General features: G+C 62.0%; 50 protein-coding genes (2 of these 50 cut by a window edge). 37 read left to right on the top strand and 13 right to left on the bottom strand.

Annotation, left to right across the window (positions count from 1 at the left end; all coding sequences use genetic code 11):
• From IEY43_RS06720 to mutM, 12 genes are all read left to right on the top strand, one after another.
• On the top strand, positions 1-55 hold the final stretch of the coding sequence (locus IEY43_RS06720) for a glycosyltransferase (protein WP_188947842.1). It extends 983 nt beyond the left edge of the window; the window shows 55 of its 1,038 coding nt (coding positions 984-1,038); the start codon falls outside the window, past its left edge; its stop codon occupies positions 53-55.
• Positions 56-117: 62 nt separating this feature from the next.
• Entirely contained in the window at positions 118-873 is a 756-nt protein-coding gene (locus IEY43_RS06715) for a CDP-alcohol phosphatidyltransferase family protein (protein ID WP_308425046.1), read from the top strand.
• 2 nt (positions 874-875) lie between these two features.
• Positions 876-1,805: a glycosyltransferase family 2 protein gene (locus tag IEY43_RS06710; protein WP_188947840.1), complete on the top strand. Its 930-nt coding sequence runs from the start codon at positions 876-878 to the stop codon at positions 1,803-1,805.
• Positions 1,806-1,868: 63 nt separating this feature from the next.
• Positions 1,869-2,330: an FAD synthase family protein gene (locus IEY43_RS06705; RefSeq protein WP_188947839.1), complete on the top strand. Its 462-nt coding sequence runs from the start codon at positions 1,869-1,871 to the stop codon at positions 2,328-2,330.
• A 136-nt stretch (positions 2,331-2,466) separates the two neighbouring features.
• Positions 2,467-3,879 carry a stealth family protein gene (locus tag IEY43_RS06700; protein WP_188947838.1) on the top strand — a complete coding sequence of 471 codons (1,413 nt, stop codon included), beginning with the start codon at positions 2,467-2,469 and terminating at the stop codon, positions 3,877-3,879.
• Positions 3,880-4,509: 630 nt separating this feature from the next.
• On the top strand, positions 4,510-5,124 hold the full coding sequence (locus IEY43_RS06695; RefSeq protein WP_188947837.1) for a hypothetical protein: 615 nt from the start codon (positions 4,510-4,512) through the stop codon (positions 5,122-5,124).
• A gap of 2 nt (positions 5,125-5,126) precedes the next feature.
• Entirely contained in the window at positions 5,127-7,850 is a 2,724-nt protein-coding gene (locus IEY43_RS06690; RefSeq protein WP_188947836.1) for a stealth family protein, read from the top strand.
• A 43-nt stretch (positions 7,851-7,893) separates the two neighbouring features.
• Positions 7,894-9,531 (top strand): stealth family protein, encoded by a 1,638-nt coding sequence (locus tag IEY43_RS06685; protein ID WP_188947835.1) that lies wholly within the window; start codon positions 7,894-7,896, stop codon positions 9,529-9,531.
• Positions 9,532-9,729: 198 nt separating this feature from the next.
• The gene (locus tag IEY43_RS06680) at positions 9,730-10,251 is read left to right on the top strand and encodes a YceD family protein (protein WP_188947834.1); all 522 of its coding nucleotides are present in this window, start codon (positions 9,730-9,732) and stop codon (positions 10,249-10,251) included.
• Positions 10,252-10,253: 2 nt separating this feature from the next.
• Entirely contained in the window at positions 10,254-10,457 is a 204-nt protein-coding gene (rpmF, locus tag IEY43_RS06675) for a 50S ribosomal protein L32 (RefSeq protein ID WP_013348816.1), read from the top strand.
• 3 nt (positions 10,458-10,460) lie between these two features.
• Positions 10,461-11,159: a ribonuclease III gene (gene rnc / locus IEY43_RS06670; protein ID WP_188947833.1), complete on the top strand. Its 699-nt coding sequence runs from the start codon at positions 10,461-10,463 to the stop codon at positions 11,157-11,159.
• 12 nt (positions 11,160-11,171) lie between these two features.
• Positions 11,172-12,101 (top strand): bifunctional DNA-formamidopyrimidine glycosylase/DNA-(apurinic or apyrimidinic site) lyase, encoded by a 930-nt coding sequence (gene mutM, locus IEY43_RS06665; RefSeq protein ID WP_188947832.1) that lies wholly within the window; start codon positions 11,172-11,174, stop codon positions 12,099-12,101.
• 3 nt (positions 12,102-12,104) lie between these two features.
• Here mutM and IEY43_RS06660 read toward each other — a convergent pair whose 3' ends face one another.
• The gene (locus IEY43_RS06660) at positions 12,105-12,920 is read right to left on the bottom strand and encodes a serine hydrolase domain-containing protein (protein ID WP_188947831.1); all 816 of its coding nucleotides are present in this window, start codon (positions 12,918-12,920) and stop codon (positions 12,105-12,107) included.
• Positions 12,921-13,070: 150 nt separating this feature from the next.
• On the opposite strand from IEY43_RS06660, the gene smc reads away from it, so the two are divergent.
• Positions 13,071-16,646 (top strand): chromosome segregation protein SMC, encoded by a 3,576-nt coding sequence (gene smc / locus IEY43_RS06655; RefSeq protein ID WP_188947830.1) that lies wholly within the window; start codon positions 13,071-13,073, stop codon positions 16,644-16,646.
• Between the two features lie 94 nt (positions 16,647-16,740).
• Here the strand turns inward: smc and IEY43_RS06650 are convergent, their stop codons facing one another.
• On the bottom strand, positions 16,741-18,111 hold the full coding sequence (locus IEY43_RS06650; protein ID WP_308425044.1) for an MFS transporter: 1,371 nt from the start codon (positions 18,109-18,111) through the stop codon (positions 16,741-16,743).
• Positions 18,112-18,152: 41 nt separating this feature from the next.
• Between IEY43_RS06650 and ftsY the strand changes: the two genes are divergently transcribed.
• Entirely contained in the window at positions 18,153-19,343 is a 1,191-nt protein-coding gene (gene ftsY, locus IEY43_RS06645) for a signal recognition particle-docking protein FtsY (protein WP_188947829.1), read from the top strand.
• A gap of 87 nt (positions 19,344-19,430) precedes the next feature.
• On the opposite strand, the gene IEY43_RS06640 is transcribed toward ftsY, so the two are convergent.
• Positions 19,431-20,081 (bottom strand): DNA-3-methyladenine glycosylase, encoded by a 651-nt coding sequence (locus IEY43_RS06640; protein ID WP_188947828.1) that lies wholly within the window; start codon positions 20,079-20,081, stop codon positions 19,431-19,433.
• A 112-nt stretch (positions 20,082-20,193) separates the two neighbouring features.
• On the opposite strand from IEY43_RS06640, the gene IEY43_RS06635 reads away from it, so the two are divergent.
• The 6 genes from IEY43_RS06635 to IEY43_RS06610 all read left to right on the top strand — a co-directional run bounded on the left by IEY43_RS06635 (position 20,194) and on the right by IEY43_RS06610 (position 28,366).
• Positions 20,194-20,853 (top strand): hypothetical protein, encoded by a 660-nt coding sequence (locus IEY43_RS06635; RefSeq protein WP_188947827.1) that lies wholly within the window; start codon positions 20,194-20,196, stop codon positions 20,851-20,853.
• 268 nt (positions 20,854-21,121) lie between these two features.
• Positions 21,122-22,342 (top strand): ammonium transporter, encoded by a 1,221-nt coding sequence (locus tag IEY43_RS06630; RefSeq protein ID WP_188947826.1) that lies wholly within the window; start codon positions 21,122-21,124, stop codon positions 22,340-22,342.
• Positions 22,343-22,585: 243 nt separating this feature from the next.
• Positions 22,586-24,136, top strand: coding sequence for a M23 family metallopeptidase (locus IEY43_RS06625; RefSeq protein WP_188947825.1), 1,551 nt, complete (start codon positions 22,586-22,588; stop codon positions 24,134-24,136).
• Between the two features lie 166 nt (positions 24,137-24,302).
• Positions 24,303-25,865: a signal recognition particle protein gene (ffh, locus tag IEY43_RS06620; protein WP_188947824.1), complete on the top strand. Its 1,563-nt coding sequence runs from the start codon at positions 24,303-24,305 to the stop codon at positions 25,863-25,865.
• The gene (locus tag IEY43_RS06615) at positions 25,852-27,078 is read left to right on the top strand and encodes a hypothetical protein (RefSeq protein WP_188947823.1); all 1,227 of its coding nucleotides are present in this window, start codon (positions 25,852-25,854) and stop codon (positions 27,076-27,078) included. Before ffh ends, IEY43_RS06615 begins: the two co-directional genes overlap by 14 nt.
• Positions 27,079-27,175: 97 nt before the next feature.
• Positions 27,176-28,366: a hypothetical protein gene (locus IEY43_RS06610; RefSeq protein ID WP_188947822.1), complete on the top strand. Its 1,191-nt coding sequence runs from the start codon at positions 27,176-27,178 to the stop codon at positions 28,364-28,366.
• A gap of 79 nt (positions 28,367-28,445) precedes the next feature.
• Here IEY43_RS06610 and IEY43_RS06605 read toward each other — a convergent pair whose 3' ends face one another.
• Complete coding sequence (locus IEY43_RS06605; RefSeq protein WP_188947821.1) at positions 28,446-30,158, bottom strand: AMP-binding protein; 1,713 nt, start codon at positions 30,156-30,158, stop codon at positions 28,446-28,448.
• A 180-nt stretch (positions 30,159-30,338) separates the two neighbouring features.
• A complete protein-coding gene (locus IEY43_RS06600; RefSeq protein WP_188947820.1) occupies positions 30,339-32,048 on the bottom strand; it encodes an AMP-binding protein in 1,710 nt (569 codons plus the stop codon).
• Positions 32,049-32,277: 229 nt separating this feature from the next.
• Here IEY43_RS06600 and IEY43_RS06595 point away from each other — a divergent pair, with 229 nt between their 5' ends.
• A complete protein-coding gene (locus IEY43_RS06595) occupies positions 32,278-33,147 on the top strand; it encodes a VOC family protein (RefSeq protein ID WP_188947819.1) in 870 nt (289 codons plus the stop codon).
• Between the two features lie 104 nt (positions 33,148-33,251).
• Here IEY43_RS06595 and IEY43_RS06590 read toward each other — a convergent pair whose 3' ends face one another.
• Together IEY43_RS06590 and IEY43_RS06585 are read right to left on the bottom strand one after the other, a co-directional pair.
• On the bottom strand, positions 33,252-35,048 hold the full coding sequence (locus IEY43_RS06590; RefSeq protein ID WP_188947818.1) for a glycosyltransferase: 1,797 nt from the start codon (positions 35,046-35,048) through the stop codon (positions 33,252-33,254).
• A 169-nt stretch (positions 35,049-35,217) separates the two neighbouring features.
• Positions 35,218-36,003 (bottom strand): hypothetical protein, encoded by a 786-nt coding sequence (locus tag IEY43_RS06585; protein ID WP_188947817.1) that lies wholly within the window; start codon positions 36,001-36,003, stop codon positions 35,218-35,220.
• Between IEY43_RS06585 and IEY43_RS06580 the strand changes: the two genes are divergently transcribed.
• Complete coding sequence (locus tag IEY43_RS06580; protein ID WP_188947816.1) at positions 35,984-36,229, top strand: hypothetical protein; 246 nt, start codon at positions 35,984-35,986, stop codon at positions 36,227-36,229. The genes IEY43_RS06585 and IEY43_RS06580 overlap by 20 nt on opposite strands.
• Before the next feature lie 234 nt (positions 36,230-36,463).
• Here the strand turns inward: IEY43_RS06580 and IEY43_RS06575 are convergent, their stop codons facing one another.
• A complete protein-coding gene (locus IEY43_RS06575) occupies positions 36,464-37,534 on the bottom strand; it encodes a thermonuclease family protein (RefSeq protein ID WP_188947815.1) in 1,071 nt (356 codons plus the stop codon).
• Between the two features lie 278 nt (positions 37,535-37,812).
• Here IEY43_RS06575 and cls point away from each other — a divergent pair, with 278 nt between their 5' ends.
• Positions 37,813-39,276 (top strand): cardiolipin synthase, encoded by a 1,464-nt coding sequence (gene cls, locus IEY43_RS06570; protein WP_188947951.1) that lies wholly within the window; start codon positions 37,813-37,815, stop codon positions 39,274-39,276.
• 3 nt (positions 39,277-39,279) lie between these two features.
• Here cls and IEY43_RS06565 read toward each other — a convergent pair whose 3' ends face one another.
• The 4 genes from IEY43_RS06565 to efeU all read right to left on the bottom strand — a co-directional run bounded on the left by IEY43_RS06565 (position 39,280) and on the right by efeU (position 43,878).
• Positions 39,280-40,464 carry a thiolase family protein gene (locus IEY43_RS06565; protein WP_188947814.1) on the bottom strand — a complete coding sequence of 395 codons (1,185 nt, stop codon included), beginning with the start codon at positions 40,462-40,464 and terminating at the stop codon, positions 39,280-39,282.
• Positions 40,465-40,547: 83 nt separating this feature from the next.
• Entirely contained in the window at positions 40,548-41,804 is a 1,257-nt protein-coding gene (gene efeB, locus IEY43_RS06560) for an iron uptake transporter deferrochelatase/peroxidase subunit (protein WP_188947813.1), read from the bottom strand.
• Between the two features lie 9 nt (positions 41,805-41,813).
• Entirely contained in the window at positions 41,814-42,965 is a 1,152-nt protein-coding gene (gene efeO / locus IEY43_RS06555) for an iron uptake system protein EfeO (protein WP_188947812.1), read from the bottom strand.
• 46 nt (positions 42,966-43,011) lie between these two features.
• Positions 43,012-43,878 carry an iron uptake transporter permease EfeU gene (efeU, locus tag IEY43_RS06550; RefSeq protein WP_188947811.1) on the bottom strand — a complete coding sequence of 289 codons (867 nt, stop codon included), beginning with the start codon at positions 43,876-43,878 and terminating at the stop codon, positions 43,012-43,014.
• 314 nt (positions 43,879-44,192) lie between these two features.
• On the opposite strand from efeU, the gene IEY43_RS06545 reads away from it, so the two are divergent.
• A complete protein-coding gene (locus tag IEY43_RS06545) occupies positions 44,193-46,010 on the top strand; it encodes a DUF222 domain-containing protein (protein ID WP_188947810.1) in 1,818 nt (605 codons plus the stop codon).
• 107 nt (positions 46,011-46,117) lie between these two features.
• Here IEY43_RS06545 and IEY43_RS06540 read toward each other — a convergent pair whose 3' ends face one another.
• Positions 46,118-46,747 (bottom strand): LysE family translocator, encoded by a 630-nt coding sequence (locus IEY43_RS06540; RefSeq protein ID WP_188947809.1) that lies wholly within the window; start codon positions 46,745-46,747, stop codon positions 46,118-46,120.
• A 260-nt stretch (positions 46,748-47,007) separates the two neighbouring features.
• On the opposite strand from IEY43_RS06540, the gene rpsP reads away from it, so the two are divergent.
• The 13 genes from rpsP to IEY43_RS06475 all read left to right on the top strand — a co-directional run.
• Positions 47,008-47,418: a 30S ribosomal protein S16 gene (gene rpsP / locus IEY43_RS06535; RefSeq protein ID WP_188947808.1), complete on the top strand. Its 411-nt coding sequence runs from the start codon at positions 47,008-47,010 to the stop codon at positions 47,416-47,418.
• Between the two features lie 2 nt (positions 47,419-47,420).
• Positions 47,421-47,663 (top strand): RNA-binding protein, encoded by a 243-nt coding sequence (locus IEY43_RS06530; protein WP_188947807.1) that lies wholly within the window; start codon positions 47,421-47,423, stop codon positions 47,661-47,663.
• Positions 47,664-47,805: 142 nt separating this feature from the next.
• Entirely contained in the window at positions 47,806-48,348 is a 543-nt protein-coding gene (gene rimM / locus IEY43_RS06525; RefSeq protein WP_188947806.1) for a ribosome maturation factor RimM, read from the top strand.
• A complete protein-coding gene (trmD, locus tag IEY43_RS06520) occupies positions 48,348-49,172 on the top strand; it encodes a tRNA (guanosine(37)-N1)-methyltransferase TrmD (protein WP_188947805.1) in 825 nt (274 codons plus the stop codon). Before rimM ends, trmD begins: the two co-directional genes overlap by 1 nt.
• Positions 49,173-49,431: 259 nt before the next feature.
• Positions 49,432-49,791: a 50S ribosomal protein L19 gene (rplS, locus tag IEY43_RS06515; RefSeq protein WP_188947804.1), complete on the top strand. Its 360-nt coding sequence runs from the start codon at positions 49,432-49,434 to the stop codon at positions 49,789-49,791.
• A gap of 13 nt (positions 49,792-49,804) precedes the next feature.
• Positions 49,805-50,452: a signal peptidase I gene (gene lepB / locus IEY43_RS06510; protein ID WP_188947803.1), complete on the top strand. Its 648-nt coding sequence runs from the start codon at positions 49,805-49,807 to the stop codon at positions 50,450-50,452.
• 620 nt (positions 50,453-51,072) lie between these two features.
• Positions 51,073-53,046, top strand: coding sequence for a S1 family peptidase (locus IEY43_RS06505; RefSeq protein WP_188947802.1), 1,974 nt, complete (start codon positions 51,073-51,075; stop codon positions 53,044-53,046).
• 183 nt (positions 53,047-53,229) lie between these two features.
• Positions 53,230-53,811, top strand: a complete 582-nt coding sequence (locus IEY43_RS06500; protein ID WP_188947801.1) for a hypothetical protein — start codon at positions 53,230-53,232, stop codon at positions 53,809-53,811.
• Between the two features lie 141 nt (positions 53,812-53,952).
• A complete protein-coding gene (lepB, locus tag IEY43_RS06495) occupies positions 53,953-54,654 on the top strand; it encodes a signal peptidase I (RefSeq protein ID WP_188947800.1) in 702 nt (233 codons plus the stop codon).
• Between the two features lies 1 nt (position 54,655).
• A complete protein-coding gene (gene rnhB, locus IEY43_RS06490; protein ID WP_188947799.1) occupies positions 54,656-55,375 on the top strand; it encodes a ribonuclease HII in 720 nt (239 codons plus the stop codon).
• Positions 55,375-55,695, top strand: a complete 321-nt coding sequence (locus tag IEY43_RS06485; protein WP_188947798.1) for a DUF2469 domain-containing protein — start codon at positions 55,375-55,377, stop codon at positions 55,693-55,695. Before rnhB ends, IEY43_RS06485 begins: the two co-directional genes overlap by 1 nt.
• A gap of 95 nt (positions 55,696-55,790) precedes the next feature.
• Positions 55,791-56,156: a YraN family protein gene (locus tag IEY43_RS06480; RefSeq protein WP_188947797.1), complete on the top strand. Its 366-nt coding sequence runs from the start codon at positions 55,791-55,793 to the stop codon at positions 56,154-56,156.
• Positions 56,153-57,671, top strand: partial view of a YifB family Mg chelatase-like AAA ATPase gene (locus tag IEY43_RS06475; RefSeq protein WP_188947796.1) — the 5' portion only. 23 nt of this gene lie beyond the right edge of the window; the window shows 1,519 of its 1,542 coding nt (coding positions 1-1,519); its start codon is at positions 56,153-56,155; its stop codon lies off the right edge, out of view. The genes IEY43_RS06480 and IEY43_RS06475 overlap by 4 nt, the downstream gene beginning before the upstream one ends.

The following is a 57,671-nucleotide window of genomic DNA, read 5'->3' as shown; positions in this document are numbered from 1 at the left end:
GAAGGGCCGAGTCGTGGGCGCGGCCGGAACATTGGATCGGGGGCGAGTCAAATGACCGTCGAACGTCCAAAGAATCCCACCTTGGAACAGTTACGGGCAGTCTGCCAGCCTCCTGAAGTGCGTGCTCGAAAGAATGCGGAGCATTGGACTGCAGAACTGTACCTTCGGCATATCTCGATCTACCTGACAGCTGTCTTGGTCCGAACACGGATTACCGCTAATGGGGTGACCGGGCTAATGATCCTTTCTGGGTGGTGCATGTCGCTGGCATTGTTGATCCCTGGTATCTGGGGTCCGTTGCTGGCTGTCGTGTTCTCACAGGTGCAGCTGTACTTCGACTGCTCGGACGGTGAAGTTGCACGCTGGCGTGCTTCACAATCGCCGCGCGGGATCTTTATCGACATGGTCGGACATCACACGACCGAAGCACTGATTCCAATCGCCTTGGGCTACCGCGTGTTTACCGAGCTATCAGGTGATCCTGTTAGCGCTGGCCAAGCATGGCCAACGTTGTTCATGGCCGCGTGTCTGTCAGTTCTTTTGGTACTAAACCGTTCCCAGTCCTTGATGGTCCACGCAGCACGTGGGATGGCTGGTCTGGGCAAGCTGCCAGATACCGCCGCTGCTCGTGCCGTACCGACAACCACGCTGATCGGCCGGCTACGCTCCCTGGCACGATTCTTGCCGTTCCATAAACTTTTGCACGCTGTTGAGCTCAGCCTAATTATTCTGTTTTGTTCTATCATTTCGGTAGCGTTGGGTGTACCTGGCGTTGCTGAAAAGTGGATAATCTGGATCTTGCTGCCGGCCTGCGTACTGGTCAATGCAGGCCATTTTCTTTCCAATATGGCTTCATCGAGGCTTAGGGCATAGATATGGAATTATCAAACACGTCACATGGACAGGAATCCGCGTTGCAGCCCACCGGCCAGCCATCGATTGGTGTTGTTGTTCTCACCATGGGCAATCGTCCTGCTGAACTGCGACGCGCACTGGATTCTCTCCTTGCCCAAGAACGAGTTTCAATTGACGCCGTCGTGGTAGGAAATGGTTGGGATCCCTCAGGAATTCCAGAATCGATCAAAACTCTCCATTTGCCGGAAAACCAAGGTATCCCCGCTGGACGAAACGCCGGTGTCAATCATGTCTCTGGAGAGTACCTGTGTTTCCTAGACGACGATTCATGGTTCTTGGACAATGACTTTCTGATTACCGCAGTTAACAGGTTCGAAAAACACCCAAAGATGGGACTGCTGCAGCCTCGAATCACAGACCCGGAACATGAGGATCAGAACCCGACAAGATGGATTCCTCGTCTCAACAAGAGAACGGCCATTGACCCGAGTAAGGTCTTTCACGTTGGCGAAACCTGTTTAGTGACTAAACGAAAATTATTCGACGAGACTGGTGGCTGGGCCGGCGGATTTTGGTACGCGCACGAAGGGATCGAACTTGCCTGGCGTGTTTGGGACACTGGTACTTACGTGTGGTATGCGGGCGATATGAGGATCGGGCATCCGGTAATCGACCCGCGTCGGCATGACGAATTTTACCGGCTTAACGCACGTAACCGAGTTTGGCTGGCACGGAGAAACCTTCCCGTCCCGTTTGCATGGATTTATCCTATTTCATGGATGCTCGTCGAATGTCTGAGGTTACGCAAAAACAAAAGCGGCGTGAAACAATACCTCTCAGGGTGGAAAGCAGGCTGGAAGGGTAGCCCGTGGTACTTGGAACCACGGCCGAAACTTTCCTGGCGAACCATCATTCGAATGACTTTGGCCGGGCGCCCGCCTGTTCTTTAACCAGAAGCGGTCCTAACCGCTTAAATGATCACTATGCACGTTAAACGTGACTTGGAGGTAAACATGACGAAAACTGTTTTGACGTACGGAACTTTCGACCTTTTCCACATCGGGCACCTCAATATCCTCAAGCGCCTTAGCGAAAAGGGCGACCGCCTTATCGTTGGTGTGTCGACAGATGAATTCAACGCTATTAAGGGCAAGAAGCCGGTTGTTCCGTTCGAACAGCGACGAGAAATCGTTGAGTCTATCAAATATGTCGACCTCGCCATCCCGGAGGAAAACTGGGAACAGAAACGACTTGATATCAAGAAGTACGATGTGAAAGTCTTCGGAATCGGTGAAGACTGGAAGGGCAAGTTCGACGATCTTGGCGACGAAGTCGAAGTCGTATACCTACCGCGCACTGCCGGAATCTCGACTACCGAGATGAAGCGAGTTCTTAGCGAATTCGATGAACGGCATGTTGAATCATTGAAGAACACCCTTGATACTTTGAGTCAGATTGTCAAAGAATTAAGTTAATCCCTGAAGTCCGTAGAACTAATCATATTAGATCCGAGAGTCTTTCAATTTCTGGCAGTTGCCTTGGAATATTCTTCTACACGGTGAGTCACCACTTTGGGGTGATGAAACAGATATAGCATCAATAGTTGATGCAATGGTTTTGCAAGATTTTGAGAAATTGACCCATATTGAGGGAGCGCACATGATAACAGGATGGCGTGGTAAGATCGGGCGTATGTTACCCGACGATTTATATCGTCATTTGTTAAATAACTCCCTCAAAAATTCGAACTCAGAACAACGCACAATTTCAGAAATTAGATTTTATAACGAAAATTTAACGACCCACGTAGCGAATAATCTAAAAATAGATTTTACCAAAGATCGCAATTCTACAGGTAACTGTATTCAAATAAGCGACTGGCAGCGTTTGCGTAAAGATTTCGAACAAAAAGGTCTAGTAATTTCAAAGTTATCTGGCCAACATGGCTATGCTGCCGTAGAATCGTGGAGTGTTCGCGATCGATTTGACAATGGCGATATGATGGCCAAGATGGATCTGCGGGGGCTTGGTGCGATCTGGCACGTCTATGCAAGCAATATTTCCGCAATATGGGATGCCCAAGATTTTGTCGGTAAAGTCGATGCGGTCTATACATGGGTCGATTCTTCCGATCAGTCGTGGCAAGAAGATTATCAGAGATCATTGCAAAATCAAGATTATCCTTACCGCGAAAGCGTTGCGGGACTCGGGCGCTTCAAATCACGCGACGAACTTTTGTTTTCTCTTCGATCACTGGAACTGAATATGCCTTGGATCAACCATGTGTATTTAGTTACAGCGGGGCAAGCACCCCAATGGTTAGCCAAGGATCATCCGAAGCTCACCCTTGTATCCCATGAAGAAATATTTGAAAACCCAAGTGATTCACTTCCCACATTCAACTCTCACGCAATTGAGGCGAATTTATCCAATATACCTGGGCTAAGAGAGCATTTTATATACGTCAATGACGATGTGTTCTTCGGCAAGATGTTGCATCCGAATGCATTCTATGGACCTGTCGGACAAACGAAATTTTCACTGTCAAATCGGCATTTCGCACTTGAAAACGATGTGGATCTTCCCGTTAACCAGGCAGCACGAAATAATAGGAATATCCTAATACGTGATTTTGATCGAACGGTATCGCGGAAATTCAAACATGTAGCGCATCCGCAACGTAAAACGGTCCATGAGTACTTGAAAGACAATTACCCGGAAGAGATCAAAAGGATCTCAAGGCAAAAATTCCGAGGGGAACTGGACCTTTCAATTCCTTCTTCTCTTGCTCATCACATCGCTGCACGCCTCGGTTTGGGATACTCCGCTGATATTGATTATCAATACCTCGAGATTGGATCAGACGAATTTTATCTAGACGCTTGGAGATTTATGCGGCTCAAGCGGCCTTCAGTCTTCTGCATTAATGAAGTGTTGTCTACGAGCAATTCGAGTCAACGAGACATTATCGTTCGAAGAATGTTGGAAAGTATTTTTCCACTAAAGTCGTCTTATGAATTTTGATCATGGCAATATTCAGGGATTCTAATTGCATCTATTCGCAAGTGTATGCTTTTTTGAACAAACCTGCGTGCGAAATTGCTTTGCGATAAGATTTCAAATAGTCGAAAGTTCTCTAGAGTTTAATCATTTATAAGTCTTGGTGAATTAGTGGCAGTGGAGAAACTATTTATAATTAAGTATAAATACAACTGTTCCTTGAATGTGAGTGTTTATTCTAGGGTCTAGATGTAGTTTTTGATTTGTGATCTAACGTTCCAACTATGTTCGCATCCGATTTTAGCAATTTGATCTTTACTATCGAAGAATAAAGCAAGCGTGTGTTGTGGATCTCGATTTTATTCAAGATCGTCGGAATCGAATAGAATGTAAGGTGGTGCTACGCGTCGAAAGGTTGCCCAACTCCGCTAGATGATATAGACGGTTAGAAGTTGAGTGATGCGGCTCCGAAAAGATATTAGACGGATTAGGAATTATAGCTAGATGACACGGCAAGCTCCAACAATCGTTCGATTCTCCCTTTCAGAGTCCGGGCTCTTGAGCGTTCTTATTGAATCTTCGAAGAGCGGTTTTTCCAACAGCCCTCTCAAGGTTCAACTCCAGGAATGTGGTTCAAAGTTGAACGCAAGTCCCATGGAGTTCGTTCGAGATGTACAAGGCCTGCAGCACTTTCAAGCAACTTTGAAGCCTCAAAGAAGGTTTGCCGTTTTCTGCATATCACCTTCTGGTCGACGATACCGCTTGGAAATCCCGGGTGGCTCTGGAACCGTTCAATATCCTGCTCTGCCCGCAGTATCCGGTCGGGTTCTTAAATTTCTTGGGCTGGCGTCTCGCTATTTTTTCTTCAATCCAAGCAACCGGCTTGACGATCCAAAGATCATTACCAACCACGATTCTGTCCAACTGTGGTTCCCTAATGCCCAGAAGCTCACGATACGCCCGCGCAAATCTGGGATTGTAGTTAATTCGGGAACAACTGTCGATGGAGATGGCAATGTTTTTTCACTTACTGAACTCAGTGACGCTCTTCATAGTCTTCGAGATGGAGAATCGTTGTGGGACTTCTATATTCGAGGCGATTCAGACAGCCGAGTGACTTTTTGGGGTCAAAAGAATATTAACCCAAGAAAATCATTTAAATATCCGTGGTTCTGGGTAGGGGACGATCGCTTCTCTTCGAAAGCTCGGATCTACTGGACTATAGACGGTCATTTGGCATTGAAAGTAATTAAGAAAGGTCTTCGCTAGGCATGAAAATTTCATTCTTGTTGACGACCGGTGATTCTAAAGCTGGAACAGAACATGCAATCCAGTCGCAGATCCGGTCCCTTGTTTCACGTGGACACGAAATCTCAGTTTTTAGTCTGTACAGAACGGACGGCTCACTTAGTGAAGCGATTGGCGACGTCGCTAGGGTCACTTACTGGCTCGGTGAAAATGCGCATGATCTATCGGGGAACTTTGATGTGTTGGCTTCCCGAGAATTGAACCAATTGCCAGCAATGCTCATTCGAAGAGAATGGGACGATCAATTCAGCCAGCTCACCGAACTTGTAGCACGAGAGGAGCTCGGTAAAATCAGGGCTGACGTTGTGGTAACCACGACGCCAGCTCTGGCCATGCTTGGATCGCTTTTCTTGCCGGGAAACACTGTACTAGTCGCTCAAGAGCATCGTGCGAGTATGCAGCGCGGCAAAGGAATCGAGCCACTTCAAGCTGTTGCACATGATTTGGACGCTATCGTTTCACTGAATCAAGAGAACAAAGAATGGATTGATGAGAATTTTCAAGCGCAAGGCTTCGTGAGTGAAATAGTCCCTAATTCCCTCGATGATATTTTTAGGCCTCAGTCGACGTTGGACAACAAGACTGTTATTGCTGCGGGCCGCTTTGCACCGGGGAAGCAGTTTAATCATCTGATCAGAGCATTTGCAATTTTTCATGCGGATCATCCGGACTGGAAGCTACGTCTATATGGCAACGGTCCGCAGGAATTGGCCTTGCGTGAGCTGGTTGGCGAATTGAACCTGCAGGATGCTGTTGCGTTCACAACCGACCTTGGCGATTTGACCATGGAATGGCAAAACGCGAGTATTCATGCGATGACGTCGCGTGCAGAGGGTCAACCACTTGTGATTTTAGAATCAGCGGCGGCGGGTGTCCCGACTGTCGCCTACGATTGCCCAATCGGCCCCAGGAACATTGTTACCCACGGAGTTGACGGATTGCTAGTTCCGCTCAATGATGTTCAACTTTTTGCAGAATCTTTGGCAACCCTTGCGGACAACTCTGCTCTGCGCAATGGCATGGGGAAACGGGCAATATTAACTGCTAGTCGGTATACTCCGGATCTCGTTGTTGACCGTTGGATTCAACTGTACTCAGATTTGTTGGAACGCCGTGCGGGTACTGAATCTCGATCAGAAACCAATCGACGACATATGCGAATAACCGCTACCGCAGAAGATCCAAACCTATATGACGCAGACAAAACTAAAAATTTCTTTGAAAAAGATTCACCGGTCCCTTTTGAAGTTTCAATAGTTGAGCCTGATGATCTTTCTGTCGGAGCCGTGCAGACTAAGAATTTTGATGATGCAGTCAGGTTCCTCGAGAGCGGTCAGATTGCGCATGTTAATGTCCCTGCCTACGGCTATTTCCGACGCTCGATAGCCATCAGGAGCGATGACCGTGAGCAGCTACTCCTTACGCTATTGAAAGAGTCGCTGGAGAGTTTATGTGTCAAGCCACTTCGGGGTAATAGTGTCATCTCTTCTTCAGACTGGCATCCTGGCATCGAACAATTATCGGCCATGCAGGCTGAGACAGCCGATGTATTTAGACTGTTCACTCCGGAATCAGACCCTCTGCGTCGGTTTACTTGGGGATCAGCATTTGGCGTTGACATTGAAATCTGGAGTTATGATGAGGAACGTAGCGGCTGGGTTCCACCTCGTCACAACCCTGGCGTGGATCTGCTTCTTGACCATGATTTCGATTCGAATTCTCAACTGTTCTATTCTCCACTATGGGATCAGATAGATTTCCCAATTGATGTGGTTTATACATGGGTTGATGACTCTGATCCCGACTGGCGTTCCCAGAAAGAGGCGCATAGTCCAGCCAGCGATGATGGCGGAGATCTCGCGGCTGGCGCGATGCGGTTTCGCAATCGTGATGAACTGAAGTATTCGGTTCGAAGTGTGCGTACGTTCATGCCGTGGGTCCGGAACATCTACGTTGTTACTGCGGATCAGCGGCCGGCTTGGCTCTCCCAAGAGTCGGAAATTCAGGTAATTTCACACAGAGAAATTTTCCCTGATCCGAGTGTACTTCCGGTGTTCAATTCCCATGCAATCGAATCATGCTTACATCGCATTCCTGGGCTCGCCGAGCATTTCTTGTACTTTAACGATGACACCATGCTCTTGCGTATGCAGGTGCCCGCAAATTACTTCCACGCGAACGGCATAGCGAAGTTCTTCCTGTCACCTGTCAAGGTAGACCTCCGACCTCAGCAAGATGTCGAACCGCATATGTGGGCTGCTCAGAATAACCGCCGTGTCCTGCAAGAACGATTTGGCAAGGTGATTACCCGGGCGATGCTGCACACGCCACACCCGCATCGTAGGTCGACACTTCAGAGAATCGAAACCGACTATAGCGAAATATTTAAGTCCGTACGGGCAGCAAAGTTCAGAAGTGAAACAGACATCTCCTTATTGTCATCATTCGCGCAGTATTTCGGCTACTTTACTGGGACTTATGAACCAGGATCAGTTCGTTATGCATACTGCTCTTTAGGTGATGATTTCTTGCGCCCACGTCTAAGCAATCTCGTCGCAACAGATCGATTTGACATGATTACATTCGGCGAGGCCGAAAATGCCAATTTTAGTTCGGCCGAGGTAGACGAAATGCTTGATCAATTCTTCCGTGCTAGGTTCCCTTACCCGACTATCGACGAAGTTTAGATTAAGAACAGTCAGTCATTCTTTTTTTGATCGGATAAAGTATATGGAATTGAGCAAGTTAGCAACCAAGTTTAAACACAGTGCCGTCGCCTCGCTTTCTCGAAATGTTCGTAGGCGGACGGAAAGTATTATGGTTTCCGTAGCGTCAGTAAAGCAAAATTTGACAGCAGAAGATGCTGAGGGAAGAATTTTGTTCAGTGCTCCGGTGGGGCCTCGGATTGCGGAAATTGATTGCAATCTAAATCTTGATTCACTAAAGAAATCAAACCTATTGATAATCAAGACGAAGTTGCAAGAGCTTAACCTCTCGCATTGGATATTCGAACGAGGGGACTCGGGTATACCAATTGTCAATATTCCCTCACGCGATTATAGGAAAGCGCTGGAGAGCATTGCTGGGGATCCGTCTTTCACCTCGTGGTATTTTCGTGCACTCCTACCTAACGGTAGGGCGATTTCCAAGGAAGAATTTGTCGCGGCCCTTGCAAACCGGTCTGACGTCGTGGGCGTCAGGTTATATCGATATGTGGCTTCTGGCGAGAAATCCCATTTTTTCGGCAATGCCCTGCAGGGGGTAGATATTATCCGCTGGGGTTCAGATGCTAAGACAGACCGGTTGATCAGTGAAGTTTGGAACCCGCGTGCTACTGAGCTCCCTGACCCGGTCTCGAATGCTGTTTCTTGGGCGGAGCACATGGGAGCAGCCAATTCTGCTCTAGGCTATGATGTCGATTTCCCAATTGATGCAGTGATTACTTGGGTTGATGGCGATGATGTTGAGTGGAAGAAACGCAAGAGTGCGGCCCTTGGTAACTCCGACGATGATTTGGTCAAAAATGCAGTTGATGTTTCGCGCTTTGAATCCTTAGATGAGCTTCGGTACTGTTTGAGATCTATTGAGCAGTATGCACCTTGGATTCGAAAAATCTACATTGTCACGGATAGGCAGCGCCCAAATTGGCTAAATAGTAGTGTGGATTCAAAAGTCCAAATTGTTGACCACTCGGAGATTTGGAAAGATTCCACCGAGCTTCCGGTATTCAACTCTCATGCCATTGAGGCGAACCTTCACCGGATCAAGGAATTGTCTGAGCATTTCCTCTATTTCAACGATGACATGATACTCACCTCACCGCTCAGTCCTGAACGGTTTTTCCATGCTAACGGAATCTCTAAGGTCTTCTATTCGAGGGCTCTGGTGGATTTTTCGCCGATTTCTGATGAAGACAATGTTTCGACGGTGGCGGCGAAGAATGCACGTCAAATCCTTTCTCGGGATGGATTCCCTACATACAATCGGAAATTTTTCCATACTCCATACGCTCTTCGAGTCAGCGTCATGAATGAGATGGAGGAGCGCTATCCTGAAGTTTTTGCTGCCACGAGCCGTGCCAAATTTCGGTCACTTTCCGACGCGGCGTTAGCCGGATCGTTCTATTTCAACTTCGCCCTTAGTACCGGTCGTGCTGTTCCAGGCAGGATCAGGTACGACTACATTGATCCAGCAGATTCGATTGCTGTTTCACGGCTTAGGCGAATCACGAGGCGAAGGGATGTTGAAGTAGTGGTTATCAACGATGGGTCGCAGGAAGTATCTGAGGAGAAGCGAAACGAAATTCGGCGCCTTGTTCCTCGTTTGCTTCATGACTTGTTGCCGGTGCCTTCATCATTCGAAATGTAGGACGCAGTAAAGCAGCTTTGCTTGGGGTGCTGCAGATTTGGGAACTATGTCTCGTGTGCGCTAAGATTAAATGTCGGACTATGTTCTATAGGAGTCATCATCAGCGATAAGCGTTCTGATCGATCGTCACATGGCGAAGTCGATCGCAACTCGCCATTGGTTGTATCAGCCAAGGAGCTTGGCCGTTCGCCAGGCTCGATGAAAACTCTTAGCGAGCAGGTTCCGGCACCCACAGATGTGGGAAATGCACTCATCGGCATTCGTGGAGGATCTGAGCTTGACTTAGATCTTCGCCTTGAAGCCGTACATGAGGGAATCCTGGTATCGGGTACCGCTACCGCACAAATTGCGGGGGAATGTGGACGATGCCTGGAGCCCATCGAGTACGATTTCGAGGCTGACATTCAAGAGCTCTTCTACTATGAAGGCAGCGAAGAATTCGAAGCCGATGATGAAGTGGATCAGTACTGGGTCGTTGGTGATTTGATTGACATCGACCCGGTGGTGCGGAGCGCAATTGGAACCGCACTGCCATTCCAGCCGGTTTGCCGGGAGGATTGCTTGGGTCTCTGCAGCGAATGCGGAGTGAATCTCAATGATGAACCCGAGCACCATCATGAGGTACTGGACCCGCGTTGGGCAGCGCTTGCGCAGCTGTCCGACATTGCCGCAGATAACGCGGCACCCGATAATACGTCAGACAAGAGAGAAGAGAAGTAGTCGTGGCTGTTCCAAAGCGGAAGATGTCCCGTGCGAATACTCGTGCACGCCGTTCTCAGTGGAAGGCTACTGCGCCTAACCTGGTGAAGACCGTTGAAAACGGTCGCGTAACCTACAGCCTGCCTCACCAGGCAAAGGTTGTCACCGACTCGGCCGGTACCGAACTGTTCCTTGAGTACAAGGGTCGCAAGGTCGCAGACGTCTAAGACATGTCTTCAAAAGAAGAACTAATGAAGCGTCTCGGAATCGACATTGATTCCGAGACGTTTCGTCTTGCCCTGACTCATCGTTCGTATTCGTACGAAAACGGTGGAATACCAACCAATGAGCGCGTCGAATTCCTAGGCGACTCCATCCTTGGTTTTTCGGTCGCCGAGTACCTCTACCAGAAGTACCCGGATCTTCCCGAAGGCGACTTGGCCAAGCGCCGTGCAGCAATCGTCAGTACCCGTGCATTGGCTATCATCGCCCGAGACCTGGGAGTTGGTGAACACATCCTCCTGGGGCGCGGTGAAGCGCAATCCAACGGTGCCAATAAGGCTTCCATCCTTGCAGACACCATGGAAGCGTTGATCGGCGCCACGTACTTGGTTCAGGGAATGGATGCCGCCCGTGGACTAGTCCTGCGGTTCGTGACGCCCTTGCTGGAAGACATTCGCCTGCTTGGAGCTGCCACTGACTGGAAGACTGTCATCCAGGAAGAAGTAGCCGCAAAGAAGCTTGGCGACATGCATTATCAGGTGACCGGTTCCGGCCCTGATCATGCACGTACCTATGAAGCAACCCTTGTGATCTCGGACGAGTTCTACGGCAGCGGCCATGGCCCGTCGAAGAAGGAAGCGGAGCAGGAAGCTGCCCGTAACTCATGGCTCATGCTGCACCCAGGCGAACAAATTCCTCGGAGCTAGGGGCGGTTTTCAATGCCGGAATTACCTGAAGTTGAAGTAGTCCGCGTAGGGCTGGACAAGTGGGTCCGGGGCCGCCGAATTGAATCGGTGCAAGTCCTGGACCCGCGTTCGGTCCGCCGGCACGGAGACGGCCCGCTAGACTTCGAACAATCCCTGACAGGCTGCACGGTGAAATCCGTTGCCCGCCGCGGAAAATTCCTATGGATGGAGCTTGACGGCCTTTCCGTGCCCACGGCTTTAATCGCCCATCTCGGGATGAGCGGCCAACTTCTGGTTGAAGAACCTGCCGCTCCCGACGAAAAGCACCTCAAGGTACGGCTGACCCTCGGCGACATTCCCGGTGTTCCAGCCGAGTTGCGCTTCGTCGATCAGAGGATTTTCGGCGGCATGTTCTTATCCCCGCTCGTGGCAACCTCCGACGGCGGCCCTGGCGGTGCGGGCAGCGGGAGCGAATTTATTCCACAGGCCGCCGCTCATATTGCGCGCGACGTGCTGGACCCGGCTCGAACCGCTGAGGATCTCTATGCCGCACTGCGCAAAAAGACGACTCAACTCAAGCGGGCGATCCTTGACCAAGAAATTATTTCAGGCGTTGGAAACATCTATGCCGACGAAGCGCTTTGGGCCGCCGGGTTATCTGGCCTGCGAAACACTGCCACCATCCGCCGCTTCGAGGTGACGCTGCTGAATGAGGCACTTATTGACGTAATGACTCGGGCGCTGGAAGCCGGCGGGACGAGCTTCGATTCGCTCTATGTTAACGTCAATGGCGCGAGCGGCTACTTCTCACGATCGCTGAACGCCTATGGGCGAGAAGGCGAGCAATGCCTGCGGTGCCTCGACCAAGGGCGCCCGTCCCTGATCCGCCGCGATCCATTCATGGGGCGTTCTTCCTATAGCTGCCCGGTATGCCAGCCTCGGCCGCGGCGGATCCCCAAGTAGGTTCTAGGCGGAGTAAGCCTTGAGCACGCGTTCGTTGTAACCGGCCCAGGTTTCAGCCGCCCACGGTCCGAAATTGCGGTCTGTGAGGGTCACGCAAGCCAGACGATCCACGGGATCCACCCACAGGAACGTCCCTGACTGGCCGAAATGCCCAAAGGTCTTGGCGGGGTGCGAAGCTCCGGTCCAGTGCGGATTCTTTGTCGAGCGAATTTCGAATCCCAGACCCCAGTCATTCGGGTTCTGTCTCCCGTATCCGGGCAGAATTCCAGCCAAGCCCTCGAAATGCACCCGGGTGGCGTCGGCCATCGTTTGCGGTGAAACAAGCGTCGGCGTGAGGAGTTCTGCTGCGAACCTTGCAAGATCCGCAGCGGTCGACCAACCATCTTTCGCACAGCTTCCAGCGATCTTGGTCGAGTTCATTCTGAGAGGCGCGAAGACCGCTTCCTGCGCGTAGTCGGCACAGCTGATTTCTGTTTCCCGCTCCAGATGTTCGGCCAATTTTTCGAATCCGCAATTGGAGTATCCGCGTTTGGCACCAACCTCGAAGCGGATGACTTCCGAATCGAAGTCGTACCCTGCGGTGTGAGCAAGTAGATGGTGAACCGTCGATCCTTCAGGCCCTGCGGGGTCCTCAAGACCGATGGCTCCTTCCTCCAGGGCAATCAGGAACGCATAGGTGCTGAGCAACTTGGTTACCGAAGCCAACGCATAGGGCCTGTCCGTGTCGCCATGCTGACCTGCGATTGCTCCCTGCCCATCGACGACAACTGACACTGCGTTGTCGACCGGCCAGTCCTCGATCTCTGATAAGACGTCCACGAAATGATCTACCCCTCGTTTTTGATGTGCGCAAAGGCGAGCAGAAACCGGTTTTCGCCGAGTCGTTTCGATAGAATCATTTCGGAGAACATGGTCTGCGCGCCCATGCTAACACTATCGATACCGGGCCAAACTGAGGAATTTCACGCTGTGCATCTGAAGACTCTTACCGTTCGCGGATTCAAGTCTTTTGCTTCGGCGACCACTTTCGAGTTTGAACCGGGCGTCACGGCTGTTGTCGGGCCCAATGGTTCGGGCAAATCGAATGTTGTCGATGCCCTGTCCTGGGTCATGGGGGAGCAGGGGGCCAAAACGCTGCGCGGCGGAAAGATGGAAGATGTCATCTTCGCCGGAACTTCGGGGCGCCCTCCGCTGGGACGCGCGCACGTCTCACTGACCATCGACAATGCCGATGGCCAGCTGCCCATCGACTACGCCGAAGTCACGATTTCACGAACCCTTTTCCGGGCCGGTGGCTCCGAATATGCAATCAATGGAAATTCGTGCAGATTGCTGGACATCCAAGAACTGCTGTCCGACTCGGGGCTGGGCCGTGAAATGCATGTCATCGTCGGACAAGGCCAGCTGGACAGAATTCTCCATGCCACGGCCGAAGACCGACGCGGCTTCATCGAGGAAGCCGCTGGGGTGCTCAAGCACCGCAGGCGCAAGGAAAAGACACTGCGCAAGCTGCAGGCAATGCAAGGCAATTTGGACCGGCTGGAGGACCTGAACTCCGAAGTCCGCCGCCAGCTGGCCCCCTTGGGCCGCCAGGCAAAGATTGCCCGCCGAGCGCAGACGGTGCAATTGGACGTACGTGATGCAAGGGCACGCCTGCTGGCCGATGATCTTGTGTCGCTGAACAACAAGCTGGCCCAGGACATCAACGACGAATCAAAGATCCAGGCGCAGCAACAGGACGTCACCTCGCGTCTGGAACGCGTCCGCCGTCAGGTGGCAGAGCTTTCCGAACGTGCTGAGATTCTCACCCCAAGGCTCGAAAAGATGCAAGGAACCTGGGTCGCGCTTACCACGCAAGCTGAGCGTTTTCGCTCGCTCACCGCGTTGGCACGTGAACGGGGGAAACTGCTCGAAAGTAATCAGACACATTTTGATTCCAGCCGTGATCCAGAACGTTTGGAAGCTCAAGCCGAGCGTCTGAACGAGGAACTCGAAGAACTCATAGAAGCTGTCGAAGATCGCCACGAAATTCTCGCCGAAGCCATCGAAGCCAAGGAACACGCCGAAGAACAATCGCGGGTAGAACAGCAGCGCATGGCTGCCATGCTGCGCGCAGCGGCGGATCGCCGCGAGGGGATGTCCCGCCTTGCATCGCAGGTGGCGTCGGCACGCAGCCGCGTTGACGTGACACGCGCGGAAATTTCCCGTCTGCAAGACACCGTCCAATCATTCGATGCCGATCTTGCTGCTGATGCGCGCTCACACGAAACGGTGAACGCTGAACTGGAAGAACGGCTCCTTGGCGAGCGCCAGCTCAACGACGTCTTCGAAAATGCCGAAGCAGCCTTCACCCGCCTGTCAGAACAGCAGGGCCGGGATACCCAGCGAGAACGCGAATTGTCGGTCCGGATTTCCGGTCTTCGTGCGCGATGGGAGGCCTTGAAACTCAACGCAAAACCAGATGACCAATCCGCACATTTGCTCGAACGTTCGACGGACGTCCTCGCCGGCCGGCTCGGAGAGCTGCTGGCGGTCAACGAGGGCTATGAACAAGCTGTAGCCGCCATCCTGCGCGACACGGCGGAGCACCTGGTCGCTGAAAGCGCAGCTGACGCAATTGCCTTGATCCGGCAAGTGTCGCAAGAAGAGTCCGCCAGTGCCTCCTTCGTCCATGCCGATGTCCCGAAGGTGTCCACCCCTGATCTTGGTGAGCTTGCCATTACGGCGCGGGACATCGTGAGTTCAACCGAGAAGTTCTCAAATCTCTTGGACAACATCTTTGCCGATCACTATGTTGTCCCCGATCTCGGATCCGTCGAGCAGATTCTCGCGGCGCATCCGGAAGCCAAGATCACCACGCTTGACGGCGTATCTTTTGCAGGGCTCCACAGCTCCATTGGAGACTCGGCTGGAGCATCGTTGATCGCCCAGCAGGCCTTGGTCGAGCAAACGTCAGCTGAGCTAACCCAAGCGCAGGAGGAGCACAAACAGCTGGAAGCCGAAGTGGCGCAGCGCGCTCCGGTGCTGTCCGACGCGCAGCAGGCAAGGGACGAAGCGTTGAGCCAGCTGGCTGAATCAGACGCTGCAATCGACGAGTTGTCCAATTACCTGGCCCGACTGGGGCACAAGCTCCGTTCGGCGCAATCCGAGAAGGAGTCCTTGGAATCAAGGCTGGACACGGCCGTTGAAAAACTTGAAATCGAACAAGAATCCTACGAGGAAATCAGCGAGCGCATGGAGATGGCTTCGACGGATTCGGAGGACGAGCCTGTCGACGATGCCGCCCGCGCTGCCTTGGCGGATGCCGCGGCGGCCGCCAGGCAGCAGGAACTTGAAGCCAGGCTCGCGCTCAGGAGCAGCGAAGAGCGAGTTAACGCGTTGCGCTCCCGAGTCGACGGCTTGCGCCGCACTGCGGCTGCCGAGCGTACCCATCGGGAGGTGGCACTGCAGCGCGCCGCCGAACGTAAAGCCCAAGCAGCGAAGGCCCAGCGCGTGGAACGCGCGTCCGAACGAGTGCTTCGATTCATTGAGTTGTCGTTGACAATGGCCGGCCAGGAACGTGATGAACTCTCGGTCAAGAAATCTGAACTTGAAGAGCTATTGGGCAGCAACCGAACCGAGGCTGAACAGCTTTCCGCTGAACTCGGCCGACTGGCCGATGCCGTGCATCGCGACGAAATACTGCGCGCCGAGCTGCGCATCAAAATCGAGAACCTTGAAACGAAATCTCTTGAAGAGCTGGGGTATACACCGGATCACTTGATCGCGAATTTCGGCCCGGATCAACTGATCCCCGAAGCTGCCGACCCTGATGACAAGTGGGCCGAACTTCGTGTCAACGTTGACGAGGACGGCAATGCCGTGGGCACGAAACCTTTCGACCGCGTGGAACAGGAAAAACGCCTCAAGAAGGCCGAACGCGATCTTGCGGCGCTGGGCAAGGTCAACCCATTGGCTCTGGAAGAATTCGCGGCCCTTGAGGAGCGGCACAAATTCCTGGCCGGCCAGCTTGAGGACCTGAAGAAGTCGCGAGGGGACTTGCAACAGATCATCAAGGACGTGGATTCCCACGTGGAGCGTGTCTTCACCGAGGCCTACAACGACACCGCGGTGCAGTTCAAGCGCATCTTCGACCGGTTATTCCCCGGGGGAGAAGGGCAGCTGGTCCTCACCGATCCGGAGAACATGCTCACTACCGGCATCGAGGTTGAGGCGCGCCCGGCTGGCAAGAAGATCAAGCGGCTGTCGCTGCTATCCGGCGGTGAACGATCACTAACCGCGGTGGCACTGCTGGTGGCCATCTTCAAGGCACGTCCTTCGCCTTTCTATGTCATGGACGAGGTGGAAGCCGCGCTCGATGACGTAAATCTGGGACGACTCATCACGATCTTCGAAGAGCTTCGGGAATCATCGCAGCTGATCGTGATCACCCACCAGAAGAAGACAATGGAAGTCGCGGATGCCCTGTACGGCGTGACCATGCGCGGAGACGGTGTCTCTACTGTGATTAGCCAGAAAATGGAGCGTCGGAGTTCCGACGCGTGACCATATATTCCCAGGTTCGGTGAGGTACTGAAAGCAGTATTGGCGCCGGGAATTGGAGCTCGGTTCAAAGTAATATTTGCCGGAGGGTGAGAATTCAGGGCTGTCGATCGTCGGTAGGAACTGGTTTCGTAGTCTGTGGCACCAGCAACCAAGCAATAACGCCGACCAAGCCCACTACGGCCGAGACGCTGAATGCCAGCTGGTAGCTCCAGAAGTCCGCCATGGCACCGGCAATCAGCGGCCCAATGATGGAACCCAGATCCTGGCACATTTGGAACCCAGCCAGGGCCTTTCCGCCGTTGCGGCCCGAGCCGATGACGTCTGCAACGGAAGCCTGCTGGGCTGGGCCCAAGGTTCCTGCGCCGAAGCCGGCGATCACCGAACAAATCACGAACCCGGCAAGCGACGTGAAGAAGCCCATCGCGCCGATGCTCACAATCAGTACGCTCATGCCAATCAGGACAGGGATTTTCCGCCCGATACGGTCGGTGAGCTTTCCGGAGAAGAGCAGCGCGCAACCGTTGCCCACGGCGAAGATGGCCAATGAAATTCCCGCGACTGACTGCCCCTGGGCTTGGCCGAAGACCGCAAGCGCGAACAACGGGATCATGCTGTTGCGGACACCGAAAGCCAGCCACCCATAGCTGAACCCGGAAAACAGTGCAGCCCGGTAGGTGGGAGATCCCATGGCCTGTCGCATGGTGACAACTTCGATTGCAGTCGCCGCACTCGCCGGATTTTTGGCCCGTTCGTCAAGATCCCGCCGACGGCCCAACGCCATGTAAACCACCATCGCGGCAATTACCAAGGCGATACCGTAAATCACGAAAGGAAGGCGCATCCCCAGCGGGGCCAAGACAGTGCCCAAAACCGGACCGGCCACATTGCCCAGCAGGAACGATCCCGCATACAAGCCGGAAATTCTGCCTCGGGACTCTTCGGGAGACAACCTGGCAATCAGCGCCATTGCGGAAATGGTGAACATCGTGGAGCCGAATCCGCCCAATCCACGGGCCAGCAGGAGCTGAGTGTAGTCCTGCACTGCTGCGCAGAGCAGTGTCGAGACTGCGACGAGCAGCACGCCGGTGACGTAGATGCGAGGCTCGCCCAGCTTGCCCACGAGCACGCCCGCCACCGGGGCGAAGATCAACCGGGTGAAGGCAAAGATGCTGACAATCACGGTCGCCGCGGCTGCACCTACATCGAAACTCACCGCATACTGGGGGAGAATCGGTGCGATCAAGCCGAATCCCAGAGCAATGATGAACGCCGCAACCAGCAGCACCCGAATTTCGGCCGGAATTGGAGGGCGAGCAGGAGCCTTCTGGGTAAATGCCATAATCATCGCCGCGACGTCAGGACGCTGCCTGCGGCGGTCAGCCTTTCTGTCAAGAACTAGTGGTCTGAGGACCACATGCCATTCTATGTCTTTCCCAGCAAAGTTGCCGGTAGACGGTTTGATCACTGAAGCCGAGAAAACGCCGAAGATATGAGACGATTTAGAACGTGACCGATTCGCTATTACTTACCATCATCATTGTCGCGGTCGTTGTAGTGGTGGGCATTGTTGCCACCGCCTTCGTAGCCAAGGGCCGCAAGCCTAAGACTCCCTACACAACAGAGCGTGACGCTGACGACGTTCCCAGCGCCACCGTTGCTGGAGGCGAAACTGACACCTTCGAAGGCTCAGCCGCCACCACGGATGCAACCGAAGCGCCTGTTTCAGTCGTTGAGCCCGAGATCCCAAGTGCTCCCGCACTGGATGTTCCTGAACCAGTCCAAGGGCGCCTAGCCCGACTGCGCGCACGCCTGACCAAGTCCAACAACATGTTCTCCAAGGGCCTGCTGGTTCTGCTCAGCCAGGACTCCATCGACGAGGACGTCTGGGACGAGATCGAGGAAACCCTGCTGCTTGCAGACCTCGGCACCGAGCCGACTCTGGAACTTGTCGACGCGTTGCGCGAACGGGTGAAGGTAGAAGGCAGCCGCGACCCGCAGCGGGTCAAGGCCATGCTCCGCGAAGAACTCCTCAAGTTGGTTGATCCAAGCCTCGACCGTTCCTACCTCCCCGAGCCGCATCCTGACCGTCCGAGCATCATCATGGTGGTTGGAGTCAACGGGGTCGGCAAGACCACGACCATCGGCAAGATGGCCCGCGTACTGGTCGCAGAGGACAAGGACGTGCTCCTTGGCGCAGCGGATACTTTCCGTGCCGCAGCTGCCGAGCAGCTTGCCACCTGGGGCGACCGAGTCGGCGTGCCGACGGTTCGGTCGGACATCGATGGAGCAGATCCTGCGTCTGTTGCGTTCGAAGCTGTGTCTGCTGGCATCGAGCAGGAAGTCGATATCGTCATGATCGATACTGCCGGTCGACTGCAGAACAAGGTCGGACTGATGGACGAGCTTGGCAAGATCAAGCGTGTCGTTGAAAAGAAGGCAACGGTTGACGAAGTGCTGCTGGTGCTGGATGCAACCACCGGCCAAAACGGCCTCGCCCAGGCCAAGGTGTTCTCAGAGGTTGTCAACGTCTCCGGCATCGTGCTGACCAAGCTGGACGGCACCGCCAAGGGCGGCATCGTAGTCGCGATTCAGCGACAGCTCGGTGTCCCGGTGAAGCTCGTCGGATTGGGTGAAGGCCCTGATGATCTGGCTCCGTTCGACCCCGAAGCGTTCGTCGACGCTCTGTTGGAAGGCTGAAAATTGCCTTACATCAGGAGACCTTCACACTTGCTTTCTGCGGAATGTGCTTAATCACTGCCCGTTTAGGCAAGAAAGTTCAGTAGTTCAAGCCCGTGGCGCATTGCGCCCGGGCTTGAATGCTGAAACAGACTTGTTTCCCGGAATCCAGAATCTCCATGGGAACTGTGGACCGCCGGCAATACCCGCGACGCCGACGCGGGGCCCGGAAGCAATGGCCGCAGGAACCCGAGTTCGCGTTTCCACGGTGAACGGCGCAGCGAGAAGATCCAGTCCATCATGCTGCGGGCGGTTGATGCCCAGCGCCGCGGCAAGATTTCCCGGACCGCGCGCCAGATCGCGGTCCAAGAGCGTGGCCGGGTCGGTTCCAGGTGGACGTTTGCGCAGCCTGCGTTCCCTGGCGAGCTCGCGTCCGTCGATGATCTCCCCGGAGCGGATCAGCACCCCGGAGGCGATGCCGGCAGGCGAACACACCAAATTCAGCGCGAAGTGCATTCCGTAACTGAAATAGACGTAGGCATGCCCCGGCCCCAGGAACATCGAGGCGTTGCGCTGCGTCTTGCGGTCCTTGGAATGGCTCCCCGGGTCATAGCACCCGCCGCTTCCCAATCCCATGTAGGCCTCGACTTCGGTGATGCGCAGGCGAACGGTGCCTTCAGGGCTGCTTAAACCGAGTACTGCTCCGAGGAGCCGCGGTGCGACCTCAAGCGCGTCCGCGGCGAAGAACTCACGATCCATGTCTCCAGTATTGCAGTGCGAACTTATTTTGTCGGTAGTCAATGCCAAGATGATGATTGCCCGGCGACAGGGGGTTGCCGGGTACTCGCACTTGAATGATTGGGGGATTATCGTGAAGAAAATCGCGATGTCCGTTTCCGCAGTAGTTGCGGCGCTTGTTTTGGCCGGCTGTGGAGTGTCCACCGAAGAACATGAAGCCGTGCAGGCTTCGGCCGCCGCGGTGACCGTTGAGAAGCAGGAGCTGGAAACCCAGCTGGCTGACACCACGACGAAGCTGACCGCGGCCCAGGCCGAGGCCGACGAGCTGCGCAGCGCAAATGACGAACGCGAAGCAGCGGAAAAGGCGGAGGCCGAGAAGAAGGCCAAGGAGAAGGCAGAGAAGGAAGCCAAGCAGAAAGCCGAAAAGGCCAAGGCCAACAAGGCCAAGAAGATCACCAGCCGTGAGCTGGCACAGATCGTGAAGAAGCCCAGCTCGCACCTGGACAAGAACGTGATTCTCTACGCGCGGGTCACCCAGTTCGACTCGGCCACCGGGCCATGCACCTTCCGCGCCAACGTCAGCCATGCACACGTCGGCAAGTACGACTACGAGCATAATACGATTTTCAACGCCGGCGACGGCCTGGCCAACTGCGACATCCTGGACGATGTCGTGGCCGAAGACATCGTCAAGGTCACCGCAACGGTGTCCGGTTCGCTGACCTACGACACCCAGGTCGGCGGTTCGACCACCGTACCCGAGATGCAGGTCGTGAAGATCACCCGCCTGTAGCGCACAGCAGTTCACCGCACCACCGCGGCAGCCGTTCATCGGCTGCCGCGGTTTTCGCATGGTGCGATTTTTGAAACGCATCGGTAACACGGCGGGAAACAGACCGTTACGCGCGGGCTCGCTTTGTCACGCATTCGAAACGAGCGGTGGAGGAAGGCGAAACATCGGTGGCCAAGAATTATGTATTGAGACGAACGCCGAGTATTCCGGTTAAGTCAACAGAAATTATTCACCGATACACCAAACACCGTGAGGGGATGTGGACTAGATGGAGCTGGATGTCGCCAGTCTTTGGATCTTGATCGCCGCAGCACTCGTTCTACTGATGACACCGGCGCTCGGGCTGTTCTATGGGGGAATGACCCGGGCCACCGGCGTGGTCAACATGATGCTCATGAGCTTCTCCGCGGCGGCCATCACCGCAATCGTCTGGGTGCTGTGGGGGTACTCGTTCTCCGCCGGCGAACCGGCCATCGCTGGAATCATTGGCAACCCGATCAGCGACTTCGCCCTGCACAACACCCCGGAGTCCGGTTTGCTGGCGGCGGGCTTCGCCGGAACCTTCGCCATGATCTCCGTGGCCATCATCTCCGGAGCCATCGCTGACCGTTCTCGCTTCGCCCCGTGGCTGATGTTCGTTCCCCTGTGGGTCACCCTGGTGTACGCGCCGGTCGCGTTCTGGGTCTGGGGCGGCGGCATGCTCTCCGCCGACGGGTTCCTGGGCAAGATCTTCGGTGAAGCCATCGACTTCGCCGGCGGCGCGGTGGTCCACACCAACGCCGGTGTGGCGGCCCTGGTCCTGGCGCTCAAGCTCGGCCAGCGCCACAACTTCCACGACCGCCCGCAGCCGCACAACACCCCGCTGGTGATGCTCGGCGCAGGACTGCTCTGGTTCGGCTGGTTCGGATTCAACGCCGGTGCCGCCACCACCATTGAGCAGGCCGGACTGATCTGGGTCAACACCCTGGCCGCCCCGGGTGCAGCGGTGCTGGGCTGGATCATGGTGGAGAAGCTGCGCGGAGCCCGCCCGAGTTCGCTGGGCGTCGCCTCCGGCCTGGTTTCCGGCCTGGTGGCCATCACCCCGTCTTGCGCTGACATCGCCCCGTGGGCCGCGATGCTGCTGGGCGTGCTGGCCGGCGCCGGCTCGGCCTGGGCCGTGAACCTCAAGTGGAAGCTGGGCTACGACGATTCGCTCGACGTGGTCGGCGTGCACCTGGTCTCCGGCGTCATCGGCACCCTGTTCCTCGGATTCTTCGCCATGCCGACCGCAGAAAGCGCCGGCGGCCTGTTCTACGGCGGCGGATTCGCCCAGCTGGTCTCCCAGTTCATGGCACTGCTGGTGGTCATCGTGTTCTCCGCGGCCATGACCTGGGTCATCGCAACCGTGATCGAGAAGGTCAGCCCGTGGCGAGTCCCGGCCGACATTGAAATCGCCGGCATCGACGCGGCGGAACACAACGAAAGCGGGTACCAGCTGATGACCAAGTAGCCGTTGCCCGCTGGAGAAAAACCAGCTAGACAACATAGGGGAAGGGTCCCGGGACACCGGGGCCCGGACAGAACCGCCGGTGGGCCAAGCAGCCACCGGCGGTTCTGTTTGCTGGGAAAACCTTGGGGTTCCGGCATCTGCCGCTGTGCCGGGACAAGCGCCGCCAGAAAACTCTGGCTATGTGGGCCCGGAGTCGATACGCTGGAGGCCACTTTGGATTTGCAGTTTGGGGACTGGCAAATTATGAAAAGGCGTCATCAGGTAAACCATGAACCGGCCGTTCCGGGGAGGCCGCGCGAAAACAAGCGCGCGCTGTACGGGGCGGCCAGCCTCGTGCTGGCACTGGGCATCTCCGGCACGCTGGCCACACCGCTCATGGCCGGCCCGGATCATTCAAGGGCCGCGGGCATGGAAGCGTCTGCCGCGGCCCTGATGGATTGGGAGGTCACCCGCGACGCGGTCCATGTCGACCCGTACGCCCCGCTGGCGGTGTTCGGAGGTGCTGGACAGGTCCTGGACATCGACGGGCGTCCTTCCTTCATGATGAAAAACGCGCAGCGACCCGGTCCCGCCGCGCCGACTGAGCAGCTGGTCGGCGGCCCGCAGGCCCCCGGCGCGCAGATCCGCGCGGAAAACGCCTCCACCTTGCTGATCGGAGAGGTCGGGCAGATCGGCCGGCTCCCGGGCGGGCTGGAACTGTTGCCGCCGGTCAAGACCCGGCGGATCTCCAGCCCCTACGGGTGGCGCGCGAACCCGACCGGCCCGGGCAACCAGATCCACATCGGCCAGGACTATCCCATCGCCTGCGGGTCCCCGGTATATGCCAGCGAGGACGGCATTGTCACGGTCTCGTCCTGGGCGGGGCACTCCGGCAAACGCATCACCATCGACCACGGCCACAACGTGCAAACCGGCTACAGCCACAATTCGGTGCTCATCGCCGCGGTGGGGCAGCGGGTCAAGCGCGGAGAGCTGATTGCCCGCTCCGGGACCACCGGCAACTCCACGGGCTGCCACGTGCACTTCGAGGTCATCATCAACGGCCGCTGGCACGATCCGCGCAACTACCTGCCGCTGAACCCCGGCCAGGCCCAGGCCATGGTCGACTCCCGCCGGTTGACGGTCAACGCCAACAGCGCGCCGAAGGGCAGCAAGCCTTCGGCGCCGGCGAAGGAACAGAAGCCTTCCAAGGACACGCAGGACAACCCGGATGTCGTGGTGCCCGAGGACGACACCCCGATGGTTCTCAAGCCCAGCCCGGCACCGACCCAAAAACCTCCGTCCAAGGACAAGCCCAGCGCCACACCGAAGCCGAGCGCTACAGCCAAACCCAGCGCTACACCCACGCCGAGCGCTACGCCGAAGCCGACCGAGCCCGCCAAGCCGACCAAGCCGACCAAACCGGCCAAGCCCACCGCGGCGGCAACCGAGGAACCTTCAGCCTCGCCGACCCAGAGCGGCACCGCCACGCCGACTGCGCCCACGCCTCCGGGCAGCGTAAAGCCCGGCGCACCATCCGCGCCGAACGGAACCGCCACGCCGCCGGGCCAGCCGCAAGCGCCCGGCGCGCCGGACACCCCGGTGAAGCCGACCAAGGCTCCTGCGGCTCCGGACACGTCGGCGGCGACGCCTCCCGCCAAGGCGCCGGCCACGCAGAAGAGTCCGGCCGTGGATTCCCCGCTGGCCGCCGAGCCGAGCGAGGCTGCACGCAGCAGCGCCGCGGCAACGGAGCCGGACGCCGTCCAGGAGCAGGAAACTACCGTCCGCACCGCCGGCCGGGTGGACGGGGAATGACCCCTGGGGACGGCCGCCGCCGCCGTGACGCGCCGGAAAACGGATTTCACACGGTCTTGGGTGCGCCGACGGTTAGCCAAGTGTCGGATTGTTGATATTCTTGGTAGTCGAGTCCTGTGCGATTTAACTGCGCACCACAAGACCTATCGAAAGAAGTGCCCGGCACGTGTTTAATTCACTTTCCGATCGCCTGACAGCAACCTTCAAGAACCTGCGCGGCAAGGGCCGCCTGTCCGAGGCAGACATCGACGGTACCGTCCGCGAAATCCGTCGCGCCCTGCTGGACGCTGACGTTGCCGTCCCGGTGGTCCGCGCCTTCGTGGCCCAGGTGAAGGAACGCGCACTCGGCATCGAGGTTTCCGAGTCGCTGAACCCGGGCCAGCAGGTCGTCAAGATCGTCAACGAGGAGCTCGTGGCCATCCTCGGCGGGGAGACCCGCCGGCTGAACCTGGCCAAGAACCCTCCCACGGTGATCATGCTCGCCGGCCTGCAGGGCGCCGGCAAGACCACCCTGGCCGGCAAGCTGGCCAAGCACCTGAAGGCCGAGGGCCACACCCCGATGCTGGTGGCCTGCGACCTGCAGCGCCCGAACGCCGTCAAGCAGCTGCAGATCAACGGCGAACGCGCCGGGGTGCCGGTCTACGCACCGCACCCGGGCGTCTCCTCCGAGTTCGACACCCCGACCGGCGATCCGGTCGCCGTGGCCCGCGACGGCGTGGCCGAGGCCAAGGCCAAGCTGCACGACATCGTGATCGTGGATACCGCCGGCCGCCTGGGCGTGGACACCGAGATGATGGCCCAGGCCGCGAACATCCGCGCCGCCATCGACCCGGATGAAGTGCTCTTCGTCATCGACGCCATGATCGGCCAGGACGCGGTCAATACCGCCCAGGCCTTCCACGAGGGCGTGGACTTCACCGGCGTGGTCCTGTCCAAGCTGGACGGCGACGCCCGCGGCGGCGCCGCCCTGTCGGTGGCCTCGGTGACCGGCAAGCCGGTCATGTTCGCCTCCACCGGCGAGAACCTGGACGACTTCGAGGTCTTCCACCCGGACCGCATGGCCAGCCGCATCCTGGACATGGGCGACGTGCTCACCTTGATCGAGCAGGCGGAGAAGAACTGGGACAAGGGCGAAGCCGAGCGGATGGCGAAGAAGTTCGCCGACCAGGAAGACTTCACCCTGGACGACTTCCTCGCCCAGATGGCCCAGATCAAGAAGATGGGCTCGATGAAGAAGCTGCTGGGCATGATGCCCGGCGCGCAGATCTCCCGCCAGCAGCTCGAGCAGTTCGACGAGCGCCAGATCGACCGCGTCGAGGCCATCGTGCGCTCGATGACCCCGCACGAGCGCGTGGCCCCGAAGATCATCAACGGCTCGCGCCGCGCCCGCATCGCCAAGGGTTCGGGTGTCGCCGTTTCCGAGGTCAACCAGATGCTCGAGCGCTTCGCCGAAGCCCAGAAGATGATGAAGAAGATGGCCGCCGGCGGCGGCATCCCGGGCATGCCCGGCGCCGGCAAGGGCGCGGCCCGCAAGGCGAAGGCCAAGGGCAAGGGCAAGAAGCAGGTCAAGTACGGCAACCCGGCCAAGGCCGCGCAGGCACAGCTGGAATCCTCGCAGAAGAAGGCCTCCGCGCCCTCCGGCGCCGCCTTCGGCCAGGGCGCCCAGGACTTCGACCCCTCGAGCCTGAACCTGCCGGCGGGCTTCGAGAAGTACCTTGGCAAGAAGTAGCCACGAGTCGCCACAGGGCGGCGGCCAGCCCGAAACGCTGGTCGCCGCCCTGACTCTTATCTTCGACAACACCCCCGGGGCGCAGGCCGAAGCGGCGGTGCGCACGCTGCTGGCCGAGCGCGAGGTGCTGGCGCTGGTCTCCGAGCCGGCGCCGTGGAACGGGCTGGTGCTCATCGAGGTCGGCATCGCAGTTAACCCGGAGGGGCTGATCCTGCTGGCCGCCGCCGACGGGAGCACCCGGCTGGGGCAGCAGGTGGAGGACTTCGCGCTGGCGCTGAAGTTCGGCACCGGCGCCCTGTATGCGGACCAGGACGACGTCGAGGCCCAAAGCGGGGAACCGATCCAGGATGCCCGCCTCGAAGAGATGCCCTCAGGGCGCACGCTGCTGGCCGGAGCGCTGACCGAGCCGGACCTGCAGCTGCTGGCCGCAGCCTCCAAAACCGCGTGGCACCTGCTGCCTCCCGAGGATCCGCAGCGCACCGCCGTCGCGGTGCACGACGGCTTCCTGATCGGCGGCTATCTGGACGGCGACCAGTATCCGGCCATCATGCTCAGCCGCACCGGCCCGCGCTACACCGCCAGCTTCTGGTTCCCGAAACAGAGCTCCAAGCTGGGCGGGGAACCTGCCTGGGTGCACATCTGGCCGGTAGCCGCCAGCCCTGCGGTGCAGCATCCGGCCGGCACCGACGCCCGGGAGCAGCTGCAGGTGCTTGAAACCCACTACTTGGCCCCCGACCCCGCGGAACTGGACGAGCTGGGCACCATGAAGGTCTCGGCGCAGGACATCGAGATCCTGAAACGCGTGCTCACCGGCACCGGCGGCCCGCAGGCCGCGCAGCAGGTGCTCGCGGCCTTCGGCCACGACCCCGAGTCCGCGCGGTACCTGCAGGAGCCCGGCGTGCCGGCCGGCTCGACGCCGATTGAACCGATGGGCCTGGGCAAGGCCATGGGCCGAGCCATGGCGATGGAAGCACGCAAGAGCAGCGCCGCCCCGCGCTGGTTCAACCCGCTGTCCTGGAAACCCGGCCTGCAGCTGGCCTGGGGCGTGATCGAGGCGCTGGTCTTCTCGCTGATGCTCGCAGGCACCGAGTGGGACCGCCCCTGGGCTCCGGCCTGGCTGGTGGTCCTCATCCTGGCGGTGGGCTACGTGGACGCCGCCGGGAACCTGGTGTTCGGCGCGGTGCGCTGGATCCGGGGCCGGCGCCGGCGCTAGCCAAGGCAGTGCGCGGGTTAATCCGCGGCGGGCGCCCGCAGCGCGCCTATGATTAAAACAAGCACCCGACCCACCCATCCCAAAGGGGTTTACCTTCGTGGATTCCAGCGAGTTCAGCTACCTCGACATCGAGTTCATTTTCCTGGGCGACCAGCCCGAGGCGGCCGACGTGGTGCGCACCGCCCTGGCGGACCGGCGCCTGCTGGGCTTCGTCGGCGGCGCCGTGGAACGCGAGCACGCCACCGAGGTCGCGGCGCAGATCGCCACGGTCAGCCCCGCCCGCGACGCGGTGCTCTACCGCGTGGACGCCAGGGGCAAGCTGCGCGAAGGCTCCCGGGTCACCAAGCTGGTGCACGAGCTGAAGAACTCCACGCAAGCCGACTACGTGCTGCTGGACGGCGAGGAAATCGACGGCCCGACCCCGGATGAGGACGTGCTGGGCGACTACGGGTCCGCCACCGAACTGGTGCACGGCCGCAAGCTCAAGGGCTCCGAGCTGGTGGTCGCCGCCGGGCTGGAGGAGAACGTGCTCACCCTGTGGAACCACGGCACCGGGCTGATGGCCATGTCCGCCGCACCGGTGGACACCGTGACCATCGCGCGCTCCAACCGCCCCTTCCTCTCGCTGACCCGCCACGGCAACACGCTCAGCGCGCTGGTCACCGGCGTCGGTTCCCGGCGCAGCTACTTCCCGAAGTCGGTGCGCTACTTCGTGGACCTGGAACGCACCGTGATCATCGAGCCGGAATCCGGCAGCCCGGCCGCGGACCGGCTGGCCGAGCTGGATGCCTCGCTGCTGGGCTGGGAGACGGAAGACGACCAAACCCTGGGCGAAATCATCAGCGACCAGTCCAAGCTCCAGGAAGCGCTCGCGCTGGTCAAGGCGCCGGGCAACCTGAAGAACCTCAAGCGCTTCGTGGCCCTGCTGGGCTTCGACCCGCGCAGCGTGGACTACCTGACGGGCAAGCCGCTGCCGGAGAACATCCGGGTGGTCGCCACCGGCGGCCCGGTCAAGACCCTCAAGGCCGCCCTGGCCGAGCACGAGCGGGAAGCCAGCGGCATCGCCAAGCTGCTCTACCGCGGCGGCTGGGGCCCGAAGGCGCTGATCACCTCCAGCTTGGCGGTGCTCGGTTCCGGGGCGCTGGCCCACCTGGCCCTGGCCAAGTGCCCCAAGCTGTCCTCCGTGCCCAAGCCGCTGCGCAACCTGCTGATGATCGCCTGGTACGCCGACGGGCTGTACTACCTGGGCAAGGGACTGCTCGGCGCGGCGAAGGCGCGCAGCAAGTAGCCGGCGCCCGGCGCCAACGCCCGAGGGGCCCGGACAGCGTGGCTGTCCGGGCCCCTCGGGCCATTTCGCATCCCGGGGATCAGCCCAGGGACTTCAGCGACGGGAAATCGGTGTCCCGGTATTCCTTCGGCGGCACCTTGCCCTGGGCGTGCTGGTCGCTTTCGGCCAGGCGCAGCTCCACCCGGCGGATCTTGCCCGAGATGGTTTTGGGCAGCTCGGAGAATTCCAGCCGGCGGATGCGCTTGTAGGGGGCCAGGTTCACGCGGCAGTAGCCAAGGATGCTTTCGGCGGTCTGCGCGGACGGCTCGTGGCCGGGCGCCAGCACCACAAACACCTTCGGCACCGACAGCTTCATCGGATCCGGCGAGGGCACCACGGCGGCCTCGGCGACGGCCGGGTGCTCCAGCACCACCGATTCCAGCTCGAAGGGGCTGAGCTTGTAGTCGCTGGACTTGAACACGTCATCCGCGCGGCCCACATAGGTCAGCACCCCCTCGGCGTCGCGTTCGGCGATGTCCCCGGTGTGGTAGACCCCGTTGCGGGTCGCGGTGTCGGTTTTCGCCTGGTCCTCGAAGTAGCCCTTCATCAGGCCCACCGGCCGCGGATCCAGCCGCAGGCAGATCTCTCCCACCTCCGCCAGCTGGCCGGTGGTCGGGTTGCGCAGCTCGATCTCGTAGCCGGGCATCGGGCGGCCCATGGCGCCCACCTTGACGGCTTCTCCCGGGGGGTTGGCGATCTGCACGGTGGTTTCGGTCTGCCCGTAGCCGTCGCGGATCACCTGGCCCCAGGCGTTGCGCACCTGCTCAATGACCTCGCGGTTCAGCGGTTCGCCGGCGGAGACCAGCTTGCGCGGGGGAGTGCGCAGCGCCGAGAGGTCGGCCTGGATCAGGTAGCGCCACACGGTGGGCGGGGCGCAGAAGCTGGTGACGTTCTCGACATCCATCTGGTGCATCAGCGCCTTGGGATCGAAGCGCTCGTAGTTGTAGACGAACACCGTCGCCTCGGCGATCCACGGGCCGAAGAAGTTGGACCACGCATGCTTGCCCCAGCCGGGGGAGGCGACGTTCAGGTGCACGTCGCCCGGTTCCAGCCCGATCCAGAACATGGTCGCCAGGTGCCCCACGGGGTAGGACACGTGGGTGTGCTGCACCAGCTTGGCCAGCGAGGTGGTGCCGGAGGTGAAGTAGAGCAGCAGGGTCTCATCCGCGCGCGTGGGCGTGTCCAGGGCGAACTGCGCCGGAGCCTGGAGCGAGTCATCGAAGTGCAGGGTGCCCGCGGCGGCCTCGCCGCGCACCTGGACGGTGGTGTAGTCCCCGGGCACCTGCTCAAGCTTGGGCAGCTGGTCGTAGCTGGTGACGATCCACTGGGCCTTGCCGCGTTCGATCCGGTCGGCCAGGTCCACGCTGGTCAGCTGCGTGGTGGAGGGGATGATCACGGCGCCCAGCTTCATGCCCGCGAGCATGATCTCCCACAGCGCCACCTCGTTGCCGAGCATCACGATCATGGTGTCCTGGCGCTTGAACCCGTTCTCCGAAAGCCAGCGCGCCACCTGGGTGGAGCGCCGCGAGAGTTCGGCCCAGCTGTAGCGTGCGCTGCTGCCGTCCGGCTCGGTGAGGATCAGCGCCGGGGTGTCAGAGCGGGCGGGATCCTTGGCTACCTCGTCGAACCAGTCGTAGGCGAAGTTGAAGTCGCTGAACTGGGGCCAGCTGAAGGCCTTGCGCGCACCGGCGTAGTCGTCGCGGTGGGCCAGGAGGAGGTCGCGCGCCGCACGGAACTTCTCGGTGTTACTCATGGGAGTCCTTTCCGCGGCAGGCAGACTGCACGGACAGCAGGGTGAACGTTTCTGTGTTCAATATACTCTGGTGCTCACTATGGACGAATTGTTGCGTCAGGTTGTGCGGTCGACTTGCACAACACCGGCAATATTGATCAAAACACGGTTGCGGCGGGTGCGCCGCTCCGGCGCTGCGGGCTAGCTGGAGGACAATCCCGGGAAATCGGTGTCCCGGTATTCCCTGCCCGGGGCGTCCCCGGTGCGGTGGCGTTCCTCCTCGGCCCGTCGCAGCTCGACCCGGCGGATCTTGCCCGAGATGGTTTTGGGCAGTTCCGCGAATTCAAGGCGCCGGATCCGCTTGTAGGCGGCCAGGTGCTCGCGGCAGTAGGCCAGGATGCTCTCGGCCAGCTCGGCTCCGGCGGTGTAGCCGGCGGCCGGCACCACATAGGCCTTGGGCACGGACAGCCTCAGGTCGTCCGGCGCGGGAACCACCGCCGCCTCGCCGACCCCCGGATGCTCGATGAGCACCGATTCGAGCTCGAAGGGGCTGAGCTTGTAGTCGCTGGACTTGAACACGTCATCGGCCCGCCCCACATAGGTGAGCACCCCGTGCTCGTCCCGTTCGGCGATGTCCCCGGTGTGGTAGACCCCGTCGCGGAAGGCCTGCGCGGTTTTCTCCGCGTCCTCGAAGTAGCCGTTCATCAGCCCCAGCGGCCGCGGATCGGTGACCAGGCAGATCTCCCCGGTGTCCGATTCCTGCCCGGTCAGCGGGTCGCGCAGCACCACCTGGTAGCCGGGCATCGGCCGTCCCATGGCACCGATGACGATGCGCTCTCCGGGCGGGTTGGCGATCTGCACGGTGGTTTCGGTCTGCCCGAAGCCGTCGCGGATCACCTGGCCCCAGGCGCGCTGCACCTGGTCGATGACCTCGGCGTTCAGCGGCTCCCCGGCCGAGACCAGCTTGGCCGGGGGAGTCTCCAGCTGGGTCAGGTCCGCCTGGATCAGCAGCCGCCACACGGTAGGCGGGGCGCAGAAGCTGGTGACCTTCTCGCGGGCCATCTGCTCCATCAGCGCCGTCGCGTCGAAGCGCTCGTAGTTGTAGACGAAGACTGTCGCCTCCGCGATCCACGGGGTGAACAGGTTGGACCAGGCGTGTTTGGCCCAGCCGGGGGAGGCGACGTTCAGGTGCACGTCCCCGGGCTCCAGGCCGATCCAGAACATCGTGCTCAGGTGCCCCACCGGGTAGGAGACGTGGGTGTGCTCCACCAGCTTGGCCCGGGAGGTGGTGCCGGAGGTGAAGTAGCGCAGCAGCGGCTCCTCGGCGCGGGTCGGGGTATCCAGGGCGAACTCCACCGGCACGGTGAAGGAATCCGCGTAGGATAGCGATCCCGCGGCCGGGGTCCCGCCGATCTGCACCAGCGTGAAGTCCCCGTCCAGCGAGGCGAACTTGGGGGTCTCGGCCTCGTTGGTGATGACCCAGGAGACGTGGCCGCGCTGGATGCGGTCGTCCAGGTCGGCCGGGGTCAGCTGGGTGGTGCAGGGGACCAGGATGGCGCCGAGCTTGATGCCCGCCAGCATGGTTTCCCACAGTTCCACCTGGTTGCCCAGCATCACCGCGATGGAATCAGAACGGCGCACCCCGGCATCGCTGAGCCAGCGGGCCAGCTGGGTGGAGCGCTCAGACAGCTCGCGCCAGGTGCGCCGGGTGGAGGAGCCGTCCATCTCGGTGATCACCAGCGCCGGGGCGTCCGCGCGCTGCGGGTCGGCGGCGACCTGGTCGAACCAGTCGAAGCCGAAGTTGAAGTGGGTGAAGCGCGGCCAGGAGAACTGCTCGCAGGCGAGCTGGTAGTCTTCGCGCCACGCGATCAGCTGATCCCGTACCGTGCGGAATTCCTCGGTCACGCTCATGTGTATCCTCCAGCTCGCAGATTCCCCGCCCCCTGAGAGTGACGGCGGTCACTGGCCAATATACTTTGACGTCCTACCAAAGGGGAAGAGCCTGCCTGGCTCGGAGTGTTGCGACCGGGGTGGAATTCAGGGACGTGGGCCACATTTCACGATAAAGCTTGAAGCTTCAACTAAAGAGGCGTAGTCTGAAATCAAGGAAGATGACCCACCCGCAGAAAGGACGCCGACCATGGCACCCCTGAAGGAAGACAAGCTCCCCGAGCAGCTGTCGATGAATGCCGTGCAGCTCAAGGTCGGCGACCTGGACACCATGAGCACCTACTACCAGCAGGCCCTGGGCCTGGAAGTGCTCAAGGAAAGCGCCGCCGGCACCAGCCTCGGACGCGGCGCCGAAACCCTGGTCCAACTCACACCGGCCCCCGGTCTGCAACTGCCGGCCCGCGGCGAAGCAGGCCTGTTTCACACCGCCCTGCTGTTCAAGACCCAGGCTGATTTGGCCGCCACCGTGCTGTCCGCCGCGCAGTACAACCAGAGCAGCTTCGTGGGCAGCTCGGACCACCTGGTCTCCGAAGCCTTCTACTTCACCGATCCGGAAGGCAACGGCATCGAGCTCTACTTCGACCGCCCGCGCGAGACCTGGACCTGGACCGGAGACCAGGTCTCCATGGACACCATCTACCTGGATCCGAACAACTTCCTGAACACCCACCTGACCGAGGAAGCGGTCACCGGGCAGAAGCAGGCCGGCGCGGATGTCGGCCACGTCCACCTGCAGGTCGGCGACGTCGCCACCGCCCACCAGTTCTACGTCCAGACCCTGGGCTTCGACCAGACCGCCGCCCTGGGCAACCAGGCGCTGTTCGTCTCCGCCGGCGGCTACCACCACCACATGGCCATGAACGTCTGGAATTCCCGCGGCGCAGGACCCCGCAAGGACACCCTGGGCCTGGGCGAGGTGCTGATCAACGTCCCGACCCAGGACGAGATCGGCAAGATCGCCGAACGCCTGGACTTCGCGGGCGTGCAGAACCACCACACCGGCTCCGAGCTGCAGTTCAAGGATCCGTGGAACAACCAGCTGCGCGTCGCCGTGCGCTAGGAGCCAGCCCGAAGCCTTCGAGCACGCACAACGAATGGGTAGCGATCCTTGCGGATCGCTACCCATTGGCGCGCCAAACTGCGGGCGTCCGGAACTGGTCCGGATCAGACGCGTTTGATCGACAGGTTGTTGTAGGCCGTCAGGTACGGCACGAGCACCGGGTCCGCGAGCCGCAGCCGCTTCGTTTCCGAGCTTGAGCCGTTGCTGAACTTCACGCTCGCGTCGCCAATGGCATCCGCGACGCCGGGCTGGGCCAGGATCTCGGTGCTGACGGTGAACGCCGCGTTCTCCGCGGCCACCTCGCTGGCGGGGATGCTGGCGAGGACCTCCTTGGAATCGCGCCCGATGAGCACCAGCTCGAACTGGCCCGTCACCGGTGCCGGCACGCCGTGGGCGAAGCGGATCTTCACCGACCCGTCAAGGAAATCCATGCCCTGCAGATCCGCGGTGAATGCCGCGAGCTGCTCGGGGGAGCCGGACTTCTTGAGCCTGGCTGCCTCGTCCCTGGTCTCGATCCACAGGGCTACGATGTCCCGGCTGGCCCAGTCCTCGGCGAATTTCCTCGCGTTGGCCGACATGCGCGCCGCCAGCTCCTGGTCGCGGATCAACGCCTCGGCCTTGTCCGCCATCGCGGTGATGTCCCCGTGGGGGAGGAGGAAGCCGTTGTGCCCGTCGGTGATGGAATCGGCCGGGCCGAAGTTGATGTCGTACGACACCGGCACGCAGCCCTGCTGCTGCGACTCGATCAGCACCAGCGCCTGCCCCTCGTTGGTCGAGGTCAGCAGGTGGATGGCCGAGGCAGCGAAATGCCGGGGGAGCTGGTCCGAATACCCGTGGAAGACGATGTTGTCCCGGATTTCCAGGTCGCTGGCCAGCTGCTCCAGCACATTGAGCTGCGAGCCCTGGCCAACCACGTTCAGCGTGGCCTCCAGCCCGCGCTTCTTCAGCTCGGCAACCACCTTGATCGAGGCCGCCACGTTCTTGTTGACGGTCAGGGATCCTGCGGCAATCAGGTGGGCGGGGTTGCGCTGCGGCAGCGGGGGATCGATGTGCCCGCTGCGCACCGGGTTGGGCACGACAAAAGTGCGTTCCGCATCCCCGAAACGCGCCACGTAGGCGCTGCGCTGCGCCTCGGTCAGGAAAACGAAGCCGTCCCACTTCGCGCGTTGCTCGATCATCGGTGCATGCCCATCGGCGAGCGCACCGGTCAGCAGGTTCTGCCCTGCCTTGACATGCGTGCTGTGGAAGGCGAACAGCTTGGGTACGTGGACCGTGTTCCAGGCGCTGAGGAACTTGGCGGAGAACTTGCTGTCGACGACCACCAGCGAATGCTCGTGGTCCACCAGCTCGGAGAGCCAGTACCGGTACAACGCGGCGGCGCTGGCGAAGCGCGCGGTCACCGCGCCGGATTCGTTGACAACTTCAAGCAGGCGGCGTTCCGTTCCGCCGGAAGGGAACTTGGTATCGGTCAGGTATACCGTTCCGTTGCGGCGGAAGTAGGACTTGCGCTCGACCTCTTTCTCCGGGCCGGCGTAGCTTTGCTCGCTGAATGTGGCAGTGTCCGAGTCGAGGTAGGTGTTGCTGAGCGCGGCCCTGAAGTCGGTATGCTCCGGAACGAATTTCGCCGCCGCCAGCTTGGCCTGCGGCTTCAGCGGATGCGCCGCCAGATGCTCGTAGAAGTTCACATGCCGGACCTTCTCCGAGAGCTTGCCGCGCTCGCGCAGGCTCTGGAGCACCACCTCGTATGCGGGGTCCGCGTTGAAGGTCACCACGGACGCGTGCCCGTAGCGTTCGGCAAATGCCGCGGCGCGCTGGAGGCAGACAGTGGTCATGCCGCCGAATTCCAGCTCCACCTGCCAGGTGACCATATAGGCGTCGAGGGGCTCCGTCTGAATATCCACAGATGCAATCCTTACGATGATTCAAGGCGCTGGGCTTCTCACCCAGCGGGCCGCGTCAAGTTGTTGCCTACGCTACGTGAAACTCGCCATGGATTGGCGCAGGCACGACGCTGCGAGGCACCCGGTTGCCTCGTGTTTTCGGTGCGGTCCGGGAGCGGCGGCCCGAAGCCTATCGCACGCTGAAGTCGAAACGCCCGCCGGTTGACTCGACAAGGCAGAAGCCAGGGGCATCTTCCCAAGCCAGCATGCAGGCGCCCACGCCCATGATCTCCACGCCCCCGGTGCTTGGACGCTCCTGCAGCAGCCGCTGAAGGAAGGCCTTGGCTTCGTCGCAGCTGAGCTGGGAATTTCCCAGATCATAGGAGTACTTCGCACCAACGCAGGAGGCCGGCGCGGTGCTCGCTTCGCCCAGCGGCGGGGCGGTGAACTTCTTGATTTCCCTCATCGAGAGCATGACGGATTTCAGCTGCCGGTACTCCGGGGTTTTTGCATAGGCTTTGGCCCGGGCAATCTCCGTCAGGCTCGGATCCACTCCCGCGAGCTGCTCGTCGTCCTCAATGACCCGGTAGAACGTCGCCGCGCTGGACTGCGTGGGGTTGAAGACCCAAGGCAAGGCATCAGCCTCGGCGAGCTGCTCCTTGCTGGCCATGCTCAGGCTGATGGACGTTCCGGTGCTGTCCTCGGACGTGGCGAAAACATAGGACTGGCCATTAATCGCCTTGTCGCTGAAGTCGACGATCTCGTTGTGCACCTGGGTCATGGGCGGCTCGCCATGCCAGTAGAATTCGATGCCGGTTCCCAGCACCGCCATTTGGGCGCCCTTGGCATTGCGGATGCTGTAGCTGGACTTGATGTCCTCGTAGATCTGGCCCTCGGCGTAGTCGCCGGTTTCCTTCAGGCTCCAGTCCGCCGGCAATTCAAGTTCGAAATGCCCCTTGCCCACCGTGCGCTTCACTGTCTCCGCGGCCTGCGCCGTGGCGCTCGCCGATGCTGAACTGGTTGGCGTGGATGTAGCAGCAGCCGTAGGCGAAGCAGTAGCCGTAGCCGTGCCCGAGGGTTCGGGCGAGGGCTGCGAGGGAGAAGCAGAGCAAGAGCTGAGTGCAAGCGCAAGGACCGTGGCGGCCGAGGCTGCCGTGAACCGGCGGGTGATGGAAATGATGGTTTCTCCCCGGGGATGCTGAAGTCTGGATGTCAGGCCGGTCCACTGCGGCGCAGTGCTCCGACGATACTGATCCTAGGGGTGCCCGTGGTTTTGTCTCTGGTCGGTGGATAAATATGACACCGGCGGGACAGTAATTTGGGTTGAAGATAAGCAATGCCCGGCGCCCGGATCACGAGGATCCGGGTACCGGGCACCGGGCATCACACGGGACAATCAGCGGCAGGCAAGCCGCTGGTCTACCGGCCGCCTGGTATCAGCAGGGCTTCCAGGTCTTGCCGCCGGGTGCGTAGCACCGCGGGCCGGTGTAGTTCGAGTAGGAATTCGTCTTCGGCGCCGACTTCTTGGGCTGCGTCCGCGGCGTCGACTTCGGCGCGGAATAGCGCTTCTGCTGCGCCTTCTGCGCGGCCTTCGCCGCGGCCCGTTGCTCGGCGGCCCGCTGGGCGGCGGCTTCGGCCTTCTTTTCTGCCTCGGCCGCCTTCTTCGCCTTGGCTTCTGCTTCCTTCTTCTTGCGCTCCGCTTCCTTGCGCTGCTTTTCCTTCTCCACCAGTTCGGCGCGCTGTTCCTTGTGGACGGCCTCCAGCCGCCGGGTGTCATCGATCCGCGTGGAAAGGCGGGAAACGTCGCTGGCGTAGCGGCCGTTCAGCAGCGCATAGGTCACCGGATGCGTGGCTGCCTTGGCCTTGCCCAGGGCGCTCTTCACCGCCAGGCCCACGCCCACGGCGGCCGCTGCCTCGCCCATGAGCGATTCCGCTTCCTCGATGCTGTCGGCCGGCAGTGCCGAAACCTCGGAGAGCGCGGTGCCGGCCTCGTCCAGCTGCGCCGGGATGGTGCAGTCGACGGCCGGGCTGAACAGTCCCTCGCCGGTGTCGGCCGCCTGCTGCTCGGCGGCCAGCACCTCGTCGTAGAACTTCACGTTCGGCGCGTATTTCACGGCGACGCCCAGTCCGGCCGCGGCGATGGCGCTGTTGACGAACAGGTCGTCCTTGAAGACCCCGGCCAGGGTCCGCCCGTAGCGGTCCTCGCGTTCGACGTCGTATTCCAGGTCCACCTTCTCCCCGGGCCCCAGCAGCGAGCTCAGGTAGTCCGTGGCTTCCGGGCCCATGCATTCGACGGCCTTGTCGGGATCCACGGTTTCGGGGGTGTCGATATTCAGCAGCCGTACACGCGTTTCTTCGCCGGCGATCTGAAGATCCACGGTGTCGCCGTCGACCACGCGGATGACCGTGCCGTGGGAGTCCGAATTCGAGGTGGTGGCGTAGACGGCGCCGCCGGCGACCAGCGAGGCGACGACGCCCGCTGAAATCCATCCAGCTTTCTTGCTCATGATGCTTGTTGTCCTTGGGGTGCGGGTGATGAGGCGCGGCGGGGAACGCCGCGGCAAGTTACTTGCACCTTCAATATATCTATCGGACGCCCAGGGGGTCCTGATAAGTCAGGGGACCGGCTGAGAGGTTGGACACCCTCCGGCAGCGCGTGAGCTGCGGAAAACCGCGCCCAGGAACATAGGATTTCCTACAGGGCCGCTTTCGGCCGCCGCAGCCCGCCCGGCTGCGCATCGTGGAACTGAGAGGCAGCGCTTTGACTACAGCTGACGTCGTTGGCATGGTTTTCCTGATCCTGCACCTGGCCATCGGCCTGACCGCCGCCATCGTCATCTCCTCGCGCCGCAAGCCGGCCACGGCCATCGCCTGGATCATGACGATCATCTTCATTCCGTACCTGGGCGCCATCGCCTTCTTCCTGATCGGCTTCGGCCGGCTGCCGCGTCACCGCAGGGAGAAGCAGCAGCAGGTCAACGAGCTGATGCACGCCGCCTCCGGGCTGAGCGGGCACCGGGCGCAGTTCGATTCCCCGGACTGGCTGGTGCCCACCGTGGCGATGAACGAGAAGCTCGGCGCGCTGGGCATGGTCTCGGGAACCTCCGCCACGCTGATCGGCGGCTACGCGCAGTCCATCGCCTCCATGGTCCGCGCCGTCGAGAAGGCGCGGACCTTCGTCCACGTGGAGTTCTACATCCTGGTCAGCGACCAGGCCACCGGCGAGCTGGTCGCCGCCCTGGGCCGGGCCGCCGGGCGCGGGGTCGCGGTGCGCGTGCTCTTCGACCACGTCGCCACCCTGACCCTGCCGCGGCGCCAGGAGACCATGGAGGAGCTGGACCGGCTGGGCATCGAATGGCACCACATGCTGCCGCTCAAGCCCCACAAGGGCCAATGGCAGCGCCCGGATCTGCGCAACCACCGCAAGCTGCTGATCGTTGACGGTGAGGTGGGCTTCACCGGCTCGCAGAACCTGATCGACTCCAGCTACCTCAAGCCCAAGAACCTGCGCCGCGGCCTGCACTGGAAGGAGCTGATGGTGCGGCTGGAAGGCCCCATCGTCTCCGAGCTGGACGCGGTGTTCATCACCGACTGGTACAGCGAAACCGACGAGCTGCTCGAAGGGGAGAAGTACCGGGTGCGCGAGGCCAGCATCCACCACGAGACCCCCAGCACCCACCAGTCGCGCACCGTGCACGGGCTGGACGCCCAGGTGATCCCCAGCGGGCCGAGCTTCGAGAACGACAACAACCTCAAGCTCTTCGTCTCGCTGATCCACAACGCGCGGCACCGGGTGAGCATCACCAGCCCCTACTTCGTCCCGGACGAGGCCACCTTGCAGGCCATCATCACCGCCGCATCCCGCGGGCTTGACGTGGAGCTGTTCGTCTCCGAGGTCGCCGACCAGGCGATGGTCTACCACGCGCAGCGCTCCTACTACACCGACCTGCTGGCCGCCGGGGTGAAGATCTACCAGTACCCCGCGCCCACCGTGCTGCACTCCAAGCACTTCTCCATCGACGACCAGGTCGCAGTCATCGGCTCCAGCAACATGGACATGCGCTCCTTCAGCCTGAACATGGAGGTCTCGCTGCTGGTGCGCGGGGCGGATTTCGTCGCCGAGATGCGCAAGGTCGAGGACGGCTACCGGGAGCTCAGCCTGCCCATGGACCTGCAGCGCTGGAAGCGCCGGCCGTGGCGCGAGAAGATCCTGGACTCGCTGGCCCGGCTCACCTCCGCCCTGCAGTAGCGCTCAGGCCCGCTTCAGCAGCGCCGCGATGCCCTGCCCGCCGCCGATGCACAGCGTCACCACCGCGTACTCCAGGTCCCGGCGCTGCAGGTCCAGCGCCGCGCGCAGGGTGAGGATCGCGCCGGTGGCTCCCACCGGGTGGCCCAGCGCGATGGCCCCGCCGTAGGGGTTGACCTTGTAGGGCTCCAGCTGCGCGTCGCGGATCACCGCCAGCGCCTGCGCGGCGAACGCCTCGTTCAGCTCGAACACGTCGATGTCCTTCGGGCCCAGCTTGGTCTCGGCGAACAGCTTGCGCAGCGCGAAGGTCGGGGCGTAGCCCATGTAGGCGGGATCCATGGCGGTGACCACCACGTGCTCCACCGTGGCCAGCGCCGGCAGCCCGTGCGCCCGCACGTACTCGCCCTGGGCCAGCACCAGCGCCGCCGCCCCGTCGTTCACGCCCGAGGAGTTGCCCGCGGTGGCCGTGCCATCGGGGGAGAAGGCGGGCTTGAGCGCCGCCAGGGTTTCCAGGCTCACCCCCTGCCGCGGGTGCTCGTCGCGATCCTGGCCCTCGCCGCCGGCCAGCGGCGCCTCGATGATCTCCTGCGCGAAGGCCTGGCGGGCGAGCTGGCTGCCGGCCAGCTGCTGCGAGCGCAGCGCGAATTCGTCCTGCGCCGCCCGGCCCACGTCGTACTTCCTGGCCACCGCGTCCGCGGTGGTGCCCATGTGCCGGTTGCTGAACGGATCGGTGAGCATCGCCCGGGTGCCGTGGCGCAGCGTGCGCGGCGCCAGCGAGCGGGCCTGCCCGGCCGAGTAGTCCAGATACGGCATGCCGGTCATCGACTCGTTGCCGCCGGCCACCGCCACCCGGGAAGCGCCCACCGCCAGCGACTGCGCGGCGCTGAACACCGCCTGCAGCCCGCTGCCGCACAAGCGGTTCACGTTGAACGCCGTGGTGCTGGCTGGCAGGCCGGCGCCCAGCGCCACCCGCCGGGCGTTGTAGGATTCCGCGCCGACCTGGCCGATGCAGCCCATCACGACCTCGTCCACCGCCTCGGGCTCCAGCCCGCTGCGGGCCAGCGCGCCTTGGACCGCGGCGGCGCCCAGCTGCGCCGCCTCCAGGTCCTTGTACATGCCGTTGAAGCGGCCCACCGCGGTGCGCGCCCCGGCCAGGATGGTGATCTTGTGCTGCTGCAATACCGTGCTCATGGGGTCCTCCGCCGCCGAACCGATGGTTGGCCCAGTCTAGGCGCGGCACCGCAAGATCCGCCATGGCAGGCGCTGGCAGGGACTCAGCCCTCGAAGAGCTGCTGGCCCAGGTACTGCCCGGGCTGGATGCCCGGCGGGATCGCGTAGAGCCCGGAGGAGGTGTGGCGCAGGTACTCGTTCATCGCGTCGTTCGCGCTCATCGCCTGCTGCAGCGGCACGAAGTGCGTGCGCGCATCGACGACGAACGCGATGAAGAACAGCCCCGCGTCCAGCCTGCCCAGCCCGTCCGAGCCGTCGGTGTAGTTGAAGCCGCGGCGCAGCATCCGCGCCCCGCCGTGCGCGCTGGGGTGCAGCACCGCCACGTGCGAATCCACCGGGACCAGCGGCCCGGCCGAACCTGCCATCGCGAAGTCCGGCTCGGAGAACTCCTCGCCGCCGGACAGCGGGGCGCCGGTGGACTTGATGCGGCCCACCACGTTTTCCTGCTCGCGCAGCGAGGAGCGGTCCCAGGTCTCGATCTGCATGCGGATGCGCCGGGCCACCAGGTAGGTGCCCCCTTCCATCCACGGCTGGTCGCTGCCGGCGCCCACCCAGACGTGCTCGGCGAGCGCGTCGGCGTCCTCGGCCAGGATGTTGGCGGTGCCGTCCTTGAAGCCGAACAGGTTGCGCGGGGTCTGCTGCGCGCTGGTGGTCTTGGCGGTGCGGCCGAAGCCGATCTGGCTGAAGCGCACGCGCACCGTGCCGAAGCCCAGGCGCGAGAGGTTGCGGATCGCGTGCACCGCCACCTGCGGGTCGTTGGCGCAGGCCTGCACCACGATGTCCCCGCCGCTGCGGGCTTCCTCCACCATGTCCCCGGAGAAGTGCGGCAGCTCGATCAGCGCCTCGGGCAGCTTGCCCTCCAGTCCGAAGCGCGGCTTGCCGTGCTCGTCGAGGAACAGCGAGCGGCCGAAGCCCACGGTCACCGTGAGGTGCGCCGGGCTCAGCCCCTCGGCCTCCCCGGTGTCTTCCGGCGGGGCGTCGTAGGAGCCGCCGCCGCCCACCGGGCGGCCGGCGGCCATCTGCTCGATCGCGGCGGTCCAGTCCCTGAGCAGCTCGATGAGCCGGCCGCGGTCCTTGGTGGTCACGTCGAAGCCGACGATGTGCATGCGGTCCTGGGCCTCGGTGGTGATGCCGGCCTGGTGCTCGCCGTAGAAGTCCACGGTGTCCGCGGCAGGCTTCTGGGGCAGCTGCCCGCCGAAGGCCGCGGCGGCCAGCGCGCCCACTGCAAGGCCCGCGCCGCCGGCGCCGGCCCCGGTGAGCAGCAGCCGCCGGGAGATGCCGGGGTTCTTCGTCTCGCTCATGCCGTGCCCCTACTTGACCACCGCGGCGGTCAGGCGGGAGAGCGGCTCGGACAGGGCGTCGACCCCGGCGGCCAGCTCCTGCACCTGCGCGGTGGACAGCTGATCGTAGTACTTGAAGCCCTCGCCCACGCGGTAGGCGTCCAGCTGTTCCTGCAGCGTCGCGAAGTTCTGTGCCAATTCGGCATCCAGCGCGTCCTCGGTGCCCTTCAGCAGCGGGGCCAGGTCCTCGTAGGCGATCTTCGCGCCCTCCAGGTTGGCCTGGAAGTCCCACAGGTCGGTGTGCGAGAAGGCCTCCTCCTCGCCGGTGACCTTGCCGGTGGCGACCTCGTCCAGCAGCTCCTTGGCGCCGTTGGCCAGCTTGTCCGGGGTGAATTCCAGCGCCTGGGCGCGGGTGGCCAGCTCGGCGGTGTTCTCCACGAGCCCATCCGCGATCTGCTGGCGCTGCGCCTGCGTCATCTTGGTGTAGCCCTTCGGCGCCCACAGGTCCTTTTCCGCGCGGTGCCAGCCGGTGAACTCCTGGCCCTCTTCCAGGTCCGCCTCGCGGGCGTCGAGGATCGGGTCCAGGTCGCCGAAGGACTCGGCCACCGGCTCGATGCGCTCCCAGTGCATGCGCACCTGCGGGTAGAGCTCCTTCGCCGTGGCCTCCTCGCCGGCCGCGAAGGCCGCCGCGAAGTCCTCGGTGCCGGCCAGCAGCTGCTGCGACTGGTCCTTCACGTAGGCGGCGTACTGGTCCACGGCGGTCTTCTGCAGCGCGGCGCGGTCCGCGGAGACCTCCTGGCCGGCGGCCGCGGCGGTCACGGTGAAGGGCGAGCGGATGCCGTCGCCCACCATGCCCGGCTTGCAGGCGGCGAAGTAGCTGCCCTCGGGGGCCATGACCACCAGGTCGCGGCTCACGCCCGGGCCGATGTTCTCCACCTCGCCCACGATGCGCAGGCCGTCCTCGGCCAGCAGGTAGAACTCGTTGACCTTGGTGCCCTCGTTCTTCACGGTGAACCTCAGGGTGCCGCCGGCGGCGGTGGCGCTGGCCAGGGTGCAGGCGTCGTCGCTCGCGGTGACGGCGATCGAGCCGTCCGCGCTGGCGGCGGCGTTGTTGTCGGTGCAGCCGGTCAGGGCCAGGGCGCCGAGCGCGAGCAGGGCGGCGGGTGCCAGGAACTTGGTCATGGGTGGTGGATCCTCGGTAGTGCGAATGGTTGGTGCGGGGCGGTGCTCAGGCATTGTCCGGCGCTTGCGTCCGGGGCTGCGCCGGCGTGGGCGCTGGTTTGGCGCCCTGCTTCCCGGTGCGCAGGGCGCGCAGGTAGAAGAACATCACCGGCACGATATAGGCGGCCCAGGCGGCCACCTGCAGCACGGTCATCGCGGGGGTGAAGTTGAAGATGCCCTGCAGCAAGGTGGCGGCCACGCCCGAGGGCGGCAGCTGCGCGCTGAGGTCGAAGGCCAGCGTGTTGATGCCCGGCAGCACACCCGCTTCCTGCAGGTCGTGCACGCCGTAGGCCAGCACGCCGGCGGCCACGATGACCAGCAGCACCCCGGTGTAGGCGAAGAACTTGGACAGCTGGATCTTCACGATGCCGCGGTGCAGCAGCACGCCGAGCAGGATGGCGGTGGCGATGCCCAGGCCCGCGCCGAGCAGCGGCTCCCAGGTGTCCTCGCTGGTGCGCGCGGCGGCCCAGATGAACAGCGCCGTCTCCAGGCCCTCGCGGCCCACCGACAGCGCCCCGACGACCACCAGCCCCCAGGCCGAGCCGTCGGCGGCCTGGTCCACCTGGTGCTGCAGGTTCTTGTTCAGCGTCTTGGAGGTCTTGGCCATCCAGAAGATCATCCAGGTCACCAGGCCGGCGGCCAGGATGGACAGCGTGCCGCCGATGATCTCCTGCGCCTGGAAGGTCAGCCCCTTCGGGCCGAAGGTCAGCAGCGCGCCGAAACCCAGCGAGACCGCGACCGCGACGCCCACGCCGGCGTAGATGCGCGGCAGCAGGTGCCTGCGGTTCGTTTTGGTCAGGTACGCGATCAGCAGGACGACGATCAGGACCGCTTCCAGTCCCTCGCGCAGTCCGATCAGGTAGTTTCCGATCATGGTGGTTTCCATCCGTCATACGCCCGCGCGCGCCGCTGCGTCGCCCGGGTGGCCAAATGCCTTGTTCAGGTTAGCCTAAGCTTGTCCGGGCAAATATCAATCCGTGGGCATTCGCTAACATTTTTTTTGAATCAAGCGCCTAACCGTTGCCCTGGGCAACTTTTTTCGCGTCACACTCTGCAATCCTTTACGCCGACGCCCCGCACCGGCCCTCGCGGGCGCCTTGCCGGGGGTGGATAAATATTTCCGCCTTCTTCTCCACAGTTCGCGTCCGCTTCCTGCAGCTCCTGGTCCTGCCGGACCAGTCTGGTTTCATGAGTATTCACCAGCTAGCCGCGGCACTTCAGGTGCTGCGCGAAGTCATCACCGGGAGCATCCCGCGCGGCGCGGCCGCCGCGCTGCTCGACGTCATGGCCTCCTGCTGCGCGCTGCTGGTGAAGCTCTCCGAAGCCCTGCGCCGGATCGAGGACCCGCGGGTCGCCGCCGCCCACGCCCAACTGGTCGAAAAGCTGTTCCACTACACCCAGCGCGAGCAGCTGCGCAGCCAAATCCACCTCGAATCCACCGGGGCCCACCTGCTGGATGACGACGAACTGGCCGCCCTGCGCCGCGCCCAGGATCAGAACGCCTACGGGCGGTTGCACCTCGGCGCCGCACCGCGCCTGCATTCCGGCCGCGCGCACTACGGCACTACCGCCGACTTCGCCGCCGCATGGCTCGGCCTGAACTACTATGGCGCCGCCTCCCGGCTGAACGATGCGCACCTGCTCATCGCCCGCCGCGCCATGGACGGCGGCACGCTTGCCCCGCGTTTGGCCCGGCTTGCCCAAATGTACGAGAACCCGGGAACGGTGGACCCTCGCCGGATCGCCCAGGCCGCCCGGGCACTGGACAAGTTCGAACCGGCCGACACCTGCTTCGAAGGCACGCCGCTGCCGCCCACCGCCCGGCACGCCGACGGCGCCCTCATGGAAGACCACGTGGCCGCGGCCCTCATCGAGCCGAATCGCACCACCAGCGAGAAGCAGGTATCCACCTTGCTTTCCGACTACCGGCGCGAGCATGGCAAGAACCACGCCCCGGACACCGGCATCTTCTTCCGCGGCACCCGCGCCGGGGTGGACTGCTACGACCTGCGTGCCGCGGGGGAGCAGGCCGAGCAGCTTCGCTCCATGATGAGGCAAGCGGACAACCCGCGCACCCAGGCCGGCAAGGCCGCCCGGAGTGCAGGGCGCGCCGGCTCGCAGAAGGCCGAACGCGGCACCGCGGACGTCGAGGCGGCGGAACACGAGGAGATCCAGACCGACCCGCTGTTCAGCTCCGACGAACCGGCACCGGACTGGTCCGGGATCAATTCCGGCGCCGATGACGGCAGCGCTGGCGAGGTTAGTGAGAACATCGTCGACCTCGATGGGTGGCAGGCCAAGGACGAAGGATCGCAGGAAACGTTGTTGGACTCGGCTGAACAAGATTTCGAGCTTATGGACTCCGAGCACGACGAGGGCGCCGGACAGTCTCGAACCACATTCAGCGACCAGGATCCCGATCTGGGCGGCGACGCCGACGTCCCGCCCGCCCAGCGCCGGCTGAACGCATTTCTCGCGGCCTTGGGAGCCGGCACCCCGGGGCAAAGCGCCAAAACCATCGCGCCCCGGATTGGAATCCACATCCAGTTGAAGGCCCTTGACGACCTGCGGCACCCCGACCGGCTCACCTCGACCACGGACCACGGGGTAAAGCTCGACGCGGCCGAAACCGGCAGGCTCATGTGCGAGGGCGCAATCTACCGGGTGATCTTCGGGGCCGACGGGCAGCCGCTGGACGTCGGGCGGACCCAGAGATTCTTCACCGAAGCCATCAAGCGGGCCGCGCTGGCCCGGGACCGTGGGTGCATTGTGCCCGGCTGCACCGCGCCGCCGGAAATGCTCGAATGCCACCACGACGACTGGTGGGAACATGGCGGGAAAACCAGTTGCCGCAACGCCTCGTGCCTGTGCCGGCGGCACCATTTGGCGATCCATGCCGGTTTGCTCACGCTCGTGAAAATCGGGGGACTGGCCTACATCTTGTTCCCCAAGCACGTGGATCCCTTGCAGATACCCCAACGCAACCGGCTCTACACCGCTGCCTAAAACCCGCATGCTTGACATGGACCCGGAGAATTCACTGGGCCCGGCATGCCTTTTCCGGATCCTCGACAGGAAACCAGAACGGTTAGTTGATCCCTGCGGCGCTGAGCCTAAGGCTTGGAGAGCGCCACCCTGAGTCCGAATCCGACCAGTACCGTTCCGGTGATCCGGTCCATCCACGTCACTGCCTTCGGCGTGCTCAGCCATTGTCCGGCCAGCGAGGCTCCCAGAATGAGTACTCCGGCCCATGCCAGGGTCATTGCCACATGCACCGCAGACAACGCGATGCCCATGAGAAGCGCATTGGCATCGGCCGGGGTGAACTGGGGGATCACCGCGATGTAGAAGACGCCGATCTTCGGATTCAACAGATTGGTCACCAAGCCCGTCGCGTAGGCTTTCCATTTGCTGCTGGCCACGGAAACATTCGTCGGCTCCAGTTCCCGGCGCCGCAAGGAACGGTAGATCATCTGGCCGCCCAGGAATATCAGGTAGGCCGCTCCGGCATAGGTCAGTATTTGGTAGGCGAGCTGGGAAGCGGCCAGAACCGCGGACGCTCCAGCGGCTGCGATGATGCCCCATATGAAGACGCCGGAGCAGATTCCGAGGGCCGCCACCAGTGCGTCCAATCGGCTGCGCGTCACCGCCGAGCGCAGGATCAGCGCCGTATCGACCCCTGGAACCAGGGTCATCAGCGCGGCGACCACGGCGAAGGAAAGCAAAGCAGAGGTGACGGTCATAGAATTAATCGTAGTTCCCTCCCGGGAGGCCACTCCGCTTCCAACTCGGGCGTGACCAAGCTCATCTGATGATCGGGCACGCGGAGGGTGGGAGGAATTGGTTTGGGTCCGGAGTCTCTGGCATAATTGCAGGGTACTCGATTTGTTATGGACCCTCTCTCCGTTTCGAATCCTGTCCTTTTAGAGCCGGGTTAGTAAGGCCTGCCCCACAGGTGCACAACGCTTGGCTCGACCATGTTGAGAAACAGGAGACCACTAAAGTGGCCGTAAAGATTCGTCTGAAGCGCTTCGGTAAGATGCGCGCACCTTTCTACCGCGTTGTCGTCATGGACTCGCGCTCCAAGCGCGATGGCCGTGCCATCGAGGAGATCGGTAAGTACCACCCGACCGAGAACCCTTCGATCATCGAGATTGATTCGGACCGTGCACAGTACTGGCTGTCCGTTGGCGCTCAGCCAACCGAGCAGGTACACGCACTGCTGAAGGTCACCGGTGACTGGCAGAAGTTCAAGGGCATCGATGGCCAGGAAGGCACCTACAAGGTTGCCGAGCCTAAGCCAGCATTCGTTGCTCCTGAAAAGGGCTCGGTTATCCTCAAGGAAGCCATCACCAAGAAGGCTGAAAAGCCAGCTGCCGAAGAGGCAGAGGCTGAAGCTACCGAGGCTGAGTAATCATGCTCGTTGACGCGCTAGACCACCTGGTACGCGGAGTCGTCGAGGAACCGGAGGATGTTCAGGTTGCCCTGAAGTCCACCCGCCGCGGCGACTTGCTCGAAGTACGTGTGAACCCTGATGATCTCGGTCGTGTGATCGGTCGCCAGGGTCGCACCGCACGGGCACTGCGCACCGTGATGGCAGCGTTGGCCAAGGAATCGATCCGTGTTGATGTCATCGACACTGATCGACGCCGAGGCTGAACAACTTAGAAGCCCGGCCCCGGCCGTGTTTCACCACTAAAGGAGTTTCCGCTCTACAACGCGGGAACTCCTTTAGTGTTTCACCCCAAAATTTATTCCTTCACCATCTGAAGCCACCCACCGAAGAAAAGGTTCAGCGAACATGCGATTGCAGGTAGCCCGCATCGGCAAGCCCCACGGCATCCGTGGCGAAGTCACGGCCCAGGTCCTCACCGACGCGCCCGAAGAGCGCTTCGTCGCCGGCGAAGTCCTGCATGTCACCGGTGGTCCGGTTGATTCGCTGATCATCAAGAGCGCGCGCTGGAACAAGACGATCCTGTTGTTGACCTTCCAGGAGATCTCGGACCGCAATACCGCCGAAACGCTGCGCGGCGCCCGTCTGGAGATCGAGGTCGGCGAGGAACCGGAAGACGACTCCGACGAGTGGTACGAGCATGAGCTGCAGGACCTCAAGGTCATGCACCATGGCGTCGAGGTCGGCGTGGTCACCGCGCTGCGTACCAACCCGGCCCAGGATCTGCTGGTCTTCGAAAACGCCGAGGGCGAGGAAATCTACCTGCCGTTCGTGGACGAGTTCGTCCCGGAGATCGACACCGAGGCCGGCACGCTGACCATCACCCCGCCGCCGGGCTTGCTGGAGCTGAACTCCGAGGACTCCGAGCAGCCCGAAGGGGAGTCCAAGTAATGCGCCTGGACGTCATCTCGATTTTCCCCGAATACCTGAACCCGCTGCAGCTCTCGCTCATCGGCCGGGCAGCGGAAGACGGCATCCTAGACCTGAACGTCACCAACCTGCGCGACTTCGCCACCGACAAGCACCGCAAGGTGGACGACACCCCGTACGGCGGCGGCGCCGGCATGGTCATGATGCCCGAGCCGTGGGGCCAGGCGCTGGACGCCGTACGTGCCCAGGCCCCGGCCGAGAAGAAGCCGGTGCTGATCGTGCCCTCGCCGGCAGGGACGGTCTTCAACCAGAAGATGGCCTACGACCTGGCCGAAGAAGACCACCTGGTTTTCGCCTGCGGCCGTTACGAGGGCATCGACGAGCGCGTCATCGAGTACGCGCACGAAAACTTCACTGTCATCCCGGTGTCGATCGGCGACTATGTCCTGAATGGGGGAGAAGTCGCAGTCATGGTGATGGTCGAGGCCATCGCACGGCTGATCCCCGGCGTGATCGGCAATCCGGAGTCCCTCGTTGAGGAGTCCCATTCCGACGTGCTGCTGGAGTACCCCGTCTACACCAAGCCGGCCTCCTGGCGCGGCCGTGAGGTGCCCGAGGTGCTTCTTGGCGGCAACCACCACCGCGTGGCACGCCACCGCCGCGACGAACAGATCAAGCGCACCGCAGCCCGCCGCCCGGATCTGATTCCCCAGCTCGATGTGGAAAGCCTGAATCGTCGCGACCGAGACGCCCTGTGGCATAACGGGTTCGCCGTCGTGGATGGCGAAATCCTGCCCAAGTCCCAGCTTGACTGGGCCACCGGCGCGGGGACCGAATCCGAGTAGGCGGTTTACGAGGTCGACATCACGGCGGGTTCCGCCGCCGAGGTGTTCACCTGGAGGCCATTTATATGGCAAAATTGTTTCTTGGTGTGTTTTGTCCGACTCCTGCCGCAGGGGGATCCCGGGCTTCAAGAACCGCCGCATCGGTTGCTAAAGCCAGCCGGTGGTAAACGTTCCGGGGAGTTCGACGCCGATTCAGGCGCTCGAAGAGCCCCGCTACGAGGATTCGGTGACCTGCGGCATTGATCCTAGGAGATGCACAATGCATATTCTTGACTCTTTGGATGCAGCCAGCCTGCGTTCCGACGTTCCTGCTTTCGGTCCTGGCGACACCCTCAAGGTGCACGTCAACATCATCGAAGGCAAGAACTCCCGTGTTCAGGTCTTCCAGGGCTACGTACTAGGCCGTCAGGGCCGCGGCGTAGGCGAGACCTTCACCGTTCGCAAGGTTTCCTTCGGCACCGGCATCGAGCGTACCTTCCCGCTTCACTCCCCAATCATCGACAAGATTGAGGTTGTGTCCAAGGGTGACGTACGTCGTGCCAAGCTGTACTACATGCGCGATCGTCACGGCAAGGCTGCTCGCATCCGCGAGAAGCGCGACTTCGGCGGCAAGAAGTAATCTGCGTTCTTCCATGAACCAGATTGCTCGCCCTGAAGCGGCAATCACGAAGCGCCGGGCCTTTTACTGGGTCTGGCGCTTCGCTGTTCTCGCCGTCATTTGCGCATTGGTCGCTGTGATCATCATCCGCGCATTTTTCGTCGACGTATTCAGCATCCGCTCTGATTCGATGCAGTCCACGCTGAATCCCGGCCAGGCCATCTCCGTGGACCGCCGCGCCTACGATGACGCCGAGCCCCAGCGTGGAGACGTCATCGTATTCGACGGCCGCGGTTCCTTCCTGCCGTATGCCCGTTCCTCCGTGGTCGACGACGTCATGGGTGCCTTCAAACTTTCCGGCAACTCGCATTCCTACGTCAAGCGCGTTATCGGGGTCGGCGGGGATACGGTTGAATGCTGCTCCGCCGACGGCCGCATCACGGTTAACGGCGAACCCATCGACGAGCCCTACCTCTTCGCAGGCGATGCACCCAGCGAGATGAAGTTCTCCGTTCAAGTTCCTGCCGGTCGGATCTGGGTCATGGGAGACCACCGATCAGTGTCGCAGGATTCCCGGTCATTGCTTGGCGCCAGCGGCGGTGGCATGATCAGCCTGGATCGCGTTACCGGGCAAGCAACCCATATCATTTGGCCGGCCGAACACCGCTCTGAAATCCGTTAGCCATTCGCCCGGTGAGTCCGATGCGTCAGAATCGGAATCATCCCACGTATGCGACCTGCGTACGTGGGTTTTCTCTGCCCGATTCGGATTCGGGACTCCTTGTGCCATCAACCTCAACGTTCGATCAAGCCGTCTGAAATTGGTCATTTAAGGGGTAGCTTGAAGAAACTTCTGTCTCGACACGCGGGAATTAATACGAAGTTTGGACAATTCTGCGGATGCCTTCGGATAAGTGGAGGAAGTTGCTCTTATTCTGCGCAAAACGGCACGCCCACTCTGCCTGACTAGGTTGAAGTAAAGGAAGATGAATCTTCAATTTTTTGAATCACTTCGCCTGTTGTGATTTGAGTCAAAATGTTCTAACTAGCCTGACTAGGCATTATGTAATCCATAGTTTGTATTTTTGTTGGATCTGGTGCTTGAAACCTGTACGTATTCCCCGATAGGGTTTCATTTTGGTAACAAACTCCGTTTCGCTGCGCCCATACATACGAAGGCGCGCCGAAACCCTCGCACCTTTCGATCTGGGAGAAGCATTAATGCCAAAACCGAATAATAAGACGGCGCAACGCGGCTTCGTCGCTGTTGCGGCCACGGCCTTGGTAGTTGGCGGAAGCTTCATGCCTGCCGCTGCAGCACCCGAAGCCGCCGTCGCACCCTCGGAATCGCCAAGCGCAGCCGCGTCCACGAACGCATCTGCAACTTCGGCTGACGACGCCTCGGATAGCGCTGTGGAGACCGAGGGCTTGAAGGAAGCCGTCGAGCGCGATCTGGGCAAGACCGTAGAGCAGTTCAACGCAGAATCCAAGGTGTCGGAAGAAGTCGCGGAGATCCGCGAGAAACTGAGCCACGAGGGCATCAAGGCGTCCGCCAGCGTCAATGGCACCACGGCAGAGATCAAGGTCAGCAAGGCTGATGAAGTCAAGGCCAAGAAGGTCCTGGATTCCTCGTCTACCAAGACCGCCTCGATCACCACCGAGATCGGCGCGATCAAGAATGTCGGCGACGTCTACGAGGAAGTCCTCGAGAACGTGAAACCGAGCGAGCTGACGCGACTGACCGCGATCATTAACACCAAGGAAGGTCTTCAGATCATCGCCGGCGGTCCTGCCGCCGCCGAGCGCAAGTCCAGATCGACTCCCAGTAAGTCTTCTGCAGTCATGTCGTTGACCCTGGAGGAGTTCGTGGAACAGGCCAAGGGTGTCGAGCTCGTTGAGGGCTCGGGTCCGGCTAAGACCTCAGCCGCAAACGATTACTTCGGTGCCATGGGCTACTTCGTCGATAAGACAGGCGGGCCTAGCGCCACATCGACTATCTGCTCGGCTGGTTTCAATGCCTGGGCCCCGAACGGTGCCGATGCCATCATCACCGCGGGCCACTGCACCGACGACGGACAGGGCAAGATTTTCGGCATTGCCGAACAGTCCAAGCCGAATTCTTTGGATGCCATCGGGGCTCCTCTGGGAACCTTCGGGTTCAGCCAGTTCGGCGGCCCCAACAACTCGGGTGCGCCGACAGGCAACGACGAGCCTGGCACCGACATCGCCGTCATCGACAACATAAACCCCGAGCTGAACTTGCCGGCGCTCGTGTCGAACTGGCCCGCTGCCGGTCCTCGCGAGGGTTCGGTCAAGGTTACCGGCGTCTCCAAGGCAGTGGCCGGCGCCGAGGCCTGCTCGTCGGGCCGCACCACCGGCTGGAGCTGCTCGGAGATCATCGGCGACGGCGTCTTCTTCGTTTTGGGACTGAAAAACGATCTGCGGGCGGTGGAGGGCTACCTGGCTAACAACCCCGGCCAGACGGTGCTGGACCAGGGCGACTCCGGCGGACCAGTCATGGTCGGCTCGCGTGCAGTCGGCATCAACTCGGCCAACAGTGAGGGTGAGGACGGAGAGCCGAATACCTCGGACGACATCGCGATGTACACTTCGCTATCCGACGTGCAGTCCAAGGGCTACATCAAGGGCTACCAGGTGAAGTTCTTCGTGAACGCACCGATGGTGACCTCGGCGTCCAACGGGGCCGAGGTCAAGCCGGGCGCGAAGCTCAGCGGCGACGTGACCGACGCTTCCAGCGGCACCAAGGTCAACGTGATCGTCGACGGCAACGTTGTCGATACCGTGACCGTGGATTCTTCGGGCAACTTCAGCTTCACCGCGCCGCAAACTGAAGGCGCTTTCAACTTCACCCTTGAGGCAGTCAATGGGCTGAACAAGTCCGAGCAGGTCAACGGAAACGTTGTTGTGGTGGCTCCGAAGCCGACCCCAACTCCGACCCAGCCGACTGATTCGACGGATGAGCCTGCGGAATCGGCGACTCCGACTCAGCCGACCGATTCGACCGACGAGCCGTCCGAATCGGCATCGCCATCGTCCTCAGCCGAGCCAACTGCCTCGGCCAGCGACGAGCCAAGCAAGTCCACCGAGGCCAAGGACCCGAAGAAGGACGAGCCGAAGCAGGATGCGCCGAAGAAGGAAGAGCCACTGGCTGAGACCGGTGCGGGCAGCGTTCCACTGATCGCCGCCGGCGGCGCCCTGGCACTGATCGGCGCGGCAGTACTGTTGCTCCGCCGCAGCGCCCGACGCCACGGCTAAGGGACCACGCTCCCCGGTGACCGCCTCGCGGACACCATGGCAATGCCCCGCTGCCGCTGAAGGCAGCGGGGCATTGCCATGCGGCACACATGTGCCTACGAGTTGGCTTTGCGGGACGGCCGGTAGCCTCGGGTGCAAGACCCGCGGCACGCCGACGGTTCCGCCGGAAGACGAGGATTGAACATGAGAAGCACACATACGGCACGGCGGCTGCCGGTGGGGCTGGCCGCCTCGGCCGCCGTCGTCGCACTGGCGCTGACCGGCTGCGGCCAGCAGCAGGCGGCCCCGCAGGCCCCGCCCACCGCCACCCAGACCTCGACGAGCGGAGCCGACATGGACGTCAGCGCGCTGCTGCAGACCAACGAGCAGCTGGCGGCCCAGCTGGGCGACGAATACGTCCAGGGCTGGATCGAGGATGGCAAGCTGCACGTCGCCGCGACCAGCGACGGCGCGGTGAAGGCCATCGAGCAGGCCGGCGCGGTCGGGCACCTGGTGGACTTCAGCAACGCCCAGCTGCGCGAGGGCATCTCGCAGATCATGGAGTGGCAGGCGAAGCAGGAGCCGTGGCTGCGCTCGGCGATCCACGCGTACACGCTGAACCCGCGCACCGGCGGACTCACCCTGGCCGTGGACGCCTCCCAACGCCAGGCCGTGCAGGACGCGCTGGCCAAGGACCAGCCGGCCGGCGGGATCCCGCTGGACTTCACCGACAGCAGCGGCCCGGCCTCACCGGCCCCGGCCACCGTCGGCACCCCGCCCGGCTAGCCGCGACCGCCCGAAATCGCCGACGCCGGACCGGCAATAAACTGGGCATTTCGTGCGTGCAGCGTGCCACGGAGCTCCGCCGCGCGGCTGCGTACGTAAGATGGAGGGTATTGACCACCAGCGAAAGGGACCCACCCAGCCGTGAGCGCCGAATCAGCCGAAAGTCCGCAGCAAGGCGGACCGCTCTACAAACTCTGGCGCTTCATCCGCGAGATCGTGATCATCGTGGCGATCGCGCTGGTGCTGTCCTTCGTGATCAAGACCTTCTTTTTCCGCGCCTACTACATTCCCTCGGGCTCCATGGAGAACACCTTGCAGATCAACGACCGGATCTTCGCGAACCTCATGGTTCCGGGCCCGTTCGAACTGGAGCGCGGGGACGTGGTGGTCTTCCGCGACGACCTGGACTGGCTGCCGCCGCTGGAATCCCAGCCCACCGCGGTGGAATCGGCGCTGTCCTTCGTCGGCATCCTGCCGGCGGCCGGCGAGCAGTACCTGGTCAAGCGCATCGTCGGCACCGCGGGGGACACCGTGGAGTGCTGCACCGTCGACGGCAAGCTGAGCATCAACGGCACGCCCATCGACGAACCCTACATCTACCCCGGCAATGCCCCGAGCGACATGGCCTTCACGGTCACCGTTCCGGAGGGCAAGCTCTGGGTCATGGGCGACCACCGCGCCGAAAGCGCCGACTCCCGCTTCCACCCGGACGTCCAGGGCGGCTTCGTGGACGTGGACTCGGTGCAGGGCAAGGCCTCGGTCATCTCCTGGCCGCTCTCGCGCTGGGGCACCATCGACTCCCACGAGGAAGTCTTCGCCAGCGTCCCGGGTCCGGGCAACTAGCATGGCCAATTCCAAGGCCACCACGCTGGAGCACGAGCGGGACCTGGCCGCCGCCCACCAGGTGCGCTTCATCGGCGCCGCCGACGAGGTGGGCCGCGGGGCCCTGGCCGGCCCGATTTCCGTGGGCGTCACCGTGATCGACATCCAGGCCGTCGCCGAATTCCCGCAGCTGCGCGATTCCAAGCTGCTCACCGCGGCCAAGCGCGAGGAGCTGGTTCAGCCGGTGCGCGCCTGGGCGGCAGGCTACGGCGTCGGGCATGCCTCGGCCGCGGAGATCGACGAGCTCGGGGTCACCGGGGCCCTGCGCCTGGCCGGCACCCGGGCGGTGGCAGCCTGCGCGGTGGCCCCCGAAGCGGTGCTGCTGGACGGCAGCTACGACTGGCTGACCGCTCCGGAACAGGACTTGTTCGACCTGCTGGCCGAGGACCGCGAACCGGTCGGCCTGCACATACCGGTGCGCACCATCATCAAGGGGGACATGACCTGCCAGGCGATCGCCGGCGCGTCGATCCTGGCCAAGGTGGAGCGCGACGGGATCATGGCGCAGCTGGCGCAGGAGCACCCCGCCTTCGGCTGGGAGGTCAACAAGGGCTACGCCACCGCCGCGCACCGCGAAGCGATCGTGGCCCTGGGCCCCTGCGACTACCACCGCAAGAGCTGGAACTTGACTTCCGGCCCCGGCAAGGACCAAGGTAAACCCACAAGATTGAAGGCAAAATAATGGCTGGCGACGAACTGGAAAACTACGAGTCCGACATGGAGTTGCAGCTGTACCGCGAGTACAAGACCGTGGTGGGGCTGTTCAACTTCGTGGTGGAAACCGAACGCCGCTTCTACCTGGCCAACCAGGTCGACGTGAAGACGCTGTCCAACGCCGGCGAGGTGTACTTCGAACTCACCCTGACCGACGCCTGGGTCTGGGACATCTACCGGCAGGGCCGATTCGTGAAGGCCGTCAAGGTGCTCACCTTCAAGGACGTCAACGTCGAGGAGCTGAACCGCGACGAGCTGCAGATCCCCAAGGAGGGGCTGGAGAACTGACCGCGTTCTCCACAATCCGCACCTGCCGCCCCGCGCCCGCGCCGCCGAACCTGAAACTGGTCTGACCACGCACAGACCGATTCAAGGAGGCGGCGATGACGACGCAGCAGCAGGAACTCGGAGCCCGGGGCGAGCAGGCGGCCGCCGAACACCTCGAAGCCGGCGGCTACCGGATCCTGGACCGCAACTGGCGGTGCCGCAGCGGGGAGCTTGACCTGGTCGTCCGCGACCGCTCCGGCGCCCTGGCGGCGGTGGAGGTCAAGACCCGTTCGTCGCAGGGGTTCGGCACCGCGTTCGACGCGGTGAACCCCGCCAAATTCGCCCGGCTGCACCGGCTGCTGATTATCTGGTGCAAGGCCCACCGGATCTACTGCCCGCAGCTGCGGGTGGACGTCGTCGAGGTCTATCCCGGACCCGGCGGAACGCTGTCCTGCCGGCACCTGCCGGATGTGCGCTCATGAGCACCGCCCGCACCCATGCGATCGCCTTCCAGGGGGTGAAAGCCGCGTTGGTCGAGGTGGAGGCCGACCTGGGCAACGGCATCCCCGGCTTCGTGATCCTGGGGCTGCCCGATGCGTCGCTGAACGAGGCGCGCGAACGGATCAAGGCCGCCGCGCGCAATACCGGCCTCCCGATTGCCAACCGCAAGCTCACCGTCAATCTCTCTCCGGCCACGCTGCCGAAATTCGGTTCCGGATTCGACCTGGCGATCCTGATCGCCGTGCTGTCCGCCGACCGGCAGATCGCGCCGCCGCCGAACACCGTCTACCTGGCCGAGCTGGGGCTGGACGGCATGCTCCGACCGGTGCCCGGGGTGCTGCCCGCCGCCCAGCTGGCCGTGGCGCTGGGGCTGCCCAACCTGGTGGTCGCCCGCGGCAACGAGGCCGAGGCCCGGCTGGTGCCCGGGGCCAGCGTGTTCGCGGCCGAGCACCTGGGCCAGGTGCTGGTCCATTGCGGGGCGGCGGCCTCCCAGCTGAGCATCACCCTGCGCCATGCCGTCGGGGCGCGGCCGCCCGACGCCGCGGCGCCCGAGGAGCCCTGCGACCTGTCCCTGGTCAACGGGCAGGGCGAGGCCCGGCTGGCCCTGGAGATCGCCGCCGCCGGCGCCCACCACCTGATCATGGTCGGGCCGGCCGGAGCGGGCAAGACCCTGCTGGCCAGCGCCCTGCCCGGGATCCTGCCGCCGCTGGACGACCTGCAGGCCTTGGAAGCCACGGCCGTGCACTCGATCACCCACGGCGCCGATTCTCCGATCGCGGCACTGCGCCGCACCCCGGCGTTCATCGCCCCGCACCACACCGCCTCGCTCGCCGCGCTGATCGGCGGCGGCACCCGGCGCGTGGTGCCAGGGGCGATCACCCGGGCGCACCACGGGGTGCTGTTCCTGGACGAGGTGGCGCACTTCAATACCGGGGTGCTCGACGCCCTGCGCCAGCCCATCGAGGACGGTTTCATCACCTTGGACCGCACGCGCGGCCACGCCCGGCTGCCGGCCCGCTTCCAGCTGGTCATGGCCTCCAACCCCTGCCCCTGCGGGAGGAACTACGCCGCGGGCACCGGCTGCACCTGCACGCCGATGGCCCGCCGCCGCTACTTCGCCCGGCTCTCGGGGCCGATCCTGGACCGCACCGATCTGCAGCTGCGGCTGAACCCGGTGCCCGGCGGCCAGCTGGTCGGGCAGCAGGCCAATGAGTCCAGCGCCGCCGTGCGCGAACGGGTGCTGGCGGCCCGGACCCGCGCCGAAGCCCGGCTGCGGCCCTACGGCATCGGCTGCAACGCGCAGGTCCCCACCCGGATCCTGCGCCATGAGCTGGACTACCCCTTGGCAACGCGCCGGGCCGTGGAAGCCGCGGCGGAACGCGGCGGCCTCTCGGCCCGCGCCACCGACCGGCTGCTGCGCGTGGCCTGGACCGTCGCCGACACCCAGGGCCGCCCCGGGCCCGCGCCGGAGGATGTGGACATCGCCGCCCACCTGC

It is taken from the genome of Glutamicibacter protophormiae (assembly GCF_014647495.1).
GTDB lineage: Bacteria > Actinomycetota > Actinomycetes > Actinomycetales > Micrococcaceae > Glutamicibacter > Glutamicibacter protophormiae.
This window is presented reverse-complemented; position numbering and strand designations above follow the sequence as displayed.

Bases quoted from the DNA above. Each gene is read 5' to 3' on its own strand.
- IEY43_RS06710 (WP_188947840.1), top strand. From the start codon at position 876: ATGGAATTATCAAACACGTCACATGGACAGGAATCCGCGTTGCAGCCC.
- IEY43_RS06705 (WP_188947839.1), top strand. From the start codon at position 1,869: ATGACGAAAACTGTTTTGACGTACGGAACTTTCGACCTTTTCCACATC.
- IEY43_RS06700 (WP_188947838.1), top strand. From the start codon at position 2,467: ATGGTTTTGCAAGATTTTGAGAAATTGACCCATATTGAGGGAGCGCAC.
- IEY43_RS06695 (WP_188947837.1), top strand. From the start codon at position 4,510: ATGGAGTTCGTTCGAGATGTACAAGGCCTGCAGCACTTTCAAGCAACT.
- IEY43_RS06690 (WP_188947836.1), top strand. From the start codon at position 5,127: ATGAAAATTTCATTCTTGTTGACGACCGGTGATTCTAAAGCTGGAACA.
- IEY43_RS06685 (WP_188947835.1), top strand. From the start codon at position 7,894: ATGGAATTGAGCAAGTTAGCAACCAAGTTTAAACACAGTGCCGTCGCC.
- IEY43_RS06680 (WP_188947834.1), top strand. From the start codon at position 9,730: ATGAAAACTCTTAGCGAGCAGGTTCCGGCACCCACAGATGTGGGAAAT.
- rnc (WP_188947833.1), top strand. From the start codon at position 10,461: ATGTCTTCAAAAGAAGAACTAATGAAGCGTCTCGGAATCGACATTGAT.
- mutM (WP_188947832.1), top strand. From the start codon at position 11,172: ATGCCGGAATTACCTGAAGTTGAAGTAGTCCGCGTAGGGCTGGACAAG.
- IEY43_RS06640 (WP_188947828.1), bottom strand. From the start codon at position 20,081: ATGGATCGTGAGTTCTTCGCCGCGGACGCGCTTGAGGTCGCACCGCGG.
- IEY43_RS06630 (WP_188947826.1), top strand. From the start codon at position 21,122: ATGGAGCTGGATGTCGCCAGTCTTTGGATCTTGATCGCCGCAGCACTC.
- IEY43_RS06625 (WP_188947825.1), top strand. From the start codon at position 22,586: ATGAAAAGGCGTCATCAGGTAAACCATGAACCGGCCGTTCCGGGGAGG.
- IEY43_RS06605 (WP_188947821.1), bottom strand. From the start codon at position 30,158: ATGAGTAACACCGAGAAGTTCCGTGCGGCGCGCGACCTCCTCCTGGCC.
- IEY43_RS06600 (WP_188947820.1), bottom strand. From the start codon at position 32,048: ATGAGCGTGACCGAGGAATTCCGCACGGTACGGGATCAGCTGATCGCG.
- IEY43_RS06595 (WP_188947819.1), top strand. From the start codon at position 32,278: ATGGCACCCCTGAAGGAAGACAAGCTCCCCGAGCAGCTGTCGATGAAT.
- IEY43_RS06575 (WP_188947815.1), bottom strand. From the start codon at position 37,534: ATGAGCAAGAAAGCTGGATGGATTTCAGCGGGCGTCGTCGCCTCGCTG.
- cls (WP_188947951.1), top strand. From the start codon at position 37,813: ATGGTTTTCCTGATCCTGCACCTGGCCATCGGCCTGACCGCCGCCATC.
- IEY43_RS06565 (WP_188947814.1), bottom strand. From the start codon at position 40,464: ATGAGCACGGTATTGCAGCAGCACAAGATCACCATCCTGGCCGGGGCG.
- efeB (WP_188947813.1), bottom strand. From the start codon at position 41,804: ATGAGCGAGACGAAGAACCCCGGCATCTCCCGGCGGCTGCTGCTCACC.
- efeO (WP_188947812.1), bottom strand. From the start codon at position 42,965: ATGACCAAGTTCCTGGCACCCGCCGCCCTGCTCGCGCTCGGCGCCCTG.
- efeU (WP_188947811.1), bottom strand. From the start codon at position 43,878: ATGATCGGAAACTACCTGATCGGACTGCGCGAGGGACTGGAAGCGGTC.
- IEY43_RS06545 (WP_188947810.1), top strand. From the start codon at position 44,193: ATGAGTATTCACCAGCTAGCCGCGGCACTTCAGGTGCTGCGCGAAGTC.
- IEY43_RS06540 (WP_188947809.1), bottom strand. From the start codon at position 46,747: ATGACCGTCACCTCTGCTTTGCTTTCCTTCGCCGTGGTCGCCGCGCTG.
- IEY43_RS06530 (WP_188947807.1), top strand. From the start codon at position 47,421: ATGCTCGTTGACGCGCTAGACCACCTGGTACGCGGAGTCGTCGAGGAA.
- rimM (WP_188947806.1), top strand. From the start codon at position 47,806: ATGCGATTGCAGGTAGCCCGCATCGGCAAGCCCCACGGCATCCGTGGC.
- trmD (WP_188947805.1), top strand. From the start codon at position 48,348: ATGCGCCTGGACGTCATCTCGATTTTCCCCGAATACCTGAACCCGCTG.
- rplS (WP_188947804.1), top strand. From the start codon at position 49,432: ATGCATATTCTTGACTCTTTGGATGCAGCCAGCCTGCGTTCCGACGTT.
- lepB (WP_188947803.1), top strand. From the start codon at position 49,805: ATGAACCAGATTGCTCGCCCTGAAGCGGCAATCACGAAGCGCCGGGCC.
- IEY43_RS06505 (WP_188947802.1), top strand. From the start codon at position 51,073: ATGCCTGCCGCTGCAGCACCCGAAGCCGCCGTCGCACCCTCGGAATCG.
- IEY43_RS06500 (WP_188947801.1), top strand. From the start codon at position 53,230: ATGAGAAGCACACATACGGCACGGCGGCTGCCGGTGGGGCTGGCCGCC.
- rnhB (WP_188947799.1), top strand. From the start codon at position 54,656: ATGGCCAATTCCAAGGCCACCACGCTGGAGCACGAGCGGGACCTGGCC.
- IEY43_RS06485 (WP_188947798.1), top strand. From the start codon at position 55,375: ATGGCTGGCGACGAACTGGAAAACTACGAGTCCGACATGGAGTTGCAG.
- IEY43_RS06480 (WP_188947797.1), top strand. From the start codon at position 55,791: ATGACGACGCAGCAGCAGGAACTCGGAGCCCGGGGCGAGCAGGCGGCC.